This window comes from Corynebacterium sp. UMB10119B (genome assembly GCF_030228125.1).
Lineage (GTDB): Bacteria > Actinomycetota > Actinomycetes > Mycobacteriales > Mycobacteriaceae > Corynebacterium > Corynebacterium pseudogenitalium.
Genome location: NZ_JASPBG010000001.1, coordinates 1 through 56,946 on the forward strand (window position 1 = coordinate 1; position 56,946 = coordinate 56,946).

52 protein-coding genes and 1 other RNA gene (1 of these 53 only partly in view) are annotated in these 56,946 nt (G+C 62.1%); 21 read left to right on the plus strand and 32 right to left on the minus strand.

Annotated elements, in window-relative coordinates; all coding sequences use genetic code 11:
* The 5 genes from QP802_RS00005 to QP802_RS00025 all read right to left on the minus strand — a co-directional run.
* On the minus strand, window positions 1-216 hold a 216-nt coding region (locus QP802_RS00005; RefSeq protein WP_479684159.1), incomplete at its 3' end, for an IS1/IS1595 family N-terminal zinc-binding domain-containing protein.
* A gap of 739 nt (window positions 217-955) precedes the next feature.
* Window positions 956-1,540: a hypothetical protein gene (locus QP802_RS00010; RefSeq protein WP_284817375.1), complete on the minus strand. Its 585-nt coding sequence runs from the start codon at window positions 1,538-1,540 to the stop codon at window positions 956-958.
* A complete protein-coding gene (locus tag QP802_RS00015) occupies window positions 1,540-2,463 on the minus strand; it encodes an SURF1 family cytochrome oxidase biogenesis protein (protein ID WP_284817376.1) in 924 nt (307 codons plus the stop codon). The genes QP802_RS00010 and QP802_RS00015 overlap by 1 nt, the downstream gene beginning before the upstream one ends.
* A 38-nt stretch (window positions 2,464-2,501) precedes the next feature.
* Window positions 2,502-2,966, minus strand: coding sequence for a low molecular weight protein-tyrosine-phosphatase (locus QP802_RS00020; protein ID WP_070477939.1), 465 nt, complete (start codon window positions 2,964-2,966; stop codon window positions 2,502-2,504).
* On the minus strand, window positions 2,956-3,603 hold the full coding sequence (locus tag QP802_RS00025; protein WP_255366067.1) for an HAD hydrolase-like protein: 648 nt from the start codon (window positions 3,601-3,603) through the stop codon (window positions 2,956-2,958). The genes QP802_RS00020 and QP802_RS00025 overlap by 11 nt, the downstream gene beginning before the upstream one ends.
* 35 nt (window positions 3,604-3,638) lie before the next feature.
* Between QP802_RS00025 and QP802_RS00030 the strand changes: the two genes are divergently transcribed.
* From QP802_RS00030 to rnpB, 4 genes are all read left to right on the plus strand, one after another.
* Window positions 3,639-4,484 (plus strand): Nif3-like dinuclear metal center hexameric protein, encoded by an 846-nt coding sequence (locus tag QP802_RS00030; protein WP_070362158.1) that lies wholly within the window; start codon window positions 3,639-3,641, stop codon window positions 4,482-4,484.
* 17 nt (window positions 4,485-4,501) lie between these two features.
* Window positions 4,502-5,185 carry a zinc ribbon domain-containing protein gene (locus QP802_RS00035; RefSeq protein ID WP_284817377.1) on the plus strand — a complete coding sequence of 228 codons (684 nt, stop codon included), beginning with the start codon at window positions 4,502-4,504 and terminating at the stop codon, window positions 5,183-5,185.
* A gap of 4 nt (window positions 5,186-5,189) precedes the next feature.
* Entirely contained in the window at window positions 5,190-6,356 is a 1,167-nt protein-coding gene (locus tag QP802_RS00040; protein WP_070362160.1) for a bifunctional RNase H/acid phosphatase, read from the plus strand.
* 40 nt (window positions 6,357-6,396) lie between these two features.
* An RNA gene (rnpB, locus tag QP802_RS00045) (RNase P RNA component class A) lies at window positions 6,397-6,810 on the plus strand.
* 2 nt (window positions 6,811-6,812) lie between these two features.
* Here the strand turns inward: rnpB and QP802_RS00050 are convergent.
* Complete coding sequence (locus tag QP802_RS00050; RefSeq protein WP_284817378.1) at window positions 6,813-8,006, minus strand: galactokinase; 1,194 nt, start codon at window positions 8,004-8,006, stop codon at window positions 6,813-6,815.
* Between the two features lie 37 nt (window positions 8,007-8,043).
* Between QP802_RS00050 and QP802_RS00055 the strand changes: the two genes are divergently transcribed.
* Complete coding sequence (locus tag QP802_RS00055; protein WP_070362162.1) at window positions 8,044-8,247, plus strand: hypothetical protein; 204 nt, start codon at window positions 8,044-8,046, stop codon at window positions 8,245-8,247.
* Window positions 8,248-8,277: 30 nt separating this feature from the next.
* Here QP802_RS00055 and QP802_RS00060 read toward each other — a convergent pair whose 3' ends face one another.
* Entirely contained in the window at window positions 8,278-9,828 is a 1,551-nt protein-coding gene (locus tag QP802_RS00060) for a CYTH and CHAD domain-containing protein (RefSeq protein ID WP_284817379.1), read from the minus strand.
* A 106-nt stretch (window positions 9,829-9,934) separates the two neighbouring features.
* Here QP802_RS00060 and glnA (QP802_RS00065) point away from each other — a divergent pair, with 106 nt between their 5' ends.
* From glnA (QP802_RS00065) to QP802_RS00075, 3 genes are read left to right on the plus strand one after another with little or no spacing between them, the layout of a single operon-like run.
* Entirely contained in the window at window positions 9,935-11,269 is a 1,335-nt protein-coding gene (glnA, locus tag QP802_RS00065; protein ID WP_070363460.1) for a type I glutamate--ammonia ligase, read from the plus strand.
* Between the two features lie 9 nt (window positions 11,270-11,278).
* On the plus strand, window positions 11,279-14,323 hold the full coding sequence (locus QP802_RS00070) for a bifunctional [glutamine synthetase] adenylyltransferase/[glutamine synthetase]-adenylyl-L-tyrosine phosphorylase (protein ID WP_284817380.1): 3,045 nt from the start codon (window positions 11,279-11,281) through the stop codon (window positions 14,321-14,323).
* A gap of 15 nt (window positions 14,324-14,338) precedes the next feature.
* Entirely contained in the window at window positions 14,339-14,650 is a 312-nt protein-coding gene (locus QP802_RS00075) for a hypothetical protein (RefSeq protein WP_252932132.1), read from the plus strand.
* Here QP802_RS00075 and QP802_RS00080 read toward each other — a convergent pair.
* Window positions 14,647-15,975, minus strand: a complete 1,329-nt coding sequence (locus tag QP802_RS00080) for an MFS transporter (protein ID WP_284817381.1) — start codon at window positions 15,973-15,975, stop codon at window positions 14,647-14,649. The genes QP802_RS00075 and QP802_RS00080 overlap by 4 nt on opposite strands.
* A 71-nt stretch (window positions 15,976-16,046) precedes the next feature.
* Between QP802_RS00080 and thrC the strand changes: the two genes are divergently transcribed.
* Genes thrC through QP802_RS00095 form a run of 3 tightly spaced genes read left to right on the plus strand, consistent with a single transcriptional unit; the run spans window position 16,047 to window position 18,654 of the window.
* The gene (gene thrC, locus QP802_RS00085; RefSeq protein ID WP_284817382.1) at window positions 16,047-17,492 is read left to right on the plus strand and encodes a threonine synthase; all 1,446 of its coding nucleotides are present in this window, start codon (window positions 16,047-16,049) and stop codon (window positions 17,490-17,492) included.
* A gap of 3 nt (window positions 17,493-17,495) precedes the next feature.
* On the plus strand, window positions 17,496-17,639 hold the full coding sequence (locus tag QP802_RS00090; protein WP_168156175.1) for a hypothetical protein: 144 nt from the start codon (window positions 17,496-17,498) through the stop codon (window positions 17,637-17,639).
* Window positions 17,629-18,654: a trypsin-like serine protease gene (locus tag QP802_RS00095; RefSeq protein ID WP_284817383.1), complete on the plus strand. Its 1,026-nt coding sequence runs from the start codon at window positions 17,629-17,631 to the stop codon at window positions 18,652-18,654. The genes QP802_RS00090 and QP802_RS00095 overlap by 11 nt, the downstream gene beginning before the upstream one ends.
* A 1-nt stretch (window position 18,655) precedes the next feature.
* Here QP802_RS00095 and QP802_RS00100 read toward each other — a convergent pair whose 3' ends face one another.
* A complete protein-coding gene (locus tag QP802_RS00100) occupies window positions 18,656-19,384 on the minus strand; it encodes a hypothetical protein (protein WP_284817384.1) in 729 nt (242 codons plus the stop codon).
* Window positions 19,385-19,417: 33 nt separating this feature from the next.
* On the opposite strand from QP802_RS00100, the gene QP802_RS00105 reads away from it, so the two are divergent.
* The 3 genes from QP802_RS00105 to QP802_RS00115 are packed head-to-tail and all read left to right on the plus strand — an operon-like array spanning window position 19,418 to window position 21,749.
* Window positions 19,418-19,945, plus strand: a complete 528-nt coding sequence (locus QP802_RS00105; RefSeq protein WP_284817385.1) for an NUDIX hydrolase — start codon at window positions 19,418-19,420, stop codon at window positions 19,943-19,945.
* Entirely contained in the window at window positions 19,945-20,532 is a 588-nt protein-coding gene (locus QP802_RS00110; protein WP_284817386.1) for a glycoside hydrolase family 25 protein, read from the plus strand. The genes QP802_RS00105 and QP802_RS00110 overlap by 1 nt, the downstream gene beginning before the upstream one ends.
* Window positions 20,529-21,749, plus strand: a complete 1,221-nt coding sequence (locus QP802_RS00115) for a cutinase family protein (protein WP_284817387.1) — start codon at window positions 20,529-20,531, stop codon at window positions 21,747-21,749. The genes QP802_RS00110 and QP802_RS00115 overlap by 4 nt, the downstream gene beginning before the upstream one ends.
* Here the strand turns inward: QP802_RS00115 and QP802_RS00120 are convergent.
* The 10 genes from QP802_RS00120 to glnA (QP802_RS00165) form a co-directional block, all read right to left on the minus strand.
* Window positions 21,746-22,591 carry a polysaccharide deacetylase family protein gene (locus QP802_RS00120; protein WP_284817388.1) on the minus strand — a complete coding sequence of 282 codons (846 nt, stop codon included), beginning with the start codon at window positions 22,589-22,591 and terminating at the stop codon, window positions 21,746-21,748. The genes QP802_RS00115 and QP802_RS00120 overlap by 4 nt on opposite strands.
* Before the next feature lie 33 nt (window positions 22,592-22,624).
* The gene (locus tag QP802_RS00125) at window positions 22,625-23,809 is read right to left on the minus strand and encodes an ATP-binding protein (protein WP_256059731.1); all 1,185 of its coding nucleotides are present in this window, start codon (window positions 23,807-23,809) and stop codon (window positions 22,625-22,627) included.
* A 143-nt stretch (window positions 23,810-23,952) separates the two neighbouring features.
* Window positions 23,953-25,050: a Wadjet anti-phage system protein JetD domain-containing protein gene (locus tag QP802_RS00130; protein ID WP_256059730.1), complete on the minus strand. Its 1,098-nt coding sequence runs from the start codon at window positions 25,048-25,050 to the stop codon at window positions 23,953-23,955.
* Entirely contained in the window at window positions 25,047-28,430 is a 3,384-nt protein-coding gene (locus QP802_RS00135) for an ATP-binding protein (RefSeq protein WP_284817389.1), read from the minus strand. Before QP802_RS00135 ends, QP802_RS00130 begins: the two co-directional genes overlap by 4 nt.
* Entirely contained in the window at window positions 28,427-29,026 is a 600-nt protein-coding gene (locus QP802_RS00140) for a DUF4194 domain-containing protein (protein WP_252932144.1), read from the minus strand. Before QP802_RS00140 ends, QP802_RS00135 begins: the two co-directional genes overlap by 4 nt.
* A gap of 12 nt (window positions 29,027-29,038) precedes the next feature.
* Window positions 29,039-30,514, minus strand: a complete 1,476-nt coding sequence (locus QP802_RS00145; RefSeq protein ID WP_083329557.1) for a DUF3375 domain-containing protein — start codon at window positions 30,512-30,514, stop codon at window positions 29,039-29,041.
* A 152-nt stretch (window positions 30,515-30,666) separates the two neighbouring features.
* Window positions 30,667-31,041 carry an iron chaperone gene (locus QP802_RS00150; RefSeq protein WP_083329558.1) on the minus strand — a complete coding sequence of 125 codons (375 nt, stop codon included), beginning with the start codon at window positions 31,039-31,041 and terminating at the stop codon, window positions 30,667-30,669.
* A 142-nt stretch (window positions 31,042-31,183) separates the two neighbouring features.
* A complete protein-coding gene (locus QP802_RS00155; RefSeq protein WP_070976494.1) occupies window positions 31,184-31,345 on the minus strand; it encodes a DUF4177 domain-containing protein in 162 nt (53 codons plus the stop codon).
* 169 nt (window positions 31,346-31,514) lie between these two features.
* Window positions 31,515-32,669, minus strand: coding sequence for an AAA family ATPase (locus tag QP802_RS00160; RefSeq protein WP_256001215.1), 1,155 nt, complete (start codon window positions 32,667-32,669; stop codon window positions 31,515-31,517).
* 480 nt (window positions 32,670-33,149) lie between these two features.
* Window positions 33,150-34,586: a type I glutamate--ammonia ligase gene (glnA, locus tag QP802_RS00165; protein ID WP_256008055.1), complete on the minus strand. Its 1,437-nt coding sequence runs from the start codon at window positions 34,584-34,586 to the stop codon at window positions 33,150-33,152.
* Between the two features lie 101 nt (window positions 34,587-34,687).
* On the opposite strand from glnA (QP802_RS00165), the gene QP802_RS00170 reads away from it, so the two are divergent.
* Window positions 34,688-35,164 (plus strand): RDD family protein, encoded by a 477-nt coding sequence (locus QP802_RS00170; RefSeq protein ID WP_256008056.1) that lies wholly within the window; start codon window positions 34,688-34,690, stop codon window positions 35,162-35,164.
* Here QP802_RS00170 and QP802_RS00175 read toward each other — a convergent pair.
* From QP802_RS00175 to sucB, 8 genes are all read right to left on the minus strand, one after another.
* Window positions 35,161-36,426 (minus strand): threonine/serine exporter family protein, encoded by a 1,266-nt coding sequence (locus QP802_RS00175; RefSeq protein WP_256008057.1) that lies wholly within the window; start codon window positions 36,424-36,426, stop codon window positions 35,161-35,163. The genes QP802_RS00170 and QP802_RS00175 overlap by 4 nt on opposite strands.
* A 2-nt stretch (window positions 36,427-36,428) precedes the next feature.
* Window positions 36,429-37,217: a DUF4191 domain-containing protein gene (locus QP802_RS00180; protein ID WP_070362178.1), complete on the minus strand. Its 789-nt coding sequence runs from the start codon at window positions 37,215-37,217 to the stop codon at window positions 36,429-36,431.
* 51 nt (window positions 37,218-37,268) lie between these two features.
* Window positions 37,269-38,315, minus strand: coding sequence for a lipoyl synthase (gene lipA, locus QP802_RS00185; protein WP_070363464.1), 1,047 nt, complete (start codon window positions 38,313-38,315; stop codon window positions 37,269-37,271).
* 39 nt (window positions 38,316-38,354) lie between these two features.
* A complete protein-coding gene (lipB, locus tag QP802_RS00190) occupies window positions 38,355-39,155 on the minus strand; it encodes a lipoyl(octanoyl) transferase LipB (protein WP_070362179.1) in 801 nt (266 codons plus the stop codon).
* 18 nt (window positions 39,156-39,173) lie between these two features.
* Window positions 39,174-39,566, minus strand: coding sequence for a glycine cleavage system protein GcvH (gene gcvH / locus QP802_RS00195; protein ID WP_083290837.1), 393 nt, complete (start codon window positions 39,564-39,566; stop codon window positions 39,174-39,176).
* 2 nt (window positions 39,567-39,568) lie between these two features.
* Window positions 39,569-40,636, minus strand: coding sequence for a glycine cleavage system aminomethyltransferase GcvT (gene gcvT, locus QP802_RS00200; protein WP_284804427.1), 1,068 nt, complete (start codon window positions 40,634-40,636; stop codon window positions 39,569-39,571).
* Between the two features lie 12 nt (window positions 40,637-40,648).
* Window positions 40,649-43,507, minus strand: a complete 2,859-nt coding sequence (gcvP, locus tag QP802_RS00205) for an aminomethyl-transferring glycine dehydrogenase (protein ID WP_284817390.1) — start codon at window positions 43,505-43,507, stop codon at window positions 40,649-40,651.
* Between the two features lie 166 nt (window positions 43,508-43,673).
* Complete coding sequence (gene sucB, locus QP802_RS00210; protein WP_284817391.1) at window positions 43,674-45,707, minus strand: 2-oxoglutarate dehydrogenase, E2 component, dihydrolipoamide succinyltransferase; 2,034 nt, start codon at window positions 45,705-45,707, stop codon at window positions 43,674-43,676.
* A gap of 156 nt (window positions 45,708-45,863) precedes the next feature.
* Here sucB and QP802_RS00215 point away from each other — a divergent pair, with 156 nt between their 5' ends.
* Entirely contained in the window at window positions 45,864-46,259 is a 396-nt protein-coding gene (locus tag QP802_RS00215) for an oxidoreductase (RefSeq protein ID WP_070478965.1), read from the plus strand.
* Window positions 46,260-46,268: 9 nt separating this feature from the next.
* Here QP802_RS00215 and QP802_RS00220 read toward each other — a convergent pair whose 3' ends face one another.
* Window positions 46,269-47,759: a leucyl aminopeptidase gene (locus tag QP802_RS00220; RefSeq protein ID WP_284817392.1), complete on the minus strand. Its 1,491-nt coding sequence runs from the start codon at window positions 47,757-47,759 to the stop codon at window positions 46,269-46,271.
* Window positions 47,760-47,906: 147 nt separating this feature from the next.
* Here QP802_RS00220 and QP802_RS00225 point away from each other — a divergent pair, with 147 nt between their 5' ends.
* Complete coding sequence (locus QP802_RS00225; RefSeq protein ID WP_284817393.1) at window positions 47,907-49,022, plus strand: branched-chain amino acid aminotransferase; 1,116 nt, start codon at window positions 47,907-47,909, stop codon at window positions 49,020-49,022.
* 7 nt (window positions 49,023-49,029) lie between these two features.
* Here QP802_RS00225 and QP802_RS00230 read toward each other — a convergent pair whose 3' ends face one another.
* A complete protein-coding gene (locus QP802_RS00230) occupies window positions 49,030-50,028 on the minus strand; it encodes a nicotinate-nucleotide--dimethylbenzimidazole phosphoribosyltransferase (protein ID WP_284817394.1) in 999 nt (332 codons plus the stop codon).
* Between the two features lie 18 nt (window positions 50,029-50,046).
* Complete coding sequence (locus QP802_RS00235) at window positions 50,047-50,754, minus strand: DUF3043 domain-containing protein (protein ID WP_070362186.1); 708 nt, start codon at window positions 50,752-50,754, stop codon at window positions 50,047-50,049.
* 150 nt (window positions 50,755-50,904) lie between these two features.
* On the opposite strand from QP802_RS00235, the gene QP802_RS00240 reads away from it, so the two are divergent.
* The gene (locus QP802_RS00240) at window positions 50,905-51,249 is read left to right on the plus strand and encodes a HesB/IscA family protein (protein ID WP_070362187.1); all 345 of its coding nucleotides are present in this window, start codon (window positions 50,905-50,907) and stop codon (window positions 51,247-51,249) included.
* A gap of 77 nt (window positions 51,250-51,326) precedes the next feature.
* Here QP802_RS00240 and QP802_RS00245 read toward each other — a convergent pair whose 3' ends face one another.
* Window positions 51,327-52,319 (minus strand): S41 family peptidase, encoded by a 993-nt coding sequence (locus tag QP802_RS00245; RefSeq protein ID WP_284817395.1) that lies wholly within the window; start codon window positions 52,317-52,319, stop codon window positions 51,327-51,329.
* Window positions 52,320-52,332: 13 nt separating this feature from the next.
* Window positions 52,333-54,255, minus strand: coding sequence for an asparagine synthase (glutamine-hydrolyzing) (gene asnB, locus QP802_RS00250; protein WP_284817396.1), 1,923 nt, complete (start codon window positions 54,253-54,255; stop codon window positions 52,333-52,335).
* Window positions 54,256-54,691: 436 nt separating this feature from the next.
* On the opposite strand from asnB, the gene ctaC reads away from it, so the two are divergent.
* The 3 genes from ctaC to ctaE form a co-directional block, all read left to right on the plus strand.
* Window positions 54,692-55,786: an aa3-type cytochrome oxidase subunit II gene (gene ctaC, locus QP802_RS00255; protein ID WP_070362189.1), complete on the plus strand. Its 1,095-nt coding sequence runs from the start codon at window positions 54,692-54,694 to the stop codon at window positions 55,784-55,786.
* Window positions 55,787-55,803: 17 nt separating this feature from the next.
* Window positions 55,804-56,235 carry an aa3-type cytochrome oxidase subunit IV gene (ctaF, locus tag QP802_RS00260; RefSeq protein ID WP_284817397.1) on the plus strand — a complete coding sequence of 144 codons (432 nt, stop codon included), beginning with the start codon at window positions 55,804-55,806 and terminating at the stop codon, window positions 56,233-56,235.
* A 455-nt stretch (window positions 56,236-56,690) separates the two neighbouring features.
* On the plus strand, window positions 56,691-56,946 hold the 5' end (the start) of the coding sequence (gene ctaE / locus QP802_RS00265; RefSeq protein WP_284817398.1) for an aa3-type cytochrome oxidase subunit III. It continues 365 nt past the right edge of the window; only the first 256 of its 621 coding nucleotides appear in the window; the start codon lies at window positions 56,691-56,693; its stop codon lies off the right edge, out of view.

Sequence of the window (56,946 nt, forward strand, 5' to 3'; positions counted from 1 at the left end):
CTTGTGTCGTTGAGCGACGCGGTCTGCGGGTTCCCCGGAAAGGATCCAGTCGAGAAAGATTTTGAAGTGGCGTACATCGTTGGTGCGGGCGCGGGGGTTGATTGTGGATGCGTTGCAGTTCGGGCAGCGCCAGCGTTGTGTGCCTGCGGTTGTGGTTCCGTTTTTTATCAGTGTGTGGCCGCATAGTGGGCAAGACGGCCGGTTTGTGATTGCCATAGCAATTGGCCTTACCGCACCACGGTCGGGCCCTATACCACAGGTGTGGTGGTATTCGGTGTTGATTTCTCGAAACGGGCGAATGGAACTGTTTTGGAAACCATATCGGACTGTTAGGCGAGGTCATCCCAGGAAACCGGACAGATTTATACACACAAAATGTCCCTTAAGCCGTTGTTGTCCTCGCTGGATTGTGGTGCACAGCTAGCGTTCAGGAAACAGCTTCGCTATGGGCCGCGCACCAAATTCCCGGTTTCTGATTGCCGCGTTTACGTTTCCCCTGGTCGTTGCTCGATCGCGCTGGATTGTGGTGCACAGCTAACGTTCAGGCAGCTTCCTTAGGTTTCTGGTCCGGGTTAAAAGCGTGAGATTCAAGGAGAGCGATGCTGGTCGCCGAAAATCGACCCGGGCCGGGCGGGAGGCGCGACCTGCATCGCACGCTTCTAACACCTCGACCGGAATGGGTCGGCATGGTCCTCAGGAAAGTTCCCCGCAGATCTGTGAAACCGGGAACGATCTTTGTGGGCATTCGTCGCGACCTGGCGAAACGGAACCGTTGGTCGACGCGAACCGGCCTAAAACGCAAAATAGCTCCCGGACGTGGGAACTTTTTCGGTTGGTTGAGGGATTGCACACCAAATCCCGGCATTTCGGCTCGGAAGTCGTGCATTTCCCCAGGTCGCGAACGTACCGCCCGGAAATGTGGTGCCCAGCGAACACCCAGCGGGCGCAGATACCCCTACAGCTCCGCCTCGATGGCGGTGAAGACGGCCTGCATGCTGGCCTGTGGCGTGCCGGGGACGACGTCGGCGAGGACGACGCCGACTCCTTGCGGGGCCTGGAAGGTGACGGCTTCGGCGTCGAGGGGCATGAGGGCGCCGATGATGGCCAGCTCGGCATCAGGGATGCCAGCAGAACCAGAAGAACCGGCCGGGATGTCGATGTCGGTGACATCCCACTCGCCGACGCGCAGGCGGAGGGAGCCGGTTTCGATGTTGTCGGGGTCGGGGAAGACGGCGACTTCGCGCAGCTCGGCGCGCAGGGCTTTGGCGGCGAGGGCGATGTAGTCGAGGAGGTGGACGAAGGCGTTGTCGGTTTGGGGGACGCTGTGGACGACGGAGTCGATGAGCGGGGCGTTGTGGGGTCCGCGCAGGCCGAGCAGCGTGGTCATCGGGGCTTCGCGGAAGGCGTCGAGGTCGTCGAGGATGGCGTCTTCGATGTCGGCGGGTTCGGCGGCGGCGTCGAGGTGGATGTTGGCGTCACCGAGCAGCGTGAGGCAGCGGGCGAGATGTTTGACGTCGCGTTGGGTCAGCTGGTGGGGCATTAGCGTTCTTCTTCCTTTTCGTATGATTTGGCCCAGGGGTTGCGCCGTTGGGTGCCGTAGCGGGACCGCGCCTGAGCGGGAGCAGCGGGAGCAGCGGGGGCGGAGGCGGGAGCAACAGGCTCGGCGGGTTCGGAGGGGGCGTCGAGAAGCTCGGCTTGTTCTTCTTTGAAGCGGCGGCGTTCGCGGGTTTCGGCCCAGATGAAGTAGATGAGGCCGGCGGGCGCCATGATGCCGAAGGCGATCCACTGGAGTCCGTAGGAGAGGTGGTTGCCGGTCTCGAGCATGGGTAGGGGGATGGCGGTGAGGACGCCGGGGGAGTCGCTCAGGAGTTGGACGTAGGGGCTGGCCAGGGCGGTGTCGGTGAGTTCGCCGACTTGACCTGGGCTGATGGAGTAGACCATGGTGTAGCCCTGGTCGTTGAGGGGTGCGGAGGGGTGTACGCCTTCGTCGACGCGCATCATGCCGGAGATGGTTTGTTCGCCGGTGGGTGGGGCGTCGATGTCGGGGACTTGGGTGGAGCCGATGGCGGGGACCCATCCGCGGTTGACGAGCACGCTTTGTCCGTTGTCCAGGCGGAATGGGGTCAGTACTTGGAAGGATGGGGTGCGGTCGATGGGGCGCAGGCGCAGCAGCACATCGCTGTTTTGGGCGTAGGTGCCGGTTGCGGTGATGCGGGTCCACTCGGCGCCGGGGGCAAGGGCACCCTGCTTGTCGACGACCTCTCCGATCGGCACCGGGTCATGCTCGAAGGCGGTCTTGATGTGGTCATTGCGCTCGACGAGCGCTTCGTTTTTGTTGAGCTGCCAGGGCGCCAGCAGGGTGAATGCGAAGTAGGAGAACAGCACGATCAGGATGGCGACGATGACCCAGCCTGGGGTCAGAAACGTTTTCCACCATGGTTGTGCACCTGTTTCAGGTTGCATTGTTGCTCCCGCTTTCACAGATTCCGTACTTTCTCCGGCTAGTCTAGCTGCGCTTTGACCCAGCTGATAATACCTGGGGCGGCGGCTTCGATTTGTTCGCGTGTGGTTTGGAAGCCGTCGGCGCCGCCGTAGTAGGGGTCTTCGACGCCGGCGCCTTCGGGGGCGGCTGGGTCGAAGGAGCGCAGCAGGCGGATGCGGGATTCGGGGACGCCGCGGGCGATGAGTTCGGAGACGTGGTTGGTGTCGAGGGCGACGATGAGGTCGGCATCGATTTGGTTGGCGCCGAACTGTTGGGCGCGGTGGCGGGTGCCGTCGTAGCCGTGGTTGGCGAGTTCGGCGACGGCGCGCGGGTCGGCGGGGCCGCCGACGTGCCAGCCGCCGATGCCGGAGGAGGTGACGCGGACGTCGTTGGCGAGGCCGGCGTCGGCAAGTTTGGCGGCGATGATGACTTCCGCCATGGGCGAGCGGCAAATGTTGCCGGTGCACACGAAATCAATATGCATAGAGGATCTCCTTGAGCTCGGTTGCGGTTTGTGCGGTGTGGGTGGCCTGTGCCCACTCCTCGGCGTCGCCGTATCCCCAGGTCACGGCGACGGACGGGATGTCGAAGTGGGCGGCACCCGTGAAGTCGTGGGTGCGGTCGCCGACCATGATGGGGCGCTTTGCTGCGAAGGTGTTGTGGACGTACTCCAGCACCGCGATCTTGGTGCTGCGGCCGCGCTCGTGGTCGGCGGCGCCGAGGAAGTCCAGGTGCGGCCAGATGCCCGCGCGCTTCAGCGCGAGTTCGGCGAAGGTTTCGCTTTTGGACGTCGCCGTACCGACACGGAACCCATCCCGGTCAAGCTGGGCGATGAGTTCGGCCATGCCGTCGAAGACGGTGAACTGCTGCCACCCGTCGGTGCTCATGAAGTCGGAGTAGACCTGCATCGCGGCGTCGACTTGCGCGGGCGTGCACCCGGCCTTCTCGTAGGACTCGCGCATGGGCGGCCCCGGGATCTTCGCGATGAACGCTTCGTCGGGCGGGGCGACGTCGATGGCGGCGAGCCCCCGCAGGAAGCCTTCGCGGATTCCTGGGAAGGAGTCGAGGATGGTGCCGTCGACGTCAAAGAGCACGGTCGGGCGGTTTGTTTGGAGTGTCACGCCCACCAGCATTCCAGGTTTGTAGGCTAGTTGCCATGACGACGAAGACTGTAGGAGATATTGTCGCGGCACTCGAGGCCGCCTACCCGCCCGAACTCGCCGAAAGCTGGGACCAGGTCGGCCTGATTTGCGGCGACCCGGACGAGCCCGTGCACAAGGTGGCGTTTGCCCTGGACTGCACGATGAGCGTGGTGGAGCGCGCGCTGGAGGAAGGCGCGGACATGCTGGTGGTTCACCACCCGCTACTGCTGCGCGGGGTGCACTCTGTTGCGGCGAATACGCCGAAGGGCAAGGTCGTGCACACGCTGATCCGCGGCGGCTGCGCGTTGTTCGCGGCGCATACGAACGCGGACTCGGCGCGCCCGGGGGTCAATGACAAGTTGGCGGAGCTGGTCGGGATTCGGCCCGGCAGGCCGATTCGCCCGGTGGGGGATGTGGACGTCGATACGCCGGGGGCGCTCGAGCGAGCCACCGGCCTTGGGCGAGTGGGCACCCTGCCTGAGCCGATGACCCTGCGCGAGTTCACCCAGCGCGTGGCCGACGCCCTGCCTGAGACCGTGTGGGGCGTGCGCGCCGCAGGCGACCCGGAGCAGATGGTGCGCACCGTCGCCGTCTCCTCCGGCTCGGGCGACAGCTTCCTTGACGATGCGAGGGCGCTCGGCGTCGATGTCTATGTCACCTCGGACCTGCGCCACCACCCAGTCGACGAGCACCTGCGCGCTGGTGGGCCCGCCGTGATCGATACTGCGCACTGGGCGAGTGAATTTCCGTGGACGCAGCAGGCAGAGGGTATCGTGAACCCGCTAGGCGTGGAAACGTGCATCATCCCCGTGCGCACGGACCCATGGACCGTTTCCGCCCACCCGAATCAAGCCAAGTAAAGGAGCAGTGCTTCCCCGTGAAACTTGCCGTAGAACTCCAGCAGGTACTACTGAATCTTGCCAAGGCTGACCGCCAGGCCGCCCACCCCGACGCCACGAGCGAGGAGGAAAAGGAGCTGCAGCGCCTCACCGCGGAGCTCGAGCGCATGCGCGGCGCGGCGTCTGCGGCGCAGCTCGCCGTCGACGACATGGAGCTGGAGATCCTGCGCATCCAGGAAGACGAGCGCAAGCTCAAGCGCCGCGACCTGGACAACAAGCGCATGCTCGGCGCGGAGACGGACGAGGAGCGCCGCAAGGACCTGCAGCACGACCGCTACACCACGAAGTCGCGCATCGCGGATTTGCAGTATGAGCTGAAGGAGGCCCACAACGAGATCGCGGCGCTGCGCAACAACCGCGACAACCATGGGGCTCGCCTGGACGGGCTCGAGCGCAAGGTCGAGGCCGCACAGCGCGCCGTGGACGCTCTCCCGGCACGCGAGCGCGTGGACACCGAAGCACTGCGCAGCCAGCTGCCCGCGGACGTCCTCGAGGCCTACGACGAAATCGGCGCCGCCGCGTTCAACGGCCGCACCTGCAACGGCTGCTTCATCGCCCTGCCCGCCACCGAGCGCAACCAGGTCAACGCCACCCCGGCCGACGAGGTCCCAATGTGCCCGAACTGCGGCACACTGCTGGTACGCACCCAGGTACAGGAGTAGGCGCATGAAGGTAGCCATGTTTTGCGACGGCGGCTCCCGCGGCAACCCCGGCGTGGCCGGAAGCGGCGCCGTCGTCTACGGCCCGGACGGGGAGACGCTGGCGGAAGTCGTCTACGCGGTGGGCAAGAAGTCCACGAACAACGTCGCGGAGTACCACGGGCTCATCGAGGGGCTGAAGGCCGCCATCGACGCCGGCGCCGACGAAGTCGCGGTGTCCATGGACTCCAAGCTCGTGGTCGAGCAGATGAACGGGCGCTGGAAGATCAAACACCCCGACATGCAGCAGCTCGCACTGGAGGCGAAGCAGCTTGCGCGCACGTGCACAAAGGTGACGTACACGTGGGTGCCGCGCGCCAAGAACAAGAAGGCGGACGAGCTGTCCAACGTAGCCATGGACGCCGCCGCGAAGGGCAAAAAGGGCCTCATTGCGCACGAGGCGCCTGCACACGAGGCACTTGCGCAAGCACCGAAGCAGGCTGCCCCGGCAGCACCAAAAGAGGCGCAGCCCCACGAGACCGCCAGCCCCGGCCACTGGTCCGGCACCGACGCCCCACGCACCCGCTTCGTGCTGCTGCGCCACGGCCAAACCGAACACTCCGCCCGCCGCGTCTACAGCGGGCAGGCCAACCCGCCGCTCACCGAAATCGGGCAGGCGCAAGCGCGCCGGGCCGCGGCCGCGCTCGCCGAGATGGGGCACATCGACGTGATCGTTGCCTCACCGCAGGCGCGTGCCCAGCAAACCGCGCAGGCCTGCGCGGACGCGCTCGGGATTGCGCACGAGGACATCGTCACCGAGGAGGGCTTCCGCGAGGTGGACTTCGGTGACTTCGAAGCGCTCAGCAGGCAGGACGCGCAGCAGCGCTACCCCGAGGAGTTCGAGGCGTGGCAGGCCTCCGCCGCCACCGCGCCGCCGAACGGGGAGTCGCTGGCATCGCTGCATCGCCGCGTCACGCGTGCCCGGCTGCGCGTCCAGGAGCGTTACGAGGGCAAAACCATCCTCTTGGTGGCGCACACCACGCCGATCAAGTCGGTGATCCGTCAGGGGCTGAACGTGAGCGCTGAAGTGTTCAAGCACCTGTTTCTGGACTTGGCGTCGATTTCTGTGGTGGAGTTCTACGGGGAGATGGGCGTGGTGCGCTGCGTCAACGACGTCGCCCACCACCGAAAATAAAGCGCACCGGCCGCTGTGTTGTAGAGTGGCACAGTGCGAATGAGCCGGCCGGGCGACCGCGTCGCCCCGAACCGCCACACGCGTTGTGGCTGGCGGGGACCGAGGAAAGTCCGGACTCCACAGGGCACGGTGGTTGCTAACAGCAACCCGGAGCGATCCGCGGGCAAGTGCAACAGAAAGTACACCGCCAACCCAGGCAACTGGGTAGGTAAGGGTGAAAGGGTGCGGTAAGAGCGCACCGGCATGCACAGTGATGTGCGTGGCCAGGTAAACCCCACCGGGAGCAAGGCAAGAACCGCAGCCGCAAGGCTGGGGTCGTCGGACGTGATGAGGCTGCCCGCCCAGTCCGAAGGTAGCTGCTTGATGCGCCCAGCGATGGGACGCACAGATGGATGGTTGCCGCCCGCGCCTACGGACGTGGGTACAGAATCCGGCTTATAGGCTGGCTCATTCGCCTTACACTTCGATCCTGCCAACCTCACCCGTCGTGATCGGGATGACCAGCAGGTTCTCCTTCATTCGGGAGGCAAAGTTTTCGGCTTTCGACGCCGGCACCAGCGCCAGCACCGACTGGGAGACCCCAGGTGCGGCTGGTCTTGCGACGCTCGCTCCGCACTCGCACGCAAGCTGGCTCAGCAGCGCCGGGGTCGCCAGGGCCTCATCGGCGGCGTCACCCGCGTGGGGGTGCAGCGCGTTGACCAGCGCATCGATCTGCTGCGAGCGCAACGCCTGCGCCGCACCCAGTGCGCGTGCCGTTTCGTCCTCACAGCGCTGCAGCACTGCGCGTGCGCGCTGTGGATCCGGTGCGGAACTATCGCCAACGGTGTGGCGGGCCTCCACCCACTGGACCACGCGCGCGGTCGCGTCCGGTAGTTGGCGCAGCGAGGCCACGCCGAAGTTTGCAGCTGCCGTCTCGATGAACTCCTGGCGCCGCCGCATCGACTCCGCGAACGCGTCTGGCTGCGCAGCCTGCTCCTTGGCCACCACGTACAGCCGCAGGCCAAGGCGCTCCGGGTGGGTGATCTGCGTGACCGAGCCGTCCGCCTGCTCCACAAGGTTCAGGGTGGTGCCGTGGCCGCGAAGCGCCGCGGTGTAGCGCGCCTTCAGTGGGCTGGACGTGGCGTACGCGGTGGCGGACTGTGCGCAGACCTCCGCAAGCTTCGTGCGCAGGGGAGGGGCGTCGATATCGTCGTGGGCGCCGGCGCACGCCAGGGTGATGGCGGCTTCTGCCGCGGCAATCTCGCCGAGGCCAACACCGTGCGGGACGTGGGAGACCACTGAGATGTCCATTCCCGTGGTCTCGCGGGAAAGCACCTGGCGGTGGATCAGCGTATGGATCAACCCGGTAATCCGGTGCGCGAGCTGCGCTTCCTCGGTGCCCGCGGTGGGCGCGTTGAGCGCCGCCAGGGTGGTGGTCGCGGCGAGGACCTGGCCGTCGGAACGCGTGAACTGGAGCGAAATGACATCGTCCGACCTGCGGCTCACCGCGGCACACACCCGCTGCGGGCCAAGCCCGATGATGCTCGCCCCGCCATAACTATCGACGCCATCACCAGCCACCACCACTGTTGCCGGCGCGGACGCCACATGGTCGGGGGCGCAGCCAGCGTGGTGGGCATGCGCAGCACGCATCTCCTGTTGGACATTCATAGGGCACAACCATACCCGCGGCGCTAAGGTGGGCGCCATGAACGGAAACTTCTACTACAACCCGACCACCGGCGAGATCACCGAGGGCAAAGAACAGTCCTGGGAAAACCGCATGGGCCCCTACAAGACACGCGAGGAAGCCGAGGATGCGCTGCGCATCGCGGCCGCGCGTAACCAGCAGGCGGACGCGGAAGAGGCCGCAGAGGACAACTGGGGCACCCCACCTTCCTGGGAGAAGTAGCCCCTACTACACGAACAGGACTTACAGGGCTTACAGGGCTTTCTGCGCCGCCTTCTTTACTTCGCGGATTGCGCCGAAGTAGCCGCGCAGTGCCTTTTCACCGTCGCGGAGTTCGCGCTGGAAGCACATGCCGTAGGCGAACACGTCCTCGTCGCGCTGGCGCGCCAGCTTCGCAAGCACCAGCAGCTCCTCGCGCGAGGTCGCGCAGTCCTGGAAGTCACCCAGCATCGATTGCAGGCGCTTGCAGGCCTTGATAAGGCGCTTGAACTTCGGGTCGCCGGTGGCGGCCGCGGCGTAGCGCAGCCGCTTGGCGGCCTTGCGTACGTCGTGCACGTAGGCCTCGCGCTTCGCGCGCGGCAGTGACGTGTCGTGGTAGCGGTCGTCGACCTTGGCGTGGCGCTTCATCAGCTTCTTATATGCCTTGCGCACGTGGCGGGCCAGGGCCTCGTCGTTGTCCTTGATGCCCTCGCGCACCTGGGGAGGGTTCGCGATGAGTTCATCGATGGCGTCGAGAAGGTTGAGGTAGGCGTCGCTGTTGCACATGTTCACGATGTTGCGGTGCGCGAGCTTGTACACGCTGTGCATATCCTCGCGCAGGTGGGCTGCGGCAGCATCATCCATGCAGCCGGAGTCGTCGGTGTCGAGCAGCTGCAACCACCGGGCGTGCACCACCTCAGCGTCGCGCGCCACCCCGAGCACGCCCGCGACGTGCTTGAGTTCCTTCTCGATGTTCGAAAACGCATCGCCCTGCACGAGCCCGTCGAAGGTGCGCAGGATGGAGCGCAGCTCCCGGATTGCCACGCGCTGCTGGTGCACCGAGTCCCACTGGTCGGCGCGTACGGCGCGGTCGCCGTGAACGATGGTGTCGCGAAGCGTGCGTACGGAAGTTAACAGGGAATGCAGCGGGGAATCCGCAGACAGGTGCGCCTCGGTGAGGTGCGGGGGCAGCGGAGCTTTCGCCAACGAGTCCCCGAGTGCGGACGTCAGCTTCGACGGCGAGGAGGACGGGCGAGCGCCGGAGGAGAGCAGGTAGCGCTCCGCTTGGCGCAGCAGGGACGCACCTGCGTTGGTACCCGCGACCTGCTCCGTGAGTTCGAGTTCCCACTCGCGCCAAGTGGTGTGCGAACCCCCTGGTAGCAGGGAGCGGGCGGAGACGTGGTCGTCGCAAAACTCGGCGACGGGCTGGCCTTCCTCGTCGGCGAGGATGGTTTCCACGCGGTGGTTGTCCACCTGGGCAATGGGCTGCAGCGGGTGGCGGCGCACGATGGCGCGGACGGCGTCGACAAGCTCCTGCGGGACCGTGTGCGGGTCCTGCAGTGGGCAGCGTAGCTCGGTGCGGCCTTGACCTGCTGGAATCTTCATGTGCCAGCCGTCGTCCGGGCCTCCCGTGCGGCGGCGCAGCGTGATCTTCTCGCGCGTCAGGCGCAGGTCAGCCGTGTCGTAGTAGATTGCGGAGAGCTGCTGGTGGCTCGTGCTCGCGAGCGCGGACACCCCCGGCAGCTGCCGCATGTCGGGGACGGCGGTGGAGTCGTCGACAGCTAACTTGATCTCAATTTCTACGTACTCATGTGGTGCAGCCACGGCGAAGCCCTACTTTCAACACGAAGCATGTGTGGTCACCGCAAAGTCTAACGTGTTCGCCCACTTTCGCGGCGACATGAGCGCAGGCGCAGTAGGGTACAACACTATGGACACGCAACAGGAAAACGTACTTCGCATGGTTGAACAGCGAGACATCGCGTTCATCCGCCTGTGGTTCACTGACATTTTCGGATCCCTGAAAACCGTCATGATGAGCCCCGCCGAACTTGAGGCCGCCTTCGACGAGGGCGTGGGCTTCGACGGCTCCTCCATCGAGGGCTTCTCCCGCATCTCCGAGTCCGACACCTTGTTGCGCCCGGACCCCTCCACCTTCCAGCCGCTGCCGTTCGACGAAGGCACCGGCCTGCAGACCGCCCGCATGTTCTGCGACATCACCATGCCGGACGGCGACCCGCTCTACGCCGACCCGCGCCAGGTACTGCGCCGTCAGATGACGCACGCGCGCGAGCTCGGCTTCGAGTTCAACGCCAGCCCTGAAATCGAGTACTACGTGCTCAAGCAGAACATGCCTGGGGAGGACCCGGTGCCGGCGGACAAGGGCGGCTACTTTGACCAGGCGAAGCGCAACGAGGCACCGAAGCTGCGACGCCAGGCGATCGCCGCGCTGGAGTACATGGGCATTGTCACCGAGTTTTCCCACCACGAGGCCAGCGCCGGCCAGCAGGAGATCGACCTGCGGCACACCGACGCGCTGACCATGGCAGACAACGTGGTCACCTTCCGCTACATCGTGAAGACCGTCGCGGAGGCCAACGGCGTGCACGCCACGTTCATGCCAAAGCCGTTCGCGGACATGGATGGTTCCGCGATGCACACCCACTTCTCACTGTGGGAGGGGGAGACCAACGCCTTCCACGACCCGGACGATGAGATTTCGCTGTCCAAGACGGGCCGCCAGTTCATCGCGGGCATCATCGAGCACGCCAACGAGATCTCCGCGGTGACGAACCAGTGGGTCAACTCATACAAGCGCCTCCAGTTCGGCTCGGAGGCGCCGACCGCGGCGACGTGGGGCGTGTCCAACCGCTCCGCGATGGTGCGCGTGCCCACCTACCGCCTGCACAAGGCGGACTCGCGCCGCATCGAGGTCCGCTCGTTGGACTCCGCCTGCAACCCTTACCTTGCGTACGCGGCGGTGCTGGCAGCGGGCCTGCGCGGCATCGAGGGAGAGTATGAGCTCGACGAGCCAAGCCGCGACGACGTATTCGCGCTGACTCGCCGGGAGCGCCGCGCGATGGGGTACCGCGACCTGCCGAACTCACTCGACCAGGCGCTGCGCCACCTGGAGCGCTCCGAGTTCATGGCGGAAGTGCTCGGGGAGCAGGTCTTCGAGTTCTTCCTGCGTTCGAAGTGGGACGAGTACCACGCTTACACCTCCCAGATCACCCCGTGGGAGATCGAAAGCGGCATCGACCTTTAAGGAAACACCATGTCTGCAGACGCACCCTTGCCGAACCCTGCGAAGCTCGGGCTGACCAGCCCCCGCGCCGCCGAGGACTTAGCCACGCTCGGCATCACGGATGCGAAGGTGCTCGCAGCGCTTGCCGACGCCGGCGATCCAGACCTGGCGCTCAACACGCTCTACCGTCTCTTCAGCGCGCTTGACGACGCCCCATCCTGGCAGGACGTGCAGTCCCACCTTGCGGCCGACGGCCAGTTCCGCACCCGGCTGTTCGCGCTGCTCGGCGGCTCCACGGCGCTGTCCGACCACCTGGTGGCGCACCCGCAGCGCTGGCGCAGCCTGCTCGAGCCGCTCCCAGGCAGCGAGGAGCTCTTCCTCACGATGCTCGCAGCCGTCGACGCCGCACCGGCGGGCCTCGAGGGCGACACCGCAAGCGAGGACCTGACCACCCCCGGCACCTACCGGGCGGGGCAGGAGTGGTCGCGCCACGCCAGCGCCACCGCACCGCTTCGCGAGCACTACCTCACCCTGATGACGCGGATCGCCGCCTCCGACCTCGCAGGTGAGGTGGGCTACCGCGACGTCACCGAGTACGTCACCACGCTTGCCGACGCCGCTCTGACCGCCGCGCTGGCCGTCGCCGTCCGCGAAACCTACGGCGACGACGACCCCGACTCCCGCCTCGCGATCATGGCAATGGGCAAGTGCGGCGCCCGCGAACTGAACTACATCTCCGACGTCGACGTCATCTTCGTCGCCGAACCAGCCACTGCCCCGGCCACCAAGACCGCCAGCACGGTGATGCAGCTGGGCACCGCTTGCTTCTTCGAGGTCGACGCCAACCTTCGCCCGGAGGGCAAGTCCGGCGCGCTCGTGCGCACCGTTGACAGCCACCTGACGTATTACAAGCGGTGGGCGCAGACCTGGGAGTTCCAGGCGCTGCTCAAGGCACGCCCGATGACAGGCAGCGCCGAGCTGGGGCAGCGCTACATCGCGGCGTTGCGCCCGCTGGTCTGGGAGGCGTCGCAACGCACAAGCTTCGTCGAGGACGTCCAGGCGATGCGCAGGCGCGTGCTCGAGCACGTGCCGAAAGACCTGCGCGAGCGCGAGCTCAAGCTCGGCAGCGGCGGGCTTCGCGACGTCGAATTCGCCGTCCAGCTGCTGCAACTCGTGCACGGGCGCATCGACCCGAGCATCCGGGTGAAGAACACTGTCGACGCGCTCCAAGTACTCACCGACGGCGGCTACATCGGACGCGAGGACGGCGCCAAGCTGATCGACGCCTACGAGTTCCTCCGCCTGCTCGAGCACCGACTGCAGCTCACCCGCTTCAAGCGCACCCACCAGCTGCCCAAACCCGACGACGCGAAAGCGCTGCGGTGGCTCGCGCGCACCTCAGGCTTCCGCACCGGCCCACGCGCGACCGCGACCGAGGCGCTGCGCACCCGCCTCAAGCAGGTCCGGTTCACCGTGGCCAACCTGCACGAACGCATTTTCTACCGTCCGCTGCTTAGCGCGGTGGTGAACCTGAGCTACGGCGAGGCTACCTTGAGCGCCGACGCCGTCAAGGCCCAGCTCGCCGCACTCGGCTACCGCCACCCGGCGCGCGCCCACGACCACCTCACCGCGCTGGTGAAGGGCACCTCGCGCCGGGCGAAGCTGCAGGCGATCCTGCTGCCGTCGCTCATGCACTGGCTGGGTGGCACCGCGGACCCGGACGCGGGGCTGTTGAACTACCGCAAGCTTTCGGAGGCGGCGGAGGATAAGAGCTGGTTTTTGCGCATGCTGCGCGACGAGGGCGTGGTCAGCCAGCGCCTCATGCAGATCCTGGGCACCAGCCCGTACGCCTCCGAACTGATCATCGCGGCCCCTGAGGTGGTCAAACTCTTTGGCGACGGCTCCTCGGGTCCGCGCCTCATCGAGGCGGCGCCCGACCAAGTGGAGAAGGCGATCGTCGCAGCCGCCGGGCGCTACGAGGACCCGGACCGCGCGGTGTCGGTGGCGCGTTCGCTGCGTCGGGCGGAGCTCGCGCGCATCGCCGCTGCCGACCTGCTCGGCTTCATGGAGGTGCGCCAGGTCTGCGAGGAGCTCACCTACGTGTGGGACGCCGTTCTGCGCGCCGCGCTCGCCGCAGAGATGCGCGCCCAGCACCAGGACCCCGAGCGCCCAACGCCGGCGCGCATCGCTGTGATCGGGATGGGCAGACTCGGCGGGGCGGAGCTCGGCTATGGCTCGGACGCGGACGTGATGGTGGTTGCCGCAGCCAACGAGGGCTACAACGACCACGAAGCAACCGTGTGGGCCGCCAAGGTCATTGAGGCGATGCGCGCGCGCCTGGCCAAGCCGAGCGCCGACCCACCCCTCGAGGTCGACCTCGGACTGCGCCCCGAGGGGCGCTCTGGCGCGGTGGTGCGCACGGTGGAGTCCTACGAGCGTTACTACACCGAGTGGGGCGAGGTGTGGGAGCGCCAGGCGCTGCTGCGCGCCGTCACCATCGCCGGTGACCGGGACCTCGGCGCGGACTTCCTCCGCGTCATCGACCCAGTGCGCTACCCGCCGGGGGGTGCCAGCCAGCGCGACATCAGGGAGGTCCGCCGCATCAAGGCGCGCGTGGACAACGAACGCCTGCCCCGCGGGGCGGACCGCGCCACCCACACCAAGCTGGGCCGCGGGGCGCTCGCCGACGTCGAATGGACCGTGCAGCTGCTCACCATGATGCACGCGCACACTCACCCGGCCCTGCACACCACCTCCACGCTGGAGGCCCTCGACTACCTCACCGACCCCGACGACGACCTACCGCAGGTCATCGCTCCACACCAAGCCCGCCAGCTGCGCGAGGCATGGCTGATGGCCACCAGAGCCCGCAACGCCATCGTGCTCGTCACCGGCAAGCGCACCGACCAGCTGCCCGCGCCGGGCACGCAGCTCGGCCCCGTCGCTGGTTCCGCGGGCTACAGCCCGGAGCACCAACAGCAGTTCCTGGAGGACTATCGGCGCACCACCCGCCGCGCATACCACGTGGTTGAGGAGGTGTTTTGGGGCGAGGCCCCCTCGCACGAGTTCGAATAACTTATGCTGGTGCCCATGGCTGTACAGATTGCAATTGACCTTGAACACGCAACGTTCGCGGACCTCGTCGCACTTGTCGACGCCGCCCGCGTCGCCGGCGTCACCGCAGACACCGCACTCGAGCTGGCAGACTCCACGCTGAGCATCGCCGTGGAGCCCGGCACCACGGATGCACACCAGCAGCGCGTGCCCGAGCGCACCCGCGAAGGCGAGGGGCCGACCACGGTCTCCACGCCCGGATCCTCGGCGCTGCCGCAGCTTGGCGACGCCGCCATCCGCTCCGTCGTTGACATCCTGACCGGGCGCCAGGAACCCCCGCGGCGCTAGTTTGCCTTCGTTGGTGGCGCTTGCTCGACGATCTTGAGTCGGCGCATCTGCGGCTGCGCCTTCGCCCGTGCCACGAGCAGGCCCACGATCAGCAGGATTGCTAGCACATAGACCGCGATCCAGGCGTACTGGAAGTCCTCCCACGTGTACTGCACCGAATCTGCCGAGTGGTCCAGCAAAATCCCCACAGCCTGGGCTGCCACCATGGAGGAGGTAAACCCGCCCATATTGGCCAGGCCGGTCCCGGTCGCCACCATGGCGGGTGGTACGTGCTCGCGCACGTTATCGAATCCGAAGTTGGACGCGGGCACCACTGTGCCCATCACGATCACCACCGCCAGGATCGCGCCGAAGCCGCGCGGAGTGGACGTCGAAAAGAACCACAAAAACATCAGCGGCGTCAGCGAGCACAGCACGATGACCGCCATGTCACGGCGCACGCCCAAGCGTGCAGAGACCGCACCGAGCACCGGCGATGCGACGATCATGCACACCGTCAGCACGATGAGCACCGTGCCGGCCTCCTGCTCGTTCAGGCCCATGCCGAGCGTCATCATCGGCACACCCCACAGCAGGGTGAAGGTGATCATCGGGAAGATGGAGAACCCGTGGATGAAGAATGCCTCCCAGCACACCGGTGAGCGCACCACCGTCGAGAGCGTGGTGCGAAGCGGCACTTTTGCGCTTTTGGCCGCAGCCTCCTCGCCAGGCTTCGTGGGAGCGTCCGCCACTGCGACCACCGCGGCGAGCGCCACGAGCACCCCGACCGCACCGAGCGAGACGAACGCGACCTGCCAGCCCTTCGCGTGCAGCAGCGCCAAGAACGGCACCGCGGACAGGAACTGACCCATCTGCCCAATCGCAGTGGACAGCTGCGTAAACAGCGGCGTCTTGCGGGGAGGGAACCAGCTCGGCAGGATACGCATCACCGCCAGGAACGCCGTGGCGTCGCCCGCGCCGATGAGCACGCGCGCCGCAAGTGCGACAGGGTAGGAGGACGTAAACCCGAGCAGGATCTGGCCCACCGCCATCACGAGCGCGCCGACGATCAGCATGAAGCGCGGCCCCTGCCTATCGATGAGCACCCCGGTCGGGATCTGCGCCAACGAGTACACACCAACCTGCACTGCGGTGAACACTGCGATCCGAGAAGCGTCGATACCAAAGCGGTCGATCGCCTCAACACCCGCGACACCGAAGGATGTGCGACCCAAGATGGCGACCACGTACACCGCGACCGCAGCGAACCACACAAAAAGGGCGCGCCGGGTGACGCGCTGCTGTGGGTCGTTGGTCTGGGAGACAGGGGAGTTGGAATGGGGCATGCGGTATAACGTACTCCTTTGGCTGTGCAATCCGGCATGCGGGTCCGGTGCGTCACGTAGACTGTGCAACCGTGGATTACATTTCAACGCGCGATACCGCAGGCACAACCTACAAGTTCACCGACATCCTGCTCACGGGCTTAAGCCCGGATGGCGGCTTGTTCCTTCCCGTGGAGTACCCGCAGCTGAGCCCCGAGCAGCTCGACAGCTGGCGCACGCTGCTCGCCGAGCGCGGGTACGCGGCACTCGCCGCCGAAGTGCTCAAGCTCTTTATCGACGACATCCCGCACGCCGACATCGAAGCGATCACCGCCCGCGCCTACCGCACCCCCGTATTTAACGACGCCGCCATCGTCCCCGTAACCAAACTCGAGGACGACCTGTGGCTGGCACACCTCTCCGAGGGGCCAACCGCGGCGTTTAAGGATATGGCGATGCAGCTGCTCGGCGAGCTCTTCGAATACGAGCTGGGCCGTCGCGGCCGCCACCTGAACATCCTGGGCGCTACCAGCGGCGATACCGGTTCCTCTGCCGAGTACGCGATGCGCGGCCGCGACAACATCCGCGTGTTTATGCTCACCCCAGCTGGCAGGATGACGCCATTCCAGCAGGCCCAGATGTTTGGCCTGGACAATCCGAACATCTTCAACATCGCCCTCGACGGCGTCTTCGACGACTGCCAGGACGTGGTCAAGGCCGTCAACGGCGACGCCGACTTTAAGGCGAAGTACGCCATCGGCGCCGTCAACTCCATTAACTGGGCACGCCTGTTGGCCCAGACGGTCTACTACATCTCTACCTACCTGCGTGTGACCGAGAGCAACTCGCAGAAGGTGAGCTTCTCGGTGCCGACCGGCAACTTCGGCGACGTGTGCGCGGGCTACATCACCAAGCGGATGGGCCTGCCCGTTGACCGCCTGATCGTGGCTACGAACGAGAACGACGTCCTCGACGAGTTCTTCCGCACCGGCCAGTACCGCCCGCGCAGCGCGGCCGAGACTCAGGCGACGTCCTCGCCGTCCATGGATATCTCGAAGGCGTCGAACTTCGAGCGCATGATGTTCGACGCCGTCGGGCGCGACGCCGCGCTGACCGGCGAGCTCTTCGGCACCAAGGTGAACGACGGCGGCTTCGACGCCGAGGACTTCGGCGGCGCAGACGTCCTCGACCGCATCCGCGACGCGTTCGGCTTCTGCTCCTCCTCGTCCACCCACGCTGACCGCGTGGCGACCATCCGCGAGGTCCACGAGCGCTCCGGCGTGCTGATTGACCCGCACACCGCCGACGGTGTCCACGCCGCCCGCGCTGTCAGCGGCGACGTCAACACTCCTATCGTTGTGCTTGAGACCGCGCTGCCGGTGAAGTTCGCCGAGACCATCGTCGAGGCCACCGGCACCCAGCCGGAGGTGCCCGAACGCTTCCGTGGCATCATGGACCAACCACGGCACGTCACCGAATTGCCGAATGACGCCGACGCCGTGAAGGCCTTTATCCAAGACTCCATCGAAGGGAAGTAGAACATGGCACAGGAACAGTTCGCAGGCCCGGAGTACTTCACCGAGTTCGACCCCGAGAAGTTCATCCGAGACATGAAGATTCAGAAGGAAGAAGCTGCCAAGGGCGACCCCGCCTTCGCTGACGATGAAGCGGGCGATGAGCAGTAGCGGCGACCTCGCCAAGAAATACCAGCCCGAAAACGGGCAACAGTGGACGTTCCCGGAGCCGGTCGCCCCAGTAGGGCAGCCGGCGCCTCGTCGCGGGCTAGGTGGTGCCGCGTGGTTTACCATCATCGTCGCCGCGCTGTGCTTGGTCGGGATGGTGGTGTGGCTGGGCCTGCACACCTCTGAAATAGACACGCGCACCGCCGAGGAGCGCCAAGCCCAGGAAGCCGTCCAGCGACCCGGGGAGCAACCGCCTGCCGCGGCAACGGGCAACCGGATCCTGGTGCCCGAGTTCGCACCGTGGGCGCCGGGCTCGCTGATCCAGTCCACGGACCACTACCCAGAGCCGGGGGAGCGCTTCACCGCGCAGTCCTGCACCGTCGCGTTCACGTTCTCGGGTGCCGACGGCCGCTCCTACGCCGTCACCGCCGGGCACTGCGGGCGTGAAGGCAACCTGGTGTGGCCGAAAGGGGCCTCGGACACGAACGACTACTCGCAGGAAGTCGGTAGGTTTATCTACTCCGGGCTTTACACCCCTGATGTAGAGGACCCAGAGGCGGAGCGCATCGACGTCGGCATTATCGAGATCTACGACACGGACCGCGCTGTGCCGCTCGTCGGCGACCCGATCCCAACTGGCATCGGTGCCGACATCGGCCCTGTTGACCGCGTCTGCAAAACGGGCGGGACGACCGGCTACACCTGTGGCCACTTCGAGGCCGCGAGCCGCGTCCAGATCGTCACCGGCCACGACGACGAAGCAAAGCGCGAGTCCCGCGGCGACATCGCAGGCGTCTGCGCCTCCTCCGGCGACTCAGGCGGCCCCGTCTTCGCAGACGTGAATGGGCGCGCCACCATCATCGGCGTGGTATCCGGGACGGAAGCCGACCGTTCAGGAGAGGAGTGCTGGGAAGGCATGGAGCACCCGATCATGATGTCCTACTCCAACGTCGACCAGATCCTGAGCGTCATCGAGCGCGTCGTGCCGGACGCCCAGTGGGTCGAACAGCAGTGGTGAGCTACTGCGTATCGGGCGTCGGGTTCGTCTGCAAGTCGTGCTTGCCCTTGTCATCAATCTCGAGCGTGGTCACTTCGCCAGCTCCGTAAGCCTGGTAAATCACCTCGACGAAGCCGTCGGGGAGGCCAACGTCTTCCCACATTGCGATGAGGCTGTCGCGATCAGCCTCGTCGGCCACGTTCATCCACGTTACCTTGACTTTCTGTCCGAACGGGTAGTGCAGGAACCCAACGAAGTCGGCGTCGTAACTCAGCGCGAGGCGCATTTGCTGCGCAATCGATTCTGGTGCGGGAGCGTCGTGGCAGTAGTCCCACAAACTCACGTTGAGGTTGCTGCCCGTGCGCAGCTCGACGCCGGGGATGCAGTTCTGCTGCAGCAGGCGTGAGAGGTGCCCCGCGAACGAGTCCACGTCTTGCACCGCGGTATCCGTGATGTCGCCGCGCAGCGCTGCGCCGCGATGCGCCTCGCGCACCTCTGCATCCGCGATCAGGTACGGCCGGATGCTCGCTTCTATCGACGCGATGTCGGCCTGCGGTGCCTCGGGCTGAAACACTAGTTCGCGCTGCAGCCGAGTCTCCTGCGGGGCATTGTGCTGGTAGACGTACAGCGCAACTGCCAGCGACGCCAACACCACCACAAGCGCGCCGTAGACCACCACGAACACCGCCGTCGGCACTCGACGAAGCAAAGCGGCAGACTGAGCGGAGTCATCAGTGGTGGTGTGCAACATGCCGTAAATAGTAACCGAAGTACACTTGAACCCATGCCTATACCCGAGTTCATCGTGCAGACCCGAACAAAGATCGGAACCGACCCAATGTGGGTTCCCTCCGTATGCGCCGTCGTGCTGCGGGATTCCACCGCGGACACCCCGTGGGCAGTCCCCGAAGTGCTCCTCGTCCGCCGCGCGGACAACGAGGAGTGGACGCCCGTGACCGGCATCGCTGACCCTAGCGAGGACGCCCACGACGCCGCGGTGCGCGAGGTGCTCGAAGAGACCGGCATCAAGGCCACCCCGGCAGCGATCCTCGGCGTCGGCGCCATCGGTCCCGTCACACACGAAAATGGGGACGTCGCAAGCTACATGTCGACGCAGATCCGCCTCGAAGCCGTCGACCCCTCCCAGGAGCCCGTCGTCGGTGACGACGAATCCATCGACGTCGGCTGGTTCCCGCTATCCCACATGCCGGTCACGGACGCGAAGTGGCGCCTCGTCATCGGCGACGCCGCCGCCCAGCGCAAGCGCCCCGAGGGCTTCCAGCCACGCATGGGCTTTAGCAAGCGCAACTAATGCGGTTCGGCGTCGACGTATCCGAGCACCAGGCAGGCTTTGACTTCACCGCCTGCCCGCTCGACTTTGCCATCATCCGCACCACGGATGGCACCTACCAGGACCATGCGTTCCCCACCCTGTTTGTCGACGCCCGCTCCGCCCACCTCAACGTATCCACCTACCACTTCCTGCGCAGCCCTTCCGAGGGAACCACCATCAACGAGCAGGTGGAGGCCAGCGTCGAGGTACTCCAGCGCGCCCCCGGCGCCATGAATTGCCCGATGTGGCTCGACGTGGAAAGCCCTGCCGGGCTCGCGCTTTCCGACGTCCGCTCCGCCTACGACACCTTCCAGGGGCGTGGGGTGCGCGTTGCTGGCGTCTATACGAATGCCTGGTATTGGCGTCGATACATGCGCTTGGCGCGCCCCTCCCAGTTCGGCGCCCTCTGGCTTGCCGACTGGGGCCCCAACGAGCCAGCCTTCCCCGGTGCCGACACCTGGCCATCCCCACTCGGCATGGGCACTCCCGAGGTGTGGCAATATACCTCTCGCGGGTCCATCGGGGGATTCACGGTGGACCTCAACGCATGGAGGGAAGACTCATGAGGGTTGTTCACACAGTGTTGGCAGCTGCGCTGTGTGCTGCGTGTGTTGTGGTGCCGCCTGTGGCACCGCCAGCTCAGGCGCAGTTACTGGGGAAAGGCGATAGCGAGCCTTTGCCCGAGGCCCCGCTCGAGTCGTACGAGCGCAACATCGCGACCTCACCGCAGCGCTGCACTGATTTCGAGATTGTCATCGCCGCCGGCACCGGCGACTCCAACCAGGGCGACGACCCGCTACACGTGCGCGGACTGCGACCCGGGTCGACCCTGATCGCTGACGTCGAAGCGGCTGGCGAGAGCGTGTCTGCCTGGCAGGTGCCGTACACGGCCTCGGTTGGCGTGCTCGGCACGCTGGGGGAGACCAGGACGAACATGGCCCTGCCGTACGGGGCGTCGCTAGATACGGGCAAGCGTGCGGTGCGCACGCACCTCGCCACGCTCCACGACGCATGCCCGGACACGAAGGTGTTGTTCCTCGGGTTTTCGCAAGGGGCTGGCCTGCTCGGGGACCTCGTGGCGGAGTCCCCCGACCCGAGCCTTGTCGCGGCCTACCTTATCGCGGATCCGGGGCGCAGCCGCACCACCTACCACACGGCGGAAACAGTCACCGGCGCGCGTGGCGTCCGCGGCGAGAACGGCGAAATCCTCATCCCGCTCGACGGCGTACGCCTTGCTAGCGATGTCTCGGGTCTCACCGGGCCACGCCGCACCAGCTTCCACGACGCTGAGGCTGAGGTACTCACGTTTTGCCACAGCAACGACCTCGCCTGCGCCACGCAGCACGACGGGTTGGCGCAGCGCGTCGGCGTGCGCCTCGCCCAGCCCGCCGCGGCCCCGCTGCACAAACTAGCCGGACGCGGCTTCAAGGACTTCGGGCACAACCCCATCGCTACGATGCTTGCCTTGGCGTGGGAACTTGCTGCCGTGTCTCATGTAGTACAGGAATATGCGGGGGAGACACCGCCGTTTTCGGGAGAAGACATCACCGGGTTGGGCGTGCTGCTCCACGTGGCCGCGCAGGAACTGCTGCCGATGGCCGCCGGGCTAGGCGTTCCTCAGATCCCGATGCCACTGATTGACCTCATCCCGCACGTGATGAGCATGATGCCCCACCACCTGGCCTACTTCGAGGGCGGCGACCACCCCGCGTGGACCATCGACGGCGAGTCAGTAGAGTCGTGGATCGCCCACGACATGGTCGCCCGGATGCAGGCGAGCTAACTATTCCTTGTGGTGTACGTCTTACCTGGCACCGGCTGCGGCACCATCTGATCCAAGCTCGCCGGCCGCAGCCCCTTCGCCCGCAGGCCGTCGATCACGCACTCCACGGCTTGGGCCGTCGTCGGGTGGATGTCGTGCATCAACACGATCGACCCGGCCCGTGCCTGGTCAACCGCAGTCTTGCACGTCCGCGCCGGGTCGCGGTGCTTCCAATCCAGCGTATCGACGTCCCACAAGACCACCGCCTGACCCTGCACCCGCGCCGCCTCGGACACCGTCGCGTTGAGCGCCCCATACGGCGGGCGGACAAACCGCGGGGAAGCACCAGTGGCATCAGCAATCGCGCGGGAGCCCTCCTCCACTTCGCGACGCACCTCCGGCTGCGAAAGCCTCGTCAAGTCACGGTGCGTGGCAGTGTGGCTGGCTACCGTGTGACCGGCAGCCCGCATCCGCTTCACGACGCCCGCATTCGCGCGGACCTTCGGCGCCAACACGAAAAACGACGCCGTGGCGTGCTTGCGCGCAAGGATATCCAACACCTGATTCGTGGATGCAGCCGGACCGTCGTCGAACGTGACGGCCACACAGTTGGAGCAGTCCGCAGGTTGATCCTGGGCCGGAGTCGGCGCGCTGGGTGCAGGGGCCGGAGCGAGCTGCTGTGCCAACGGATGATTGCGCGCCTGCGGCGGCAGCGCCCGGTAGATAGCCGTGCGGAGCTCCTCACCAGCCTGGGAACTGGATTGAGAGAACGCCTGTGAGCTGCCCACGAGCGGGTTCGCGACCGCGTTCGGCGCAGTACACAGCACCGCCACCGCAACGAGCGTGGATACGACTTTGCGCATTGCTTACACCACCATCCAGAGTTAGTACGCGTGTCAGCGTACCTGGTTTGAAGGACTCGCGAAATCCTGACGTAGATACTCGGATGCGGGCAGCACCTTGAACTCTTCCAATTGTTGGCGGTGTTCGCCGCGGTAGACCACCCAGCGTTGCGCCGGATCTATGCTCAACTGACTGCCAACCGTGGCGACGTTTCTTCCGTAGCGCGAGCGGAAGGTCACGGAGGACTTTATTTCCACAGCGCGTGGCTCGTGCGTCATGTCGAGGAGATCCACTTCAATCTTGCTGTCGTCTCGGTAGAAATACAGCTCGGGAGCTATCCCTTGGTGGTGGTAGCACTTGGCGGTTTCTGCCACGATGAGGTTCTCCATCACCGCGCCGAAAGCTGGGGAGTTCACGAGGTCTGCTTTTGTGCGGAGGCCCAAGAGGTGGCAAAGCAGGCCGGTGTCATAGAAGTACAACTTGGGGGTCTTCGTGAGCGTCTTGCGGGAATTAGTGTGAAAGGGACGTAGCGCGAACACAATGAAGCTGGACTCCAGGATGCTTACCCAGTTCTTCACGGTTGCAAACGCGACGCCGAGTTCACGAGCCAGTCCGGTGTAGTTGATGAGGCTTCCTGCGTTCAGCGCTAATAGCTTCATCATCTTTTGGAAGGCCTCCGCGTTCTGGACATTGAGTAGCTGCGTGACGTCCCGCTCAACGTATGTGCGGAGATAGTTCTGGTAATAAATTTCTGGTGGCATATCCACTTGATACAGGCGTGGGTAGCCACCACGAACCATGAATGCCTCAGTGCTCATATCTGGTCGTGTGGTGAGTGCTTCCTGGAAAGAGAGAGGAAGCAGGTGAGTGATGCCTACTCTTCCCGCCAGGCTCTGTGAGATCTTCTCCATGAGGAGGAAGTTCTGCGAACCGGAGAGCACGTATTGTCCCGGTGTGCCCCGTTCGTCCGAAATAACCTGCAGAGACGAGAATAGCTCGGGCGCATACTGAGCCTCGTCGATGATGAGGGCAGAGCCACGATCATGGATAAAGCCCGTGGGATCCTCGGTGGCTAACGCGCGTAGCGTTGGATCTTCGAGATTGAGATAGGTGAAATCAGGGAACTGTTCACGAATCAATGTCGATTTTCCGCTTTGCCGTGGTCCGGTCACGCTCACGATCGGAAACCACGAAGCCAGTTGCTCAAGATGCTGTCCCAATTCCCTCGGAATGAACACTATTTCACCAAATCCCTAAAGTGCGACTTACCAAATCCATAAAGTGCAATCTACCAAATCCCTAAAGTCCGACTTACCAAATCCCTAACATGTTGATTGTTATCGCTGGTCATGGTGGTAGTGGTGTCGTCGGTGGAATCAGCTTATATCCGTTGCAACGCGCGCTGAGCCCAGTCAAAACCAATCCTTTCTTGTTCGATTCGCAACCACGTGTTGTCTGCATGGGTATGAAGGAATTCAAGCGTGGCTTGTTCCTCGTCGCTGAGCGTGATGGGTTTGAAGCGTTTGGAAGTAGTCTCTTCTATGCCGTACGCGGCATGCGCGCGGGCGGTTGCGAGGTCCATGAGTACTGACCGTGTGTGGGGGAGGTTCATTCGTACATGGTCGAGGATGTAGAAACCGTTAGAGTCTAAATCTCCCCAGTACAAGACCTCCCTGTCGTGAAGCCAGGTGGCGTCGCGGGAAAGCGAAATCGCGTTCATTCCCTGCCCATAAATCGCAATGGTATCCGGCATTTCCGGCAGCGCTATATAGGTCTGGTAGTTCTCCACGATGATGGCACGCGAACCCGGTAACTGGTGGCGACGGACCTCATCGAGCTCACAGCAGACTCGATGGAGTCCGAAGAGCTTGCAAGAAGAGTCGAGGCTGCGCATGTCCATCATTGCAGGGGCGCGCTTGAACTCCAACGGACCTGTGAGCGACTCGATGAGGGAGCGGTGCTGGGCTATCCATTTACTATCGATACCGCGAATCGGAAGTTCTCGCTCGTAGAAGCGTGAGGTGTCGTTTGCATTGATCCAGGTGACGGTGTCGATGAACTGCGTCGCTGTTGTGTCGTCGAATTCTTGCCACGATTTCAGCCGCAACGCGAGCGGGGCCCGTACGTGCGCGCCAAGCGTCGTCTCAAAGCGGTCCAACAAGGCATTTATCCGTTGCCATTCCTTCAGCTTGCCTGCAGCGCGAGCGGCCACCACAGGGGAGGACAGGACCACTGCCGACGGGACCGTGTGGGTGCCGTAGACGTCCAGGCGTTTGACTGTGGTCTCAGGCTCTAACCAATGCCGTTCCCAGGTAGAAAGCCACTCGCGTACTCGGGAGCCGTCGTCTTTGGAAACTTCTGCAGCAGTGGGTGGGCTCAAGCTGATGCGTAGTGGGCTGAATTCACCGGCTAACCAGCTGCGGTGGTTGCGTCTATAAAACGTCAAAGCTCGCTTGTGTACGTCAGGCGGAAACTTCACTGTTCGTCCTCTTCTGTAGCAGGGGAGACTGATGCCGCGACTTCTTCGAATTTCAACTGCGCAGTGCGGGAATGCTTACGGTCCGGGCAGTCGACCTTAAGGATGCCGCCGATGTAGTCTTCCACGGTTTGGAGGAGTTTGAGTGGCGTAGCCAAAATCATGTGGAAGCCGAATCGATGGAATGCCTCCATCGCGGCACGAGTGAACTCCGCGTCGGCGCGGTCGAAAGCCTCGTCCAAAATGACTGAGCCGAACTTGGGATAGGTCGCCCCGTCATGCACCACCGTGGCACGCTTTGCCTGCGCGGTGGTTGTTCCAATTCCAGTCAGGCGGTAGCGCAGCGCAGCAGCCAGGCAGAACGAGGATAGCTTTTGTGCTTGCCCGCCTGAAAGCCCTTCCGCGGAGTCGTAGACGGCGCCTCGCTTACCGTCCGGAGTGATTTCCACTCCAAGAAATTTCACGTGTTCGCGGGTATCTAGACGCTGGATGCGCTGCCGGACAGTCGTTGTGTCGTTCACGGTGATGTCATCGATGACTGCCTTGAGTTTGGAAAAACGAGCTTCGCTGGCTGCCTGGTCGTCGTCGTGCAGGGACCCTTCCAGCGCGTCGTTGAGTTTTGCGATGAACTGGCGAGCCTCAGCGGGCTGGGACTCTTTGACCTCGATCTGGAGGAAGTTTGGGCCGTAGAAGCTGACTTCGGACAAGGATTCGTTGACAGGCACGATGGAGCTGCGGGTCTTCGCGGTGGCTTCTGAGAGTAAACGCCGCAGTCGACCCAAGTGACGGTCGGTTTGTTCACGCAGCAGCTCCCGGAAGTCAGCTTCAAAGCGGGGGAGGTCATCGTCTTCCAGGCGGTCCAGCTCGGCGAGAAAGTCCCCACGCCATTGCAGGTCAGGGTGGAGATCCCCGCGACGCTCCGGCCACCTATCCACGTATTTCTCCATCGCAGTGCGAACGGTGTTCTCCAGGCGAACGATTGTTGATTGCAGACCAGAGATTTGTTTATTCAGTTCTTCCTGCAAGGTTCGTTGAAGCTCATCGATGTTTGAGCGTTGGGCGCGTCGAGTGTGGCGATCAAGGCGTGCTGCGAGCCGTTGGATAACACTCGAGTCCAGCGGCTCGGTTTCGTCCAAGACGTGCTGTGCCTGGGCATACTCTTGTTCGGCTCGCTGAAGCTGGCTGCTAAGGCCGCCAATTCGCTGGTTGAGGTCCGTCACGCGCGAAGAACAGTCGTTGATCCGTTGCGCAATAACCTCGAGTTCTTTGCGCAGTTGGGCCAGTTCCTGGTTCCCATCAACGAGGCGGTCGAGCGCTGCTTGCGCGACGTTGAGGCTGTTTTCAGCAGAGGGGACGTCGATAGCAGAGAAATCCTCGGTCTCTAGCAGGCGTTCGCAGATGCCCACGCGGCGCTCCAGGCGCTTAACGTGTGCCTCAAACCGGGTGCGCTGTTCCTTGAGCTGCTGGAGCTCGGATTTCTTTCGCACGATGATATTGGTGAGCTCGTCGATCTTATCGTCGACGTTGCCAGACAACACCCAGCGAGAACGATCGTCAATGCGCCGACGGTCGTCTTTTGTATGCCGAGTTTTATTCTTGACCTGACCATTGAGTGTTACGGCTTTGGAAGCTGACCGGAACTCGTCAAGCGTTTGTACACAGGCATGGTCGAACCGATCCGAGAGCTGGGATTGTAGCCAGTCATGAAAGCGGCCGCTGCGCACGAACAGTTTTGTGCCAAGAGAACCTTGTACAAACGGGCGTGGCGTCGAGTGCTCCATCGATGAGGTCACCCGCACGTAATCAAGCCGGGCATCGAGGTGCGTGGAATCCACAGCCTTACTCACAGCCTGATAATGCTCTTCTGGGACGATCAACGTCCTGGCGAACCCGCCCACTATGCGTTCAGCAGCCGGTTGCCACTCAAGGTGATCTGGGTGCATATAGATTTCATCGGCCACGAACGGGAGCTCTTTGAGCGCGATGCCAGTGATATCTGCAATTCGCTGGCGGGCGCGGAGCAGGCGCGCATCCATGGAAGAGCGATACTTGCGGATGATTTGAAGCTCATCACTTGCCCGCGCGATGGCTTTGTCAGTTTCATCAATCTGCGGGTAGATCACCCCACGGCGTTGTTCTTGGGTAGCTACCTCGTCGCGAATGTCTCCGGCCTCACGGCGTAGCGAATCCCGGACGAGTGAAAATTGTTCGCTCGTCGTCGGGATTCCGGTGCCGTCGCCTAAGCGATCAAGCAGGCCTTCGTAGACTCCGGCCTGCTGTTGCACAGCCTGCAGGCGAAGTTTGGCATTGTCTCGTTGATTTTGTGCTGCTTGAATGCCTGTGTCACCAGTGCCATGGATCTGGGCGTGAAGCGAATCCTTCTCGGTATTGAGGCTATCGAGGATTGCTTCCACTTGGGTCCGCTCGTCCTCCACCGCATCTTTTTGTGCGTTCAGCTGCTCGACGTCTTCTTGGGCGAAGCTCGCTCGTTTCTCAGCGATGAACCGCTCGAGCCCAGCTTTATCTGCGTCGGCCTCATCGAGCTGGCCGAGAAGCTGAGTCGCTTCATTGATGGATTCGCGCATGGGAACCAAGTGCGCAATCTGATCACGGGCAGTAAGTACTGTCGAGTGCGCGGACTTGAGCTCGGTGAACATAGTCGCTGCGGTTTCCGCGACGGCAAAGGTTTCCGGTTCGGGCAGCATGAAGGTGCGCATCAGGTGGTTCAAGTCCCCGAGAGTCTTTGCGGACTGGGTGCGGTGCAGCAATGCCAAAGCACCATCGTCAGGAATCCCCAGCTGTTTTCTCAGTGCGGCGATAAACGGACGATGGCTTCGGTTGATTGCGAAGGCATCTTTGTAGGTGCGCTTGGCCAGGCCGATATCGGCCTCCTGTACAGCAATGGGTTCGAAGTCCGCTAGGTTCACTTGCCCTGGCAGCGCCAAGAATAAGTTCTTCACGTCGGCAGCAACATGGGCGTTGGCACTCAGATACATCAGGTAGACCGCACTGACTTCTCGACCAGCGCCGTCTGAATAGGTGAGATTCACGCCTGACCATGTAGCGCCTGTTCGTAGGAATGAACGGGTGAGCTCGTCGACCTCTACGGAGTGCTCCCGACGCCACGCACCACGGCAATAAGTAATGAGGTCGCGGCCTGAAGCTTTCGCAGTGTCGGAAGCAGCCGCGTTGAATTTCCGCTTTATTGGAGGGACCAAGATCGTCGATACAGCATCGATGAGTGTCGATTTACCCGAACCGGACGCACCTGTGATGAGGAATCCCTTGCGTGCAACGTCTACTGTGTGCAGGTTGTTAAACGTTCCCCAGTTGTACACCTGGATGCGTGATAACCGGAATTGGCCTGCGATCAGATCAGTCATGCGTTGTCCTCCAGAACCTGTTGGTAGCTTGCGGTAACTGCAGCAATTTCTTCGGCAGAAAAGAGGATTCGCAGCACCGGTGAAACTTCGTAGCGGCCAGTCGTCGGGGTCTTCACCACGATGGAGTTCTTCTTGAACTTATTCCATGCGGCTTCGAACCGTTTGCGCTGTTTCGTGTGGTCAGTGCCCTCTGCAGCTTGATACGGAAGCGTGGCTTCGAAGACTTCGTTTTCATCTACGATGGTGCGTTCATTGGGGTTGGTGTGGATCAGTGCTTTGCGCAGATGCAGCAGTACGACAGTGTCGACAAACTTCAGCGGAAGTGTGCGCAGCATCGCACGTTTATCAGGGTGATCAGCTTCCCACGTCTTCGTATAGGCAACGCCGGCATTGTCGTCGATAATCAAGGTCAAGAACAAGTTGTCGAGCTGTTGCGCTAGCACTTCCCGCGAGGAGGAGACGATGCTAAAAATTTCCGGTGAGGTCAGCATCGACACATACGGGCCGCGGATGAGCTCCGCGAGGGCTCTGCGCTGGCCGGAAGTGAGCGTTCCGGTGTCGCCCTCGTACAGAGTGGTGGATTCATTGTCATGCATGGTGGTTTCCTCTTAGTTGGTTCCTTCGAGAGACTGGTCAAAGACATGAGTAGGGAAGCGGGCTTGCCAAGGGTGTCCACTAATCGACGTCCACCTCAGGAGTTCACTGCCTTCAGTCCGCCGACCATGTTTTTCTGCCAACACAATGACGCCTACTACGCTGGCGACTCCTTGCGTGGCAGGGTGATCCTGCAGTACCTCGCTCAACGTGGCTACACCACGGCGGTGAACGGACGCGTTAATGGCATCGGTGAGCTCCTGCCAGTCAATCTCCGATTCTCTGATCTGTCGGCGCAGCTCCTCGAGGTCTATCTCCCCAATCTCAGCCTCTTCTACCGTGGTCTCGATCCGGTAATCCAGCGGGTCCCACAACCTCCAACTAGAGACGGACTTTGCCTGGTGCGTGCTCAGCTCCAGCTCAAGGTAGACGCGTTGCCCGGGGGCTGCGTCGGCGCGCGCAACTTGTAGAGCACATGCGTTGGCGTCATTAATCGCTTTCGTGAGTGCTTGTTGGGACTCGGCTTCCCTCGACTGTACGAAGCGCCGCAGTGACCTCGATAGGCTGGTCATGGAATCATGCACTTGCCCGGAGGAGGCGTCGAGCGTGCTCATGAGCAGGTGCAGCTGGAGGCGCTCCTCGGGAGTCAGCTTGGTCACGAAATCGCGCGACATGACCGCTTCCAGTGTGGCGTCGAAACGATGGGATTGCTCCGGATCCAAGAACAAGTCATAGAATCCGCCGAATGCCTTGCCTGCATCTGACTCGTTGATGAGGTCTACGCCCCGGAACACGTTGTCCAACACGTCTGCGGCGCTGCGCTCATCCTCCACGATGGATTGACGCAGCTCTACGTTTACTTTCTCCACCTCAGCCTGTACACGTGCAAAATCGGCAGGCAAGTCACTGACTAGATTGAGAATCTCGCGTGCTCGTTCCACAGCTTCGGCATCGGCGAGAACGTTGACTCCGTGCTGACTAATCGCGTCGATCTGACGCTGCAAGCTATCACGCTGGGCTTCCAATCGTGCGATCGCAGTGGCCTCGTCCGGGTCAGTCTCTGCAGCTAGCGAATACAGTGACGCCATCAACGTGCCCAGGCGGGACTTCGTGACCGTGTGCTGGGGGTTAATCAGATGCATCGCATAGTCCAGCGCCGAGTGCGCATCCGGGGAAAGCTCATATGTTTCATCGTGCAGCTCTTTCGGACTGCGACGAACCAGGTACCCGGCCTTCACCCAATCATTCACGTACGCGGTTGCAGCCTTGGGTAGTTCCTCGTCTGTTTGCTCTCGGATGTCAGCAAGCAGGGGCTCGACAGCGGAGATGAAGTCCTGGCCGGCAATGGGTTTATCCTCACCCTTAAACACTGCGCTGAGCACCGTGAGGATAGTCGGAGCATTATGCGCGCGCAGCAGCGTCCAGGCAGGGGACTGCTTGGCGAGACGTGAGAGGGTAAAAACATCGGCCAGCGACTGAGCTCGGGTCATGTGCAATTCTCCATACTGCTGGATCATCTACTAGGCCCGATCTTAGAGGCGGGGTCCGACATAAAAGAGGCGTTGGCGTACGTAACCAACCAACATTAGAAAGGAGATTCGATTGAAGTGCTTGCCGGAGCGAGAACGACCAGCGGAAAGTGCTACCTCCAGAAGCTGGTCATGCCACGCTTGGTGGCAATCTGGTAGTCAATGAGCTCGCCGAGCAGCTCGAAGTTGAAAGGGGAGCCCCAAGGCTGGCGGATGATATTCTTCGTGAAGTCTGCGCCCAGGGCTTCGAGCTCTGGCTGGAAATGCGTGATCGTTGCTTGCTCAGGTGCGATGGCCATGTGTTTCGACGCCACCGAAAACCCAACGATATACGTGCCGCCGAGCGTAAACATCGGCTGGCTCCATTTGATCTGTAGCTCAAGATCCGGGTAGTTGCTGTGCACCCAGTCGATGACGTCGGTCATCCGGGCGCGCTTGTCACCTTCGGGAACGGTTGCTAGAAATTCGTCAAGTGTTTTCAGCGCCACCAGACCCAACATAGGCGATAGCAGTGCCGTGCACGACACAAGTCCGCCCAGCAACCACCCAAGCAGGGTCAGGCAGGCAGCCTGCTACACAATCCCAATCCAAGAGACCGCTGCGTCACGGGAGTACCCGACGCGTGCTTACCTACAGGCTTTCAAATACCAGGGTTGCCTGCACGCGGTCGCCTCCGAGCAGTCCTTTACTGCCAGATGAGGTGGTGGTGATGGTGTGCAGGCGATAGCCTTTCGCGCACTGGGTGTTGATGACGTCTTCGAGTTCGGAAGGACTTCTGGAGGCAGTGCCCATGAGCTTTTCTTTGAGCACCACTTGCAGTACAACGTAGGTTGGATTCGTGCACGTAATCCTAATGTGATTAGCTCGTGAGTTTTAGGCATTTCGGGGGGTATCCGAGCGCCGGAGAACACAGCTTCACATAACAAGCCTTCGTTCTAAGAAATCAAAGCGATCCCGGTAATTAGGCATCGAACTCGGGCAGACGAAGAATATCTGCGACCACATGGGTGCGAAGGTACTCGCGCAGATAGGGGAGAGCGAAGTCTGCGGTGCCGCGGTCGTAAGTGATTAAGTCGGCTTCGCTAAGGCGGCGTCGATAGTTGTACGCTTGTTGTTCGCTCACTTCGAGGCGGCTGGCGACATCGCTGATTTTCGAGGCACCATCATCAAGTGACATTGCCGCAAGGAACCTACGATCCTCCGCAGAAAGATCGTTGAGCGCTGGTTCATGAACAAGTTGCCCGAGTTTCTTTCGTGCACGCGTAATGGCCTTTTCTGTAGCCTCCAATTGAATTGTGTCAGAGGATTCAAAGCGCCAAGCGAAGTTGCCAATCAACTGGATCATGAACGGATAGCCTCCAGTAGCTTGTACAGCAGTCGCGAGGGCTCCCTCGTCCCACGAGCGTCCGGCCTGTTGGACGGGCACTGTGAGCCCCTCACGGACCTCTGTACCTCTGAGTCGGCCGAGATCCACGCGGTTTGCACGCCTTAAGAAAGTGATTGGATTGCGCCCTTCGTCACTGGCAAGCAGAGGTCTCACCGAACTTGGAATACCGGCCATTACCACGGCGATTTCCCTGTTTTCTCGAACGAGGTGTTGAATAGCCGTCGCGAACTCAACAATTTCATCATGATGTACGAAATGAAGCTCATCGACCGTAATTAAGACACCACTGGCAGAACGGTTAAACCTGTTGTGGTTCGCGAGCGTGTCAAGGACCTCCGTGAGTAGAGTACGGAGTGAACGTGGCCTTTGAGCAGGCCGTTCGAACTCATGCTTGAGGCGCAAAGCGCTCGGACCAACTTGAAAAGAGGTTCGGGTCGGCGCATCGCTCTCGAGAAACTCTGTAAGCTGGTCTCTCAACTTATCGACGAACCCCTCAGTCGCCGTTTCGGAAAACGTTAGCCACCCAGCGTTTATTGCGGTGTCTTCTAACTCGTTGAGTAGGGCTGTTTTTCCAATACCTCGTGCGCCAACGAGGAGTGAGATGCGTTCGTGTGCACCTGGTCCTTCTTCAAGCCCGAGTCTGAAGTCATCGATTACTTCGTCGCGGCCGACTAGGAGTGGAGGGCTAGTCCCAAGCGAAGCACGGAAAGGGTTTTGCGTGGTCGTCATAGTTACACATTAGCGCTCTTGTGTGGAGTTGTGTGGTTTGTGTGGAAATGTGTGGTTTGTGTGGAGGTATGTATAGCGGGGGATGTCGCTGGTTCTTGCGAGTGAGCTGTGCACCACAATCCGTCCGCGGACTTCGGCCACCTGGGGAAATACTCAAGTCTTTCTGGGGGAAATGGGGAATTTGGTGTCCGGGCCTGAAGCGTAGTGACAGGGGGCGCAAGTTTGAATTTCGACCTCCACGTTCCTGTAGGTCACAAAAGGGCTAGATGTTACGTGTTGTGTCTTTTGGCACTGGCACGAAGCGGCCCGCACCAGATTCCTGGGTTTGGGAAGGGGACGTCGGCAAATGCGCAGGTCGCCGATTTCGCGTGAGGGAATGTGGTGCAAAAGTCCGCTGCACAGGAAGAAGACAAAGAAAAACCCACGGCAACCGTGACGGAAACCGTGGGCAAGAGGCCAGGACGAACCTGGGCTCAGAATCTAGCAGTCAAAGTACAGCTCAAACTCCAGCGGCGTCGGGCGCAGGCGTGCCGGGGTGATCTCGCTGTCGTACTTCAGCTTCACGTACGTGTCGATGAGGTCCTCGGTGAAGACGTCGCCTTCGGTGAGGAATTCGTAGTCCTCCTGCAGGGCCTGGAGCGACGCCTCGAGCGAGGTCGGTGCCTGCGGGATGTCCTTGGCTTCCTCCGGTGGCAGCTCGTAGAGGTCCTTGTCCACCGGAGCGTGTGGCTCGATGCGGTTCTTCACACCGTCAAGGCCTGCCATCATCATGGCAGCGAAGCCGAAGTACGGGTTGCCTGATGGGTCCGGTGCGCGGAACTCAATGCGCTTCGCCTTCGGGTTGGTGCCGGTGATCGGGATGCGGATCGCGGCGGAGCGGTTGCGCTGGGAGTACACGAGGTTGATTGGGGCCTCGAAACCTGGCACCAGGCGGTGGTAGGAGTTCAGCGTCGGGTTGGTAAACGCAAGGACAGCGCCGGCGTGTTCGAGGATGCCGCCGATGTACCAGCGGGCGATGTCGGAAAGCCCGCCGTAGCCGTTCTCGTCGTAGAACAGTGGCTTGCCATCTTTCCAGAGGGACTGGTGGGCGTGCATGCCGGAACCGTTGTCACCGGCCAGGGGCTTCGGCATGAAGGTGGCCGTCTTGCCGTACTGCGTGGCGGTGTTCTTGACGATGTACTTGAAGTCCTGCAGGTCGTCAGCCGCGTGCAGCAGGGTGTTGAAGCGGTAGTTGATCTCCTGCTGGCCGCCGTTGCCTACCTCGCGGTGGAAGCGTTCGATTTCGAAGCCGGATTCGCGCAGGTTCTTGACCATGGCGTCGCGCACGTCGACGGTCTTGTCGTGTGGTGGGACGGGGAAGTAGCCGCCCTTGACGCGGTTGTGGTAGCCAAGGTTCGGGCCGCCGACTGCATCTGTTTCCTTGCCACGATTCCACCAGCCTTCTTCGGCGTCAATCTCGTAGAACGCGCGGTGGCCTTCGACCTCGTATCGGATGGAGTCGAAGAGGTAGAACTCGGCCTCGGCGCCAAAGCTACAGGTATCGGCGATGCCGGTGGAAGCCAGGTACTGCTCCGCCTTGCGCGCAACGTTGCGCGGGTCGCGGGAGAACGCTTCGAGGGTGAATGGGTCGTTGACGAAGAACTTCACGTTCAGGGTCTTCGCTGCGCGGAACTGGTCCAGCTTCGCGGTGGCAAGATCCGGCATGAGCGTCATGTCGGACTCTTCGATGGTGGTGAATCCACGGATTGATGAGCCGTCGAAGGCGAGGCCTTCTTCCATGACGGTTTCGTCAAACATGGAGGCAGGGATGGAGAAGTGGTGCTCGATGCCAGGGACGTCGGTGAATCGGACGTCGACAAACTCCACATTCTCGTCCTGAATGAACTTCTTTACGTCTTCGATAGTTTCGAAAGACACGGCCTTTTCTCCTTCGGACGGCGTTGGGAACTTCGCACAATTCTAGCGTGAAGCCCCCGTTCTGTAACAGCTTTTCGGGAAAAGAGGATAGGCTATGTCGCATGTCTGCACCCCAAGGAAAACGATGGCTCGACGGCCCGGAGCTTCCGGGCCAGTTCAAAGGCGATGACGCGATCCCCGAATACCCCGGGCAGTTCCTTGGGCTGCCGAAGGAGGGCGCAGGTGCGCAGGCGTCGGTGGCGCGGCGCATGGGAGGCGTCGCGATCGATTGGGCGATCGCCTGGGCTGTTGCTGCGTTCATCCATGCGAATACCACCGTTTTCGGTGGAACCTCCACGCTGACCTATCTGTTGTGGATCCTGTTGGGCATCATTTGCGGTTGGCTATTTGCACGCACGCCGGGCATGGCGATCCTCGGGATGGGGGTGGCCCGCGTCGACGCGGAAGAGCCCGTCGGGCTGTGGCGCGCGGCAGTGCGCACGCTGCTCACTGCGTTCATTCTGCCCGCAGCGCTTGTCGACGCCGACGGCCGCGGCATGCACGATCGTGCGACCAACACGACCGTGATTCGGAGCTAGGGTTCCTCCAACGGGCGGAATTCCACGGTGCGCTGGAACGCCCAGTTCTTGTCAGTGAGCAGACGGGCCACCGTCAGGCCTCCAGAGAGGAACAACACCGTGAGCACGACGGCGGTAGTCGAGTCGATTGCCGCGGAGATATTGCCGTTCGTGATCTGGTGCAGCGCCGCGTAAATGGTGGGGCCGGGAATCATGACCACGGCTGCGGGGATGGTCACCGTGGTGCGCGGCACCCGAAAGTGTTGGCCCAGCCAGGACCCAAGAATGCCGATCACAAGGGTCCCCAGCAGGCAAGCGAGGAAGTATTCCACGTGGGCGTCGACAAGCATGAGGCGCAACACATTGGCGACGGTGCCGAGCGTGGCTGCCAAAAGTGTCATCCTGCGTGAGGCATTAAACAAAATGGCGAACCCACCCACGGAGACGAAGCTGGCGAGCGCCGCAGCCCCGTAAAACGCAGGATCCGGGGTTGCGCTGACCGTACTGGGGGCGGGCGCATCGGTGACCATCGCGATGACCGCGACCGTCAGCATCATGGTGATGACCACTTCGAGTGCGAAGAAGAGCCTCGGCAGCCCCGAGGTGAAGTCGAAGCGGGAGAGATCCATCAAAGAAACGAACAGGGGAAAGCCCGGCACCAGGTACAAAATAGCGGGGACGAAGCCCGCGGAGAGCTCAAAGTCGGAGTGGGGAAGCGCCCACGCGAGCGCCAGGAACAGCAGCGTTGACACCAGGGCCGCTGCCATCACGACGCCTAGCTGCAGGAGGTGTCGACGCCCCAATCGCAGACGGACGTACTGGCCCACACCAGCCGCAATAATCACCAGCAGCGCGGTGAAGAACGAGAAGTGGTTCAGTACAGCGAAGCCGCCACATGCAAGGCCTGCCGCGCAGCTGGACGTCAGCGGACCCCAACGCGGAGTAGGGATCGCCTCAATCTCGTCGATGGCGGCGTTGATTTCTTCCGCGGTGGTGTAGCGGTGCATCTCGTGCTTGGTGAGGTTCTCGAGCGCCTCGATGCGCGACGCGTTCACCCCGGGCAGCGGAAGATCAGCCACGAGTGTGCGGAAGTTGTCCCCGCGGTGCACGGTGCACGTAATCGTGTCGAAGCCGACGACCACGTCGGCGTCGTCGAAGTGCATCGCGCGGGCACAACGCTTCACGGCGCGGGTGACCCGGTAGCCGGGAGCGCCCGCGGACAACAAAAGAGCGCCGAGGCGCAGCGCGGTGCTGGCCTCGACGCCCATGTCGAAGGAAGACATACTTACTTGCCTTGACGCTGCTGCATTCGGCGCATACGGCGGTTCATACCCGCCATGTTCTGGGCCTGCTTCGGCAGCGGGCCGCCAGGCAGACCAGGCATCTGGCCAGGCTGCGTACGAGCGTCCATGGCCTCGAGCTTCGCGCTCATGGAGTAGACGTCATCCTTGCGGTAGTGGCGTGGCAGCTTCATCAAGTGCTTCTGCAGGTCACGTACTGCAACCTGGCCTTCGCCTTCGCCCACGTACACCTCGTGGATCGGCACGCCTGCCAGTAGGCGGTCCACGCGGCGGGACTCCTTCTTCATCAGGGTGCGTAGGCGGTTCTCGTTGCCCTCACCGACCAGGATGACGCCTGGCAGGCCAATCACGCGGTGCACGGTATCCATATGGGTGTTGGCCTGCACACCGGTCTTGGTGATCCACACCATGCCGATGGTGTTGCGCAGGTTCTCCAACGTCCAACCGGCAACGCCCGGGGTGTCACCGACCTCGTCGTACATCGAGCGCTCCAAGCGGCGGGTGAACATCCACATCGCCAGCACGGTACCGAACGCCAAGCCGAGCGCCAGCATGTACCACTGGCCGCCCCAAATGAGGCCGATCAAGAAGAAAAGCAGACCCATGCCAAGCAGGCAGGCCAGCATAATCGGGATGAGCTTCTTATCCCGCTTGCGCTGAATCTGAAACGCCTGCCAAATCTGGCTACGTGTCTGCTTTCCCTTTGCGCGCTTCGCGGCGCGCTCCTGCTTCTTCGCAGCCTTCAGGGCTGCCTTATCCTTCGACTGAGCCATGCCGTCAACTCTATGTCACGAACATGGCCGGACCAAAGTGGCCAAAGCGGGTTAGGAACGTGTTGCTACCGGGTGATCCTTCGAAGCACCGTACTTCTCCAGGAGCGTCGAGGCTTCCTGGGCAGTATCGCCCTTCGAGGTTTCCGCCAGGTGGCGCAGGTTTTCCGGCAACTCCAGGCCGCGGTGCTCCATCGCCTCGACGTAGAGCTTGCCCGCGCGGTATGAGGAGCGCACCAGTGGACCCGACATGACGGCGCCGAAGCCCATCTCGTAGGCCGCGTCGCGGTACTCGATGAACTCTTCGGGCTTTACCCAACGGTCGATCGGGTGGTACATCGGGCCGGGGCGCAGGTACTGGGTGATCGTGATGATGTCAGTGCCGGCGTCAACAAGGTCTTGCAGCGCCTGCATGACCTCTTCCTGGGTCTCACCCATGCCCAGGATCAGGTTGGACTTGGTGATCAAACCGAAGTCGCGCGCCTGGCGGATGACGTCCAGAGAGCGGTCGTAGCGGAACGCCGGGCGGATGCGCTTAAAGATGCGCGGGACCGTCTCCACGTTGTGCGCGAAGACCTCCGGACGAGCTTCAAAGACCTCCTGGAGCAGATCCGGCTTGCCGGAAAAGTCCGGGGTGAGATTTTCGACGCCAGTATGCGGGTTGAGCTCGTGAATCTTGCGCACAACCTCCGCATACAGCCACGCGCCCTCATCCTCGAGGTCGTCGCGGGTCACACCGGTGATGGTGGAGTAGTTCAGGTTCATCTCGCGAACTGACTCCGCCACACGCTGCGGCTCGTTGACGTCGAGCGGCTCGGGCTTCGCCGAGTTGATCTGGCAGAAGTCACAGCGACGAGAGCAGTTCGCGCCACCGATCAGGAATGTCGCCTCGCGCGACTCCCAGCACTCGTGAATGTTGGGGCAGCCGGCCTCCTGGCACACGGTGTGAAGGGACGCGCCCTTCACCTTCTTTTTCATGTCCTCGTACTCAGGGCCGGTCTTGACCGCGTTGCGGATCCAACGCGGTTTCGACTCGATAGGGGTCTGAGCGTTGCGTTTTTCTACGCGAAGTAGTTTGCGTCCTTCTGGTGCAATAGTCACGCCGTCCACCGTAACGGACAGCCCCTCCAAAGTCGAGGTTTAATGGGAGGCTCGCCTTACATCTCGACGTTTGAGCCCCTTCGTCGGATCCGGTGCCGAACCAAAGCTGTGGTCGGCCACCACGAGCTCGCCTGCAAGGGCGCGCTTGAGGGCGTCGAGCAGCGGAGCGGTCATCTCCTCAGGTGTGACGTCGCGGCCAAGCTCCAGGCTCATCGTGGTCACGTCGGCGTCGTCGATGCCGCACGCAACGATGTGGCCGTAGTGCTCCAAGGTGTTGTCGCAGTTCAGCGCGAGCCCATGCATGGTCACTCCGCGGGTGATGCGGATACCCAGCGCCGCGATCTTCCTATCGCGGTGCGACGCCGAGCTATCCGCCGCGTCGACGGTTTTTGGCACCCAGACGCCGGAGCGGCCGTCGATACGCCCGGCGGCATGTACCCCCGCCTTGCGCACCGTCTCGATGATGGCCTCCTCCAGGCGGCGCACGTAGTCCACGACGTCTACCGGCTGGGCAAGCTTGATGATGGGGTAAAGGACAAGCTGGCCCTCGCCGTGCCACGTGATGCGTCCTCCGCGATCAACGTCCACGACCGGGACCGGGTACGACGGATCCGGCAAGTCCTCCGGCTGGGTTCGCTTGCCCGCGGTAAACACCGAGGGGTGCTGCAGCACCAGCACCGTGTCCGGGATCTCGTCTGCCGCTCGCTGCTTGGCTAAGTCCGCCTGGAGGTGCCAGGCCTCCTCATAATCAACGAGCCCCAGCTCGCGCACATCAATAGGCGCGGCTGAGGCCCGAATGGACTTGTCGGCAGGGAAGAACGGATCGCGTGGAGCTGTCATGCCTGCCAACGATAGTCGCTAGTTTTCGACACCGTTAGCGGCAGCGTACTCATCTGCCGTCATCAGCGGGCCGACCTCCTCGACCTCAACCTCGAAGAGCCAGCCGGCGCCGAACGGGTCCTCGTTAATGGCCTCGTAGGCGCCGTCGATGTCTTCGTTGACCGCGGTGACCGTGCCAGTGACCGGTGCGTACAGGTCGGAGACCGACTTCGTCGACTCGACCTCGCCACAGGTTTCACCCGCCGTGACCTGGTCGCCGACCTGTGGCAGCTCAGCGAACACGACCTCGCCGAGGCGATCCGCCGCAACGTTCGTGATGCCTACGCGCACCTTGGTGCCAGCAGCGTCCTCAGGGCGAGCGTTGATCCACTCGTGATCCTCCGAGTAGTAAAAATCAGGGTTCAAAGACATGATTACTTGTCCTTTCGGGAATAGAACGGTGTGTCCACAATAGTAAACGGATAGCGGCGGCCGCGGATATCAATCTCAACATCCGTGCCAACCTCGGCGTGCGCTGGGTCGATGTGTGCGAGCGCCACCGGACGCTGCAGCGTGGGCGAAGGCTGCCCGGAGGTGACCACGCCGATGCGCGTATCGCCCAGGTAAATCTCGGCACCCTCGCGAGCAGCGCGACGCTGCTCCGACGACAGCCCGGCAATAACCACCGACGGCTCGCGGCTGACAAGCGCGTCCTTGCCCACGAAGTCCGCCTCTTTCTTCGCAAACGCGCGGCCCATCCCGGCCTCGACCGGAGTGATCTCGCGGGAAAGCTCGTGGCCGTACAACGGCATCGACGCCTCGAGCCGCAGGGAGTCGCGCGCAGCCAGGCCGCACGGCGTCGCGTTCGGTGCGAGCGCGTCCCAGATCGCGCGGGCGTCCTCGCGGTCGCAGTAGAGCTCGAAGCCGTCCTCGCCGGTGTAGCCGGTGCGAGCGACCAGCACGTCGCAGTCACCGAAGCGCATCGGTGCCGCCGAGTAGTATGCCAAGGCACCGGCGTCGCCGTCGAGGTGCGAAGCGATCGTCGATAAGGAATCAGGGCCCTGCACCGCAACAAGCGCGACGTCCGCGCTACGGTTCGTCAGCTCTACATCGAAGCTTGCTGCGCGCTCCTGAAATGCCTCCCACACCGCGGGCGTGTTGCCAGCGTTCGGCACGACCAGGAAGTGATCGTCTGCGAGGCGGTAGGAGATCAAATCGTCGATGATGCCGCCATCTTCGGCCACAATCATCGAGTACTTCGCCTTGCCAACACGCAACGTAGATAGCGTGGAAATCAACGTGTAGTCCAAAAACTCCGCAGCCTGGGGGCCGCGTACATCAATCTCGCCCATGTGGGAGAGATCAAAGATGCCGACGCGCTCGCGCACCGCACGGTGCTCCGCAAGCTCGTTGTCGTACTTCAGTGGCATGTTCCAGCCACCGAAGTCCGTAAAGGAAGCACCAAGCTCCTCATGCGCTGCAAACAAAGGGGTCTCAGCCATCACAATCACTCCTTACTTTTCCGCACTCGCTGAACTTTCAGAAATATCAAACGCCTCCGGCGGCGGGCAGGAGCACACCAGGTTGCGGTCGCCGTACGCCTCATCAATGCGGCGCACAGGCGGGAAGTACTTCTCGCGCACCAAGCGCTCTACCGGGTAGGCGGCCTGCTCGCGGGAGAACTCGTAGTCCCACGCGGTGCTAGCGACGCTGTGCGCGGTAAACGGCGCATGGTGCAGGACGGAGGCCTCGTAGGACACCTTGCCGTCGATGATCTCTTGGATCTCCGCGCGGATGGAACGCATCGCCTCGATGAAGCGATCCAGCTCGTCCAGATCCTCGGACTCGGTCGGCTCCACCATCAGTGTGCCCGCCACCGGGAACGCCAGGGTAGGGGCGTGGAAGCCGTAGTCCACCAGGCGCTTCGCCACATCCGCCGCGGTCACGCCCGAGCGGTCCGTCAGCTCGCGCAGGTCAAGGATGCACTCGTGGCCCACCAGCCCATGCTCGCCGGTGTAGAGCACCGGGAAGGAATCGTGCAGCTCGTGAGCCACGTAGTTCGCCGCCAGCACCGCATGCGCAGTTGCGGACGCCAACCCCTCCGCACCGCTCATCGCGATGTAGGACCACGCGATCTGCAGCACGCCCGCCGAGCCGAACTTCGCCGCGGCAACCGGCACGCCCTCGCCAACTGGGGCAGGGTCGGCCGCATGCGTTGGGTCGACGTTCGGGTCCGTCGGCAGGAACGGAATCAGGTGCTCCGCCACACCAATCGGGCCAACGCCCGGGCCGCCACCGCCGTGCGGAATCGTAAACGTCTTATGCAGGTTCAGGTGCGATACGTCGCCACCAAAGTCACCCGGGCGCGCAAGCCCAGTCAGCGCGTTCATGTTCGCGCCATCGATGTAGACCTGACCGCCCACCGCGTGCACCTTCTCCGCGACGGCCTGCACCGTGTCCTCATACACACCGTGCGTGGACGGGTAGGTGACCATAATCGCCGCGACGTGCTCGCCGTGCTGCTCCAGCTTCGCATCCAAGTCAGCCAGGTCGATCGAGCCATCCTCAGCAGTCTTGACGACGACCACCCGAAGGTTCGCAAGCGTCGCCGACGCAGCGTTCGTACCGTGCGCCGACGCCGGGATCAAGCAGATATCACGGCCATGGTCACCACGGGAAACGTGGTAGCGGCGAATCGCCAACAGGCCAGCCAGCTCGCCCGTCGCTCCCGAGTTTGGCTGCATGGATACCTCGGCGTATCCGGTGATTTCGACAAGCCAGGCGCGGAGCTCGTCGATAAGCTCCCTCCAACCAGCCGTGAAGCGATCCGGTGTGTACGGGTGCACGTTCGCGAATGCTGGCCACGTGATGGTCTCTAGGCCCGCGGTCGGGTTCAGCTTCATCGTGCAGGAACCCAGCGGGATCATCGTGCGATCCAGCGCGAGGTCCTTGTCGCCGAGCTTGCGGATGTAGCGCATCATCTGCGTCTCAGAATGCACCGAGTTGAAGTTGGGGTGCGTCATGAACTCCGTTGTGCGGCGCAGCGCCTCGGGCAGCGCGGACGGCGCTTCGTTGGCCACCGTATCGACGCCGAAGCCCGCCAGCAGCGCCGCAAGGTCCTCCTCGGATGTGTCCTCGCCGAAGGAGACGCCGACGGTGGTCGCGTCAATCGGACGCACCAGGTAGCCCGCATCCGCCAAACGCTCGCACACCGCCTCCGAGTTGTCCACGACGACGGCCACCGTGTCGAAGAACGCGTCGTGCTTGACCTCGATACCCGCGTCACGCAGGGACTTGGCGAAGCGCGCCGCCCAGTCATGCACCTGAGCAGCGATAGCCTCAAGACCGCGTGGGCCGTGGTACACGGCGTACATCGACGCTGTCACCGCGAGCAACGCCTGCGCGGTACAGATGTTGGAGGTCGCGCGCTCGCGACGAATATGCTGCTCACGGGTCTGCAGGGCCAGGCGGTAGGCAGGAGTGCCCTCCGCGTCCTTCGACACACCCACCAGGCGGCCCGGCAGCTGGCGCTTCATCTTCTCCTTGACCGCCATGTACGCGGCGTGCGGGCCACCGTAGAACAGCGGAACGCCGAAGCGCTGCGTGGACCCGATCGCGATATCCGCGCCAAGCTCACCAGGGGACTCCAGCAGCGTCAGCGCAAGAATATCCGCATCCACCGCGACCAAGCCCCCGCGCTCGTGCACCGCCTCGACCACCACGCGAGGATCAACCACGTCGCCCTCGGTGCCGGGGTAGGCCACGATGGCACCCACGAGGCCCTCTCCCACGACCCCCTCACGCAGGTCAACGACCTCCACCTCGAGGTCAAGCGTGCGAGCACGCTCCGACGCGACCCGCAACACCTGCGGGTGCAGGCGCGCATCCAGCAGCACCGTCCGACCCTTGCGCACTGCGCGAGCCATCAAGCCGACAGCCTCCGCAGCCGCCGAAGCCTCATCCAGCAGGGAAGCGTTCGCAATGTCCAGGCCGGTCAGGTCCTGCACCATAGTTTGGAAGTTCAGCAGTGCCTCAAGACGACCCTGCGAAATCTCAGGCTGATACGGCGTATACGCCGTGTACCACCCAGCATCCTCGACCACACCGCGCCGAATTACCGGCGGCGTCAACGTCGACGAGTACCCCTGGCCGTAGAACGCCTTGAGCACCTCATTTTTCGACGCCAACTCCCGCAACCGATCCTGCGCCTGGTATTCCGTGAGCGGGGCGGGAAGGTTGAGTGGCCCTTGAAGTAGCAGATCGGCGGGGATCGCGGCAGTGGTCAGCGCCTCGAGTGAGTCGTAGCCGACTTTCGCGAGCATCGCCTCCGTTTCCTGCGTGTCCGGACCGATATGGCGGGTGATGTAATCCAAGATCTACTCCTTTGGTAGTTCTGAACCTGATGTCGTGAATAGTCTACGGGGCAAAACTGGCCTGGGTCGGCCAGTCAGCTGAAAATATGCGGAGGTGAAAACAGCGGTGGCCCCAACACTGTATTGGCATTGGGGCCACCGCTAAGATTCCTCATCTTGACCTGTTTTAGAGGTCCAGGTCGTCTTCAAAGTCGCCGGTTTCGATGCGGTCCTTGATCGTGGTGACGAAGCGGCCTGCATCTGCGCCGTCGATCAGCTGGTGATCGTAGGTGAATGGCAGATAGCACATCTGGCGGATCGCGATGGAGTCGCTACCTTCCTCTGTAACGATGACCGGGCGCTTCTCAATCGCCGCGGTACCCAGGATGCCTGCCTGTGGCGGGGTGAGCACCGGCGTATCCAGCAGTGCACCTTCGGAACCGATGTTGGTCACCGTGAACGTTGCACCAGACAGGTCGTCCGGGCGCAGCTTCTTGTTGCGTGCGCGGGTCGCCAGGTCGTTGATAGCTTGCGCGATCTGCGCCAGGTTCAGGTCCTGTGCACGCTTGATCACCGGCACGAGCAGGCCCTGTGGCGTATCCACTGCGACACCAATATTGACGTCCTCGTGGTAGGTGATCTCCTTCTTCTCCGCATCGTAGGACGCGTTGACGTTCGGGTGGGAGACCAGGGCCTCGGCCGTCGCCTTGATGAAGAACGCGAGGTAGGTGATGTTGGCGTCGTGCTTCTTGATGAACTCCGGCTTCACGCGCTTGCGCAGCTCTGCGATGCGGGTGACGTCGACTTCCTGAACGTGCGTCAGCTGAGCCGTGGTCTGCAGCGACTCGACCATCTTCGCAGCGGTGATCTCGCGGATGCGGTTGACCTTCTGGGTGGTGCCGATCAGTGACTGCTTCTCCGGATCCACGGACTTGGTGGACCAGTTGGAGCGTGCGCCCTTCTTTTCCTCGGACTTCGGAGCCGATGCCTCGGCCTTGTCGTCGGATCCACCCTTCGCTGCAGCGATCACGTCCTGCTTGCGGATTCGGCCACCAACGCCGGTGCCCTCAACCGTGGACAGGTCAACGCCGTGCTTTTCTGCCAGCTTGCGCACGAGCGGGGTGACGTACGGGAGGGAACCGTCGGACTTGTTCACCTTGGTCGAAGCCTGCTGTGCTGGCTTGTCTTCCTTCGGCTTCTCCTCCTTTGGCTCTTCAGCCTTCGGGGCTTCCTTCTTTTCTTCCTTGGGTTCTTCCTTTGGCTCTTCGGCCTTTGGGGCTTCCTTTTCAGCTGGCTTGGCGTCAGCGTCGCCGATGCGGGCGATGACTTCGCCGACCTCGACGGTGTCGTCTTCCTCAGCGAGAATCTCTACGAGCGTGCCTGCGACAGGGGAAGGAATCTCGGTATCGACCTTGTCGGTGGAGACCTCGAGCAGTGGCTCGTCGACCTCGACGGCGTCGCCGACTTCCTTCAGCCAGGTGGTGATGGTGCCTTCGGTGACGGATTCGCCGAGCTCAGGCATGGAGACGTCGGTAGCGTCGCCGGAGGCTGGCTTGTCAGCCTTCTCTTCCTCCGGAGCTTCCTTCTTTTCTTCCTTTGGCTCTTCGGCCTTTGGAGCTTCCTTTTCAGCTGGCTTGGCGTCAGCGTCGCCGATGCGGGCGATGACTTCGCCGACCTCGACGGTGTCGTCTTCCTCAGCGAGGATCTCTACGAGGGTGCCTGCGACAGGGGAAGGAATCTCGGTATCGACCTTGTCGGTGGAGACCTCGAGCAGTGGCTCGTCGACCTCGACGGTGTCGCCGACTTCCTTCAGCCAGGTGGTGATAGTGCCTTCCGTGACGGATTCGCCCAGCTCAGGCATGGAGACATCGGTGGCGTCGCCGGAGGAAGGCTTGTCAGCCTTCTCTTCCTCCGGAGCTTTCTTTGGCTCCTCTTCTTCCTGAGGCTCCTCGTCCTTTGCCGAGTCCGATGCCGGAGCTTCGCCTTCTTCGCCGATAATCACAATCACGTCACCGACATCAACGGTGTCGTCTTCCTCGGCCTTAATCTCGAGGATTACACCGGCGACAGGGGAAGGAATCTCCGTGTCGACCTTATCGGTGGAAACCTCCAGCAATGGTTCGTCGACCTCTACCTTGTCGCCGACTTCCTTCAGCCAGGTGGTGATAGTGCCTTCCGTGACGGATTCGCCCAGCTCAGGCATCTCGACAGAGTGCGCCATAATTTAGTCTCCTCGCAGATACATTTTCGTAGAAGCTATACAGGTCAATAGCGTACCTGTCACCGAAGACTTTCGTGCCTTTCGGGGGCAACTAATTTGTTGAAGGCCACCAAACGCAGAATTGGGGCGTCGAGAAATATCCGTATGATGAGAGAAGTGTTTAACCTGTTCGGCAAGCGGAAGAAGCAGACCACCTTCAAACCCCCACGCGCGCCCGGCGAAACCATCCGGCCGGAAGACGCTGCCTACCTCCAGGAATGGGTTGCGAAGCGTGCCTTCGTTGAGGGGTTTGTTGAGCCGGAAACGATGGTCAACGAGATGTCCGTCGTGCTTGTCGATGAAGAGGGCAACTACACCCGCCGGCGCATCGGAGGTCCCAAAGGTATCGACGCCGTCGCTACGCTGCTGAATATATCTCTTTATGACGTCGAAGAGACCGGGTACCCGGACCGGATGCGTCGCAAGATGGAGCAAGAACGCATCCTGCGGAAGCGAGCGGAACAGAAAGAACGCCGCGCCAAGTTTGAGCGCGGCGAACATCCCTTTTCCTAAATCCGGGGACTAGTTGGCTTCAGCAATGCTGCGAAGCGTTGCAACGATCGTGCGCAGCGGGGCGCCCGTCGCACGCTTCGGCGTGTAGCCGTGCGGTGAACCGCCGTTCCACGCCGGGCCGGCGACATCGATGTGCACCCACTCGGTGTCCTCGCCGACGAAGCGGGACAGGTACAGGCCAGCGAACAGCATGCCGCCGGTACGGGCATTGTGGACGTTGCGGATATCGGCGACGGGGGACTTCAGCTCTTCTTCCTGTTCCTCCAGCAGCGGCATCGCCCAGGCCTGCTCGCCAACCTCGCGGCCCAGCGCAGCGACGCGGTCGCGGAACTCATCAGAGCCCATGACGCCGGCAGTGCGGTTGCCGAGGGCGACGAGCTGAGCGCCGGTCAGCGTGGACGTCTCAATCATGAAGTCAGGGTTATCTTCAGCCGCGCGTGCCATCGCGTCCGCCAGCACGAGGCGCCCTTCAGCGTCGGTGTTGAGTACCTCGCTGGTGATGCCGCCGTAGTGGCGAATCACGTCGCCCGGGCGGGTGGCAGTGCCGGATGGCATGTTCTCCGCGAGTGGCAGCCAGGCGTCGACCGCAACATCCAGGTTGAGGCGGGCAGCTGCAACAATTGCGCCGAACTGAGCAGCAGAGCCGCCCATGTCGGAAATCATGTCCTCCATCTTTGCACCCGGCTTGAGGGAGATGCCGCCGGTATCGAAGGTGATGCCCTTGCCAACCAACGCGACAGAGGACTTCGACGCGGAAGGCGTCCACTTCAGGTGCACCAGGCGCGGCGCGCGGGCGGAGCCTTTGCCGACCGCGAGGATGCCGCCGAAGCCCTGCTCCTCAAGCTGCTTCTCGTCGAACACCTCGACCTCGAGTCCAACCTGCTTGCCGACGTTCTCGATGAGCTCCGCGTACACAGCAGGGTAGAGGTGGTTCGACGGCGTGTTCACGAGATCGCGCGCCAGCATGACCGACTCGGCGAGAATCACTGCCTGGTCGAATGCTTCCTTTTCGTCGTCCTTGCCTACAACGGTGACGTCGGTAAGCCCGTGCTCGCCGTCACAGCCGCACTGGCACGGGGCTTTGAAGCCCTTGTATTTATAGGCGCCCAGCAACAGGCCTTCCACGACGGGGGTGACGCCGAATTCAGTCGAGATCACCGCAGACTCCGTGCCATACAGTGTGCGAGCCAGGGAACCGACAGCGCGACGGACAGTCTCATCATCAATCTCATCGGCGTTGCCCAGGCCAAAGGCGATGACCAACTTCCCATCAACGACCACGCGGGTGATCTCGCCGGCGGTGCCCTTCGCGCCGACTGTCTCCAGCGCCTCGAGTGCACCCTTCGGTGCCAGTGAGGTCACTGGGACCTCAACTTTCGAGTCATCCGAGGTCACGGGTAGCAAGAGGGCAGCGGTGTCGCTCGGAGCGGACGTCGAAAAGTTGAGGGAGACGGAGTCGCCCCGGACCGGGAGCAGCGATTCAGGAACCGAAAAAGTCATGAGTACATGCGCCTTTCTTAAGATTATTGAACATCGCCAAGGGTACCTGGAATAAGGGACGCGTGGCGCGGGGCAAGCTATTTGTGCGTGGAAGAAAATATGGAATTCCGGTTCCAAAGAGTGGAATCGGGGAGTAGGGTGGTCTGCATGACTCAAGGCACACCATTTGAAATTATCCCGAATCCGAACAAGGCAACTGACGAAGAGCGCAATGCAGTGCTCGCAAACCCAGCCTTCGGGCAAGAGTTTACTGACCACATGGTCTCCATCGACTGGGACGAGGCCAACGGCTGGCATAACGCGCAGGTCCGCCCGTACGGGCCGATCTCGCTGGACCCGGCGACTAACGTCTTCCACTACGGGCAGGCGATCTTCGAAGGCCTGAAGGCATACCGCCACCACGACGGCTCGATCACGACGTTCCGCCCCGAGCAGAATGCGACGCGTTTTGCCCATTCCGCGCATCGCCTGGCAATGCCTGAGTTGCCGGAGGATCTGTTCATCGAGTCGCTGCAGCAGCTGGTGACGATTGATAAGGACTGGGTCCCCGAAGCTGGCGGGGAAGCGGCGCTGTACCTGCGTCCATTTATGATTGGCACCGAGAAGACGCTCGGGGTGAAGCCCTCGAGCACCTACACCTATTACCTAATTGCATCCCCAGCTGGCGCCTACTTCTCCGGCGGTGTCAAGCCCGTCAGCGTGTGGATCTCCGAGGAATACGTCCGCGCGGCGCCCGGCGGCACCGGTGACGCCAAGTTCGCTGGCAACTACGCGGGTTCCCTGCTCGCGCAGGCCGAGGCAGAAGAAAAGGGCTGCGACCAGGTTGTCTGGCTCGACGCCATTGAGCGCAAGTACATCGAAGAGATGGGCGGCATGAACCTCATGTTCGTCGAGGGCAGCGGGAAGGACGCGAAGTTGATCACCCCAGCACTGTCCGGTTCCCTCCTGGCGGGCATCACCCGCAAATCGCTGCTGCAGGTTGCGGAAGACCTCGGCTACAGCACCGAGGAGCGCAAGATCACGGTGGAGCAGTGGCACAAGGGCGCTGAAAACGGCACCATCAGTGAGACGCTTGCATGCGGTACCGCAGCGGTGATCACTCCGGTCGGGCGCGTGCTGAGCCGCCACGGTGAGTTCACCGTAAACAACAATGAGGCAGGCACCATCACCATGCAGCTGCGCGAGCGCCTGCGCGGTATCCAGGACGGCTCGGTCGAAGACGTCCACGGCTGGAACCACATGCTCGTCCCAGCCGAGAACTAGAGGGATCTCAGGCCGGGGCGCCCTCTGGGGCCTCCGGCCCGAGCACTGTAGTAACGAGCTCAGAAGCCAGGTTGATTTGCGGCAGCGCTGCGAGCGCGCCCACTCCCTGGTTGAGCGACAAGTCCAGTGCCAGCACCGGAATGATATCGAGGGCCTGGAGCGCCAGCATCTGGGCGGGTTCCGGACTGAGCTGGCCCGCCATGATCCACTGCTTCGTGCCGGGTGCGAGGCGCTCGGCGGCGTAGGCGGCGACGGTGGCGTAGAGGCCGTCGAAAAGTACGGGGGTTCGACGAACCGCGGCCTGCGCGAACATACCGACAAGGAACGCGAAATCTGGCCCCGAAAGCTCGGCAAGGACGCGGGGGACGTCGTCACTAAAGGTGCGCACCCGGAACATGGCGTCCCGAATTGCCGCAACTTTCACTTTCCAGACGTTGTCGTCGATGCCCGAGCCGCGCCCGATGATCTTGACCGGCTCGGTGCGCGACAGCGCGCCATAGACGGCGGCGGCGACCGTCGAATTGCCGACGCCAATGTCTCCAGGAATGAACAGGTCAACTCCACTGTCTACGCCCTGGTCAACGACGCGAGCACCGTGCGCGACTGCCTGCTCGAACGCCTCGGGCGTCATGGCGGCTTGCCGGTCTATCGCGCCTGTCGGCAGCGTTAAGTAGTCATTAATCTGAATAATCGACGCGCCCGCGGCTTCCGCTGCAACGCGAGCGACACCGCTACCTGCCGCAATCTGCTTTACAGCGGTCCAGGCGGCGTCGTGCGGCTGCGCGGAAATACCGCGTGCTGCAACACCGTGGTTACCGGCGACAAGCACGCACTGCGGCTGACGGAACGCAACCGGGCGCGTACGGTTTTGCACCGAGGCAGTCCATTCCGCAATCGTTCCCACGCGACCGAGACCGCGCCCCTCCGGGCTGCGCAGTAGTTCGCGGGCAAGCTCGCGGCGCAGGGTTTCGCTTGGATGCTCAATCGGGTCGAATGCAACAGCCATGAAACGTCCTTTGTCCGTTTAGTTCACGGTCTCGCCGATGCGCACCTGTGGCTTCGGCGAGCGCCACTTCCGCGGCTGCGACGCGCGAGAGAACGCGTACATACCAAGGCCGAAGCCGGTATCAGCCGTACCAGGGAACTTCGCGCGCACAGCGTTGTTCGCACGCTTGCCGATCAGGAATGCCTCACCAAGAATCAGCACGATAAACACCATCGGCAAAATAGCGATGGCGCCGGCGATCTCCGGGTACCAGGAGCCGATGAAGAGAATGAGGAACAGCAGGATCGCCAGCGGCATCGCGTAGTTGTTCATGAAGCGGCGCGAATCTACCCAGTCGCGGACGAAGCGGCGGGTTTCGCCACGGTCGCGGTCCATGAGGTAGCGCTCGTCGCCAGCGTCCATCTTGGCTTGGACCTCGCGATTGTGCTTCTTCGCCTCTTCGCGCTGCTGCTTCTTGTATGCCTTCCACTCCTCCTTCGACATCGACTTCTTCAGCTCTTTATTCTTCTGGTACTGCTGAGCGGGAGTCGTCGCGTTGGGGTCGCGGACCACGCCGCGCTTAATCTCCTGATCAAGGCGCTTCGGCGTCGGCCGACCCTTCGGAGGGGTGTAGCCCTTCGGGTACTTCTTCGCGGGTTCCGCGTCGGTTTCGGGAGTCTCCGCTCGATTCGCTGCGGCAGCAGCGGCGGCTGGAGCCTCATCAGATTTCTGCCAAGGAAGTTTCACGCTATACAGGCTACAAGGCCGTCCCCGAAAGTGGGGAATAAGCGCCCGCTCCCATACGCTGTAGACGATGACGGTGTGATGCGAGTACGCTAGTGCCACACTCCGAAGCACGCATCTTGCGTGAAGATATTCGCTAAGCAAGGAGAAAGAATGACTGCACCTACCTCTGCCACGGGCGTGACCCTTACTGAAGCAGCGGCTGCAAAGGCGAAGGCTCTGCTCGACCAGGAAGGCCGCGACGACCTTTCGCTTCGCATTGCTGTTCAGCCAGGTGGCTGCGCTGGCCTGCGCTACCAGCTGTACTTCGACGACCGCGAGCTCGACGGTGACAAGGCTGACGTTGTCGGGGGTGTGCGCCTCGTCGTGGACAAGATGAGCGTGCCGTACCTCACCGGTGCAACGATCGATTTCGCTGACACCATCGAGCAGCAGGGCTTCACCATCGACAACCCGAACGCAGGCTCGGCCTGCGCGTGCGGCGATAGCTTCAACTAAGCAGTAGCTTTTCGACGCCAACACCCCGCGCCCACCTCATGATTGAAGATAGGCGCGGGGTGTTTCGTCTGCGTGGACTAGTTGCAACCGTGCTCGGTCGAGAGCCAATGTTTGGCCTCTTCGAGCGGCGTCTCCGTTTCGACGTCGGGCTGCACCGGATCGTCGGCGAACTCCTCACCAGTGCGCGCCTTGTCCTTCGCGATAGTCAGCATCAGCAGGCTGCCGTCTGGGAAGTCGTACGCCATGTTTGCCGACGCGTAGCCCGCAGTAGGCGAACCGAAACTGCGGGAGTGCTCAAGCCCGCGGAACGACAGCATCGTGGCCTCGCCCGACGAAGCAGAGTCGCCATCGACTAAGACGGCCACCGGCGCATCCCACTTCCCGCCAGAAGTCGTGATCGGGGTGCCGCCGCCGGTCACCGAGTTCCCCTCAACCGTGACCTGGGTAGTGTTCGTCCGAGAGACGAATTCGAGCACCGTGCCATCCGGCAACAGTGAGGAGAGGCCTGCGACCATTGGGCCCATGTCGCCCCCGTCGTTGCCACGCAGATCAACGACAGCCCCGCATGCCCCGGCATCACGCGCGGAAGCCAGACCTGTTGCGAGCGTGTCTGCGTAGCCCTGCACATCATCGTGCCGATCGACGCCAGGCACGGTTGCCACCGCAACGCGGCCCTCGACGCTGACTGAGGCTTCCGACTTCTCTTCCATAGTCCAGCCGAGGTTAGGGTTACCAGGTTCAATCAGACGGGAGTGCTTCCCGCCAGCAGCTTTGACTGCGTCCTCGAGGGCGGGGTAGACGTCGAAAAGCGTATCTGCTTGCTTGGCGGCCTCCTTTGCGCGGGCCTTCGCCTCCTCGAACTCCTTTGAGTCTGCGTAGATGCCCTGCTCGGCGAGCGCGAGCACCGTCGCGCTATACCGCTTCGGCGTCTGTGTCCCCGCGAAACGAGCGGTGCCCGTCAGCATCGCGGTGAGCGTCGGACCGTAGACGAACGCCACGGCGCCAACTGCGAGGAGCAGCGCACTGAGCATCGCGACGATGGTAGTCAGTACCCGTTTCTTGGTCCACATGAGCAGGTCCTCCTTAAAGCTGAACCGGGTATTCCTTGTGCTCGATGCCCGGATCAATGCGATGCTCGACAAAAATGCCGTGCCAGATCATAAACGCGAGCACCGTCCAAAGGCGACGCGAATGATCGGAAACACCGTCACGGTGCTCCTTGAGCATCTCCAGCACCTGGTCCTTGGCGAAGATATGGTCGGTCTGCGAATCGCGGATAGTGTCCTGTGCCCAACCAAAGAGTTCATCGCCGGCCAGCCAGTGGCGCATTGGAACCGGGAAGCCCAGCTTCTTGCGGTGGAGAACATGCGGCGGAACGATCTGCTCCATCGCCTTACGCAACGCATACTTGGTGGTGCCGTGCGCGATCTTCTGGTCGTACGGAATCGTCTGCGCGACTTCAAAGACCTCCTTATCCAGGAACGGCACGCGCAGCTCCAGCGAGTTCGCCATGTTCATCTTGTCCGCCTTGACCAAGATATCGCCGCGCATCCAGGTAAACAGGTCCAAGTTCTGCATCCGGGCAACTGGATCCATCTCTGTCGATGTGGCGTAAATCGGCGCGGTGACCTCGCGGTGGTCCCACTCGCGCTTCGCCCACGGCAGCACACGCTGTAGTTGCTCGAAGTTAAAGGAACGAGCGTTACCGTAGTAACGGTCCTCCATTGGGGTCGTACCGCGTTCGAGTAAGCTCTTGCCCTTCATGCCTTCCGGCAGCACACGGCTTAGCCTGTTCAGTCCCCGTAGAAGAGGCGTCGGCAACTTCTCGAACGGCGCGAGCGACAGCGGTTCCTTATAGATGGTGTACCCACCGAACAGCTCGTCGGCACCCTCACCCGAGAGCACCACCTTGACGTGCTTGCGGGCCTCCTGTGCGACGAAGAACAGCGGGACAAGCGAAGGGTCCGCGACCGGATCATCGAGGTACCACATGATCTTCGGCACCGCGTCCGCGTACTCTTCAGGCGAGACAATCTTCACGATGTGCTCAACACCAATCGCCTCAGCGGACTCCGCAGCCACGTCTACCTCGGAGTAGCCCTCGCGCTCGAAGCCGGTGGTAAACGTCAGCAAGTTCGGATTGTGCCTCTTCGCCAGGGCAGCAATCGCTGTCGAATCAATGCCGCCCGAGAGGAAGGAGCCGACGGTGACGTCCGCTCGCATATGCTTCTCGACGGAGTCTTCGAGCGCCTGAGCGATCCTGTCGTAAAGCTTCTGCTCTTGACCTTGTGGGATTTGCTGTGGCTTGAAGTGTGGTTTGAAGTAGCGCTCCGATGTGACTTCACCGCCAGGCGTCAGTGACACCGTGCAGCCAGACTCCACACGTCGAATGCTCTCGTGCAACGTTTCTGGTTCGGGAACATACTGCAGGTCAACGTAGTGCTCGATAGCTCGCCGATCTAGGTCGAGACCAATCTCCAGCTCTGGAGCCATTTCTAGGATGGACTTTTTCTCGGAAGCGAACACAGTGCCTACCGGGGTAGTAGCGTAAAACAAGGGCTTAATGCCGAATTGATCACGTGCCGCGAACATACGCTGTGTCTCGGTGTCCCAAATGACAAACGCGAACATGCCTCGCAGGTGTTCGACAACCTTCTCTCCCCAGTGGTGGAAGCCAACAACGATTGGCTCGCCGTCCCCCGAGGTATTGAAATCGTAGCCTGCCTCCTGCAGTTCCTCGCGAAGCTCGATGTAGTTATAAATCTCGCCGTTGAACGTCAGCGCGTAGCGCTCCGGATTCTCCTTCGGGCCCCAGCGTAGGGGTTGGTGAGAATGCTCGAGATCGATAATGGCAAGGCGGTTGAAACCAAAAACGGCGTGGTCGTCGTTCCAGGTGCCGGCGGCATCAGGGCCACGGTGATACATGCAGGGCAACGCACGTTCCGCGGCTTCCACGAAGCTTGCGGCATTGCTGTTTGTGGTGAGTAGAGCCAACAGGCCACACATAGACTTGAAAACCTCTCCTATATATAAGGTGTACGCAGCCGTGCGGAGTGCTGGGCCACGAAGCATTTCTTCCAATCAACAATAGGGTTTTCTGTAGGAGATGCGCGAACCAACGAAACCAGCCCCAAAATGCGGAAATTCTTCATCCTTTATTCGGTCCCCAAAAGGGGGCCAACTTATGGTTGAGCAATTTGAGTGAAAAATAAAGCTCTTACCAGGACGTTTGTACCGTTTTATGCAAAACCCGTTGAGTGCACGGCTTTTGCATACACGGTAAAAGATGTCAGCTGACCACGAATGCTTACCTCGACTCAAAATCAAAAGAATTCAGAGGCGATGCGCCTTATCCACTATTCTGACGGAGTAACAATGCTTGGGCGCACCTGTTTGTGCGTCCTGCCGTAAACAGCGAGTGTGGACAGGAAGGCAGACACACGTGGAAAAGGTAAAGGACCGCAACTTCGCGAAGAAAATCGCAGTTGCCGGATCGCTCCTGCTGGGCGGTCTCGCGCTGACGGGCTGTGAGGTTGCACCGCCAGAGGCGCTCTCGAAGGTGCTGGATATGGGTTGGCCAGATCCTGTTACCCCTGAGGGTGAGCAGATGTACAACTTCTGGGTATGGACCTGGGTTGCAGCATGGATTATCGGCATCATCATGTGGGGCTTGTTCCTCACCGCGATTTTCAAGTGGAACGCGAAGAGTCAGGAGAAGCGCGGCAAGTCTGAGTTCCCGAAGCAGCTCCAGTACAACGTGCCGCTGGAACTTGTACTGACGATCATTCCGATCGTCATTGTTATGGTGCTCTTCTTCTTCACCGTCCAGGCGCAGACGAAGACTACAGCCCTCGGCAAGGACCCGAAAGTGACGGTTGACGTAACCGCATACCAGTGGAACTGGAAGTTTGGCTACGCAAACGTTGACGGTGAGTTCACCTCGAACGGTCAGGCATATGACGGTGTTGACACCGAGCGTCAGGCCAAGGCTGAGGCAACGAAGTACGACGACGAGAATATTAAGAACCCGAACCCAATCCACGGCACTTCTACCGGTGACCTCTCGTACCTCAATTTCAATGAGATTGAGACTCTCGGAACCACCGAAGAGGTTCCGGTGCTCGTCCTGCCAACCGATCGTGCGATTGAGTTCCGTCTCGCATCCGGTGACGTGAACCACGCATTCTGGGTTCCTGAATTCCTCTTCAAGCGTGATACCTACGCTCACCCAGAGGTGAACCAGCAGCAGCGTGCATTCCAGATTGAGAAGATCGATAAGACTGGCGCATTCGTTGGTCGCTGTGCCGAGATGTGCGGTACTTACCACTCGATGATGAACTTCGAGGTTCGTGCCGTGACCCCAGAAAAGTTTGCTCAGTACATTCAGTTCCGTATTGACAACCCTGAGGCGCCAAACTCCGATGCGCTCGCATCCATCGGCGAAGCGCCGTACGCCACCTCCACACGTCCGTTCGTGTCTGACCGCCACGGCACCCGCGACGGCAACAACACCAACGACCCTAACGCGACGGTATAGAAAGAGAAGGCAGAGAAATGGCAACTGGTTCAAAAGCTTTCTACGCAATCGGTACCTTCCTGGCGCTGATGGCAGTCTTCTACATGATCAGCACAGCGTGGATTGGTGAAGATGCTTACCTCTACGGGCTCGAATGGGTCGGTGGCGTTGGCTTGGTTCTCGCTACTGCGCTCTGCTTCATGCTCGCTGTCTACCTCGACATCACCGAGCGTCGCATGGACGTTGTTCCGGAAGACTGGGAAGAGGCAGAGGTTGAAGATGGCGCAGGCGTGCTCGGCTTCTTCTCGCCAAGCTCCATCTGGCCGTTCGCAATGTCTGGTGCGGTTATGTTCCTCGGACTCGGAATTGCATTCTGGCAGCTGTGGCTCGTCGTGTTTGGCGCAGTATTCCTCGTGTGGACCACTACGCAGCTGAATCTGCAGTACGGTATCCCGCGCGAGAAGCACTAAAGATTCGCTGACCTCCCCGCCTTCGGGAGGTGTCGGCGAAAACTGATCCCCTTCAGCTAAGGCTGAGGGGGATTTTTGCTTGCTATTTTCATCCTTTCGGTTGAACTCATTCGTAACACTTGGGGGTCATACGAAAGTAGGTCTGCAGCCGGAAACGGTAGCGGTGTAATGTGAGTCCCATCACTATTGGGAACTTTTGAAACACTGCAAAGAATCGATGAAATTGAATCCTGGATTGCCTAAAAATCAGCCGAAAGTGAGCTGAATGAAGTCGAGAAAGTTGTGACCTGCATTGATGTAGTCGGATGAGTGGCTAGAAAAGTTCCCGGTATTGCAGAAAGTTATTTCCTTCGAGCGCTATTAGGCCAGAAAAGGCAGGTTAGCGCGAAATCTGCCGAAAAGTTTGTGGGTGAAAGAAGATGACTTTGACCCGAAAACAGGGGATAATCACATGCGTGACGACCGCAATTTCTAACCAAGGTATGGCGACACCGCAGAATCGTGTCCCGGCGCTGAACCGACCAAACATGGTCAGCGTTGGCACGATCGCGTTCCTCGCCCAAGAGTTGATGTTCTTTGCCGGTTTGTTCGCGATGTATTTCACCTCGCGTGCAAACGGTATGACCGCAGGCGACTGGGATAACCAGACGGCACACCTGAACGTGATGTTCGGCTTGATCATCACGATCGTGCTTGTGTCTTCTTCCGTGA

Excerpts from the sequence above, each read along its gene's own strand:
- QP802_RS00010 (WP_284817375.1), bottom strand. The coding sequence starts at position 1,540 with ATGCCCCACCAGCTGACCCAACGCGACGTCAAACATCTCGCCCGCTGC.
- QP802_RS00015 (WP_284817376.1), bottom strand. The coding sequence starts at position 2,463 with ATGCAACCTGAAACAGGTGCACAACCATGGTGGAAAACGTTTCTGACC.
- QP802_RS00020 (WP_070477939.1), bottom strand. The coding sequence starts at position 2,966 with ATGCATATTGATTTCGTGTGCACCGGCAACATTTGCCGCTCGCCCATG.
- QP802_RS00030 (WP_070362158.1), top strand. The coding sequence starts at position 3,639 with ATGACGACGAAGACTGTAGGAGATATTGTCGCGGCACTCGAGGCCGCC.
- QP802_RS00040 (WP_070362160.1), top strand. The coding sequence starts at position 5,190 with ATGAAGGTAGCCATGTTTTGCGACGGCGGCTCCCGCGGCAACCCCGGC.
- QP802_RS00050 (WP_284817378.1), bottom strand. The coding sequence starts at position 8,006 with ATGAATGTCCAACAGGAGATGCGTGCTGCGCATGCCCACCACGCTGGC.
- QP802_RS00055 (WP_070362162.1), top strand. The coding sequence starts at position 8,044 with ATGAACGGAAACTTCTACTACAACCCGACCACCGGCGAGATCACCGAG.
- glnA (WP_070363460.1), top strand. The coding sequence starts at position 9,935 with ATGGACACGCAACAGGAAAACGTACTTCGCATGGTTGAACAGCGAGAC.
- QP802_RS00070 (WP_284817380.1), top strand. The coding sequence starts at position 11,279 with ATGTCTGCAGACGCACCCTTGCCGAACCCTGCGAAGCTCGGGCTGACC.
- QP802_RS00075 (WP_252932132.1), top strand. The coding sequence starts at position 14,339 with ATGGCTGTACAGATTGCAATTGACCTTGAACACGCAACGTTCGCGGAC.
- QP802_RS00080 (WP_284817381.1), bottom strand. The coding sequence starts at position 15,975 with ATGCCCCATTCCAACTCCCCTGTCTCCCAGACCAACGACCCACAGCAG.
- QP802_RS00090 (WP_168156175.1), top strand. The coding sequence starts at position 17,496 with ATGGCACAGGAACAGTTCGCAGGCCCGGAGTACTTCACCGAGTTCGAC.
- QP802_RS00095 (WP_284817383.1), top strand. The coding sequence starts at position 17,629 with ATGAGCAGTAGCGGCGACCTCGCCAAGAAATACCAGCCCGAAAACGGG.
- QP802_RS00100 (WP_284817384.1), bottom strand. The coding sequence starts at position 19,384 with ATGTTGCACACCACCACTGATGACTCCGCTCAGTCTGCCGCTTTGCTT.
- QP802_RS00105 (WP_284817385.1), top strand. The coding sequence starts at position 19,418 with ATGCCTATACCCGAGTTCATCGTGCAGACCCGAACAAAGATCGGAACC.
- QP802_RS00110 (WP_284817386.1), top strand. The coding sequence starts at position 19,945 with ATGCGGTTCGGCGTCGACGTATCCGAGCACCAGGCAGGCTTTGACTTC.
- QP802_RS00115 (WP_284817387.1), top strand. The coding sequence starts at position 20,529 with ATGAGGGTTGTTCACACAGTGTTGGCAGCTGCGCTGTGTGCTGCGTGT.
- QP802_RS00120 (WP_284817388.1), bottom strand. The coding sequence starts at position 22,591 with ATGCGCAAAGTCGTATCCACGCTCGTTGCGGTGGCGGTGCTGTGTACT.
- QP802_RS00135 (WP_284817389.1), bottom strand. The coding sequence starts at position 28,430 with ATGACTGATCTGATCGCAGGCCAATTCCGGTTATCACGCATCCAGGTG.
- QP802_RS00140 (WP_252932144.1), bottom strand. The coding sequence starts at position 29,026 with ATGCATGACAATGAATCCACCACTCTGTACGAGGGCGACACCGGAACG.
- QP802_RS00145 (WP_083329557.1), bottom strand. The coding sequence starts at position 30,514 with ATGACCCGAGCTCAGTCGCTGGCCGATGTTTTTACCCTCTCACGTCTC.
- QP802_RS00155 (WP_070976494.1), bottom strand. The coding sequence starts at position 31,345 with ATGGGCACTGCCTCCAGAAGTCCTTCCGAACTCGAAGACGTCATCAAC.
- QP802_RS00160 (WP_256001215.1), bottom strand. The coding sequence starts at position 32,669 with ATGACGACCACGCAAAACCCTTTCCGTGCTTCGCTTGGGACTAGCCCT.
- QP802_RS00170 (WP_256008056.1), top strand. The coding sequence starts at position 34,688 with ATGTCTGCACCCCAAGGAAAACGATGGCTCGACGGCCCGGAGCTTCCG.
- QP802_RS00175 (WP_256008057.1), bottom strand. The coding sequence starts at position 36,426 with ATGTCTTCCTTCGACATGGGCGTCGAGGCCAGCACCGCGCTGCGCCTC.
- QP802_RS00180 (WP_070362178.1), bottom strand. The coding sequence starts at position 37,217 with ATGGCTCAGTCGAAGGATAAGGCAGCCCTGAAGGCTGCGAAGAAGCAG.
- lipB (WP_070362179.1), bottom strand. The coding sequence starts at position 39,155 with ATGACAGCTCCACGCGATCCGTTCTTCCCTGCCGACAAGTCCATTCGG.
- gcvH (WP_083290837.1), bottom strand. The coding sequence starts at position 39,566 with ATGTCTTTGAACCCTGATTTTTACTACTCGGAGGATCACGAGTGGATC.
- gcvT (WP_284804427.1), bottom strand. The coding sequence starts at position 40,636 with ATGGCTGAGACCCCTTTGTTTGCAGCGCATGAGGAGCTTGGTGCTTCC.
- sucB (WP_284817391.1), bottom strand. The coding sequence starts at position 45,707 with ATGGCGCACTCTGTCGAGATGCCTGAGCTGGGCGAATCCGTCACGGAA.
- QP802_RS00220 (WP_284817392.1), bottom strand. The coding sequence starts at position 47,759 with ATGACTTTTTCGGTTCCTGAATCGCTGCTCCCGGTCCGGGGCGACTCC.
- QP802_RS00225 (WP_284817393.1), top strand. The coding sequence starts at position 47,907 with ATGACTCAAGGCACACCATTTGAAATTATCCCGAATCCGAACAAGGCA.
- QP802_RS00230 (WP_284817394.1), bottom strand. The coding sequence starts at position 50,028 with ATGGCTGTTGCATTCGACCCGATTGAGCATCCAAGCGAAACCCTGCGC.
- QP802_RS00240 (WP_070362187.1), top strand. The coding sequence starts at position 50,905 with ATGACTGCACCTACCTCTGCCACGGGCGTGACCCTTACTGAAGCAGCG.
- QP802_RS00245 (WP_284817395.1), bottom strand. The coding sequence starts at position 52,319 with ATGTGGACCAAGAAACGGGTACTGACTACCATCGTCGCGATGCTCAGT.
- asnB (WP_284817396.1), bottom strand. The coding sequence starts at position 54,255 with ATGTGTGGCCTGTTGGCTCTACTCACCACAAACAGCAATGCCGCAAGC.
- ctaF (WP_284817397.1), top strand. The coding sequence starts at position 55,804 with ATGGCAACTGGTTCAAAAGCTTTCTACGCAATCGGTACCTTCCTGGCG.